Source organism: Bradyrhizobium sp. Unk1 (genome assembly GCF_059512345.1).
On the sequence record NZ_JCAMOP010000001.1, the window covers coordinates 172,099 to 228,763 of the forward strand.

Sequence of the window (56,665 nt, forward strand, 5' to 3'; positions counted from 1 at the left end):
CGGCGAATTTGTCGAGCACGATCCAGCCCGCAGTGAGGTTCGGCGGAACCGCAGTCGCGTAATCGAGGATGGTCTTGGCCTCGCCGGACTTCGAGATCTGGAAACTCAGCGGCGAATAGACCACGGCCGCCTCGACATTGCCGGCCAGCAGGTTCGGCACCAAGCCACCGCCGCCGACGGGAACGCGCGTAAAATCGATCTTCTTGTCCTGGATGGTCCACAGCGCGAGCAAGTCGGAGCCGGAGTCGGCCGCGGTGATCGCCACCTTCTTGCCGTTGAGGTCCTTGAGGTCGAGTGTCGACTTGGTCGGGACCATCAATTGCCAGCCGAAATTGCCCATCGCGGCATTGGCGACGATCCGTGACATCACGCCCTTCTTGCGTCCGGCGGAGACCAGCGACGGCGGATCGAGAATGATGTCGGCCGCGCCCGCGGCCATGCCTTCGAACGTCTCGGCGCCGCTGCGGTAGATCGTCAACTCGGCCTGGATGCCTTCCTTCTCGAACAGTTTCTGCCGCACTGCCGTCTCGGCGATCGTCGTCGGCCAATAGGTTTTCGTGGGCAGGCCGACGCGGATGGTGTCGGCGGCGCTCGCAGGGCCCGCCAGAATTGTGGCGGCGATCAGCGACATCAGCGCGCGATTGATCTTCATTATTAGCTTCCTCCCGGTCTCTGTTTTTTGTGTGCCGGATTTTTCCGGATCGTCAGGTCGTACGGCTCACCTCCGCAATGCGGGAAGCGGCGAGCTCGACGAATTCTTTGGTGGTGCCGAAGTGCTTTGACAAGGCGCGAACTGCCGCATCCGCATCGCGCCTGATCACGGCGGCGACGATCGCCTTGTGTTCGGCTTCGACGTTGCGCGGCTTGCCTCCGGCCTCCCGGCGGATCGAGAGGCGGCGATATCGCTCGCTCTGCTCGTGCAGCACGTCGCGGAAGCCGAGCAGCCATGGCGAGCCGCACGCGTTGACCAGCGCACGATGGAAGATGCGGTGACGGACCACCCACTCCTCGTAGTGCACGGTCGGATCGTCGGGATAGCGATGGGGAACGGCCTTCAAATCCGCCCAGGCGGATTTCACCGATGCGAGCCAGGCCTCATCGCCCCGCTCGATCGAGCGACGGAGCGCAAGCCCCTCGATGTCGATCCGGGTCTGCGTCACGTCGGCGAGATCGGCGAGCGACACCGGGCTCACGCGAAAGCCGCGCTGGTCCGACGCCTGCACGAGCCCGTCAGCGACAAGTCGCGACAGCGCCTCGCGCACGGCGGCGAGGCTCACGGAAAACTGCTTGGCGAGCCCCGCGATATGCAGCTTCTGGCCCGGAGCCAGCCGCGTCGCCAGGATGTCGGCGCGCAGACGTTCGTGCAGCGCCGACGTCAGGCTGCGCGGACCATCCCCGGGGCTTCCGGACAACTGGAACTGAAGCGGACCCATGCTCGGATGATTGCAAGGCGGCGGCCGCGGGTCAACAAAAAATCGAAAATCGATTTTTTCTAGCCTAGGTTTACGCTGTGCCCTGCCCAACCTCCCGGGGATGCGCGGCCCTGGACGGCGCCACGTCGAGGCGAACCGCCACGCCCTTCAGATCCGGGCCTGGCGCCGGATAGAGCTTCATGACGAGCGGATCATGGCCGGGAACGATGTGGTCAGCATCCGGTGCGGCGGCTCGCAGCTTGTCGAAGCCCACCAGCATGTCACCGACATGAAATGCTGTCGTGAAAGGACGCTCGCTCGCCATGTTCTCGTAGAAATGACTGACGTCGGAGGCGAGCACGACCGGGCCGCGGCGCGTGTTGATGCGGACGAACTGAAGACCGGCTGAATGCCCGCCGGCTGCGTGGACCGTCAGTCCGGGCGCGATCTCGGCGTCGCCGTCGTAGAACAGCACCCGGCGCGCATAGTTCAGCCGCACGATCCCGCAGACGTCCTCGACCTCGAAGGAATGCGACAGCCTCGGATACTGCATGTAGCGCCCGGTGGCGTAGGCGAGCTCGCGTTCCTGGAGATGAAACCGCGCATTCGGAAACCGGTCGAAATTGCCGGCGTGATCATAGTGCAGATGCGTGAGGATCACATCCTTGACGTCGGCCACGTCGACATCGAACGCGGCAAGCGTCTCCACCGGGCAGCGCAGGAATGTTCGCCTGCGCTGCCTTGCGATTTCGGCGTTGAACCCGGTGTCGATGACGAAGGTGCGGTCGCCTCCCCTCGCCAGCCACATGAAATAGTCCATCGGCATCGGCCCGTCATGCGGGTCGCCGCCGATGAAGTGCTCGCTCCGCTGCGCATCCCGCGTTGCATAGCGGATGGCGAAGAGCTCGTATTCCGGGTCAGCCATAAGAGCTTCCATCAAGCGGTCTCAGGACCCCGCGTCGACCTCGTTGAAGGCCTCGCGCGCGTTACGGAAGGCGTCGATGCCGGCGGGCACGCCGCAATAGACCGCGACCTGGAGCAGGATCTCCTTGATCTCCTCCTTGGTCAGCCCGTTCTTCAGGGCACCCTTGACGTGCAGCTTCAGTTCGTGCGGACGGTTCAGCGCGCCCAGCATCGCCAGATTGACGATCGAGCGCGTGCGGCGGTCGACGCCCGGCCGCGTCCACAGCGCACCCCAGCAGAACTCGGTCGACCACTCGGCCATGGTGCGCGTGAACTCGTCGGCCCCCGCGATCGACTTGTTGACGTAGTCCTCGCCGAGCACCTCTTTACGAACTTTGAGGCCCTTTTCGAACAGTTCGGTCTTGCTCATGATCGTCCCTTTTCGGTCTTGAGAGATTCTAGTTGGAACTTGTCTGGAGCGACGCCAATGGTGGTCGCAGTGATTGCAGCAGCGTGGCGACGTCGTCCGCCGCATCGAGCCGCCAGACCGCATCGATGACGCGGTCCGCATCCCAGTCGCTTCGACCGGTCCTCACGCCTTCACGCAGCTTCTCTTCGATCTCGCGGTCTGAAAGCGGCGCAGCCTGGCTGCCGCGCGGCCAAGTCACGGTCTCTGTGAGAATTTCACCAGACGACAGGCGCAAGATGACGCGCGCAGCGCCATCGGGCATCTGAGCATCAAGCTCCGCCCTCACCTTCTGCCGCAGCCGCGCGATCTCGGGCCGGACCACGGTCTCCTGCGCGAACTCGACAACGCCGGCCGCGCCGAGCAGCAGTCCGCAAACTACGCAATGATGGATGCTGACGCGCGCATCGCGCTCGTTGTTCACGGGGCGATCACCGCGCGCGAGCAGCAGTGCCGAGCCCTGCACTGTCACCGACTCGATCTGGTCGACGCGCCGGCCAATTCGCTCGCGCAACAGCAGGCAGGCGTCGATGACCGAATGGAACACGATGCCGGCGGGATAGGGCTTGTAGGTGTTCTTCGCGATCTCCCAGGTCTTGCCGAGGCCGGCGAGCATGCGGGCGAGATCCGGCTCATCCCCCATGGTGCGCGCCCAGCCGAGCGGACCTTCGATGGCGCGGGGCGCGGCCTCATAGCCCTGCTGCGCGAGCAGCGCGGCGAACAACCCGTTACGTGCCGCATTGCCCACGCTCACGTTCTTGGCCGCGCTTGGCAGATTCTCGACATTGCCGGCCGACTGGCTCGCCGCAAGTCCGATCGCGTTCGCAATCCCTTCCGCGGGCAGCCCCAACAGCTTCGCACACGCCGCCGCAGCGCCAAAAATGCCGCAGGTCGAAGTGATGTGCCAGCCGCGGGCATAATGACGCGGCGAGACTGCATTGCCGATGCGGCACTCCACATCCACGCCAAGGATGAACGCGGTCAGCACCTCGCGCCCCGTCAGCTTGCGCGTCTCCGCCAGCGCCAAGATCGGCGCGGCGACCGGCGCGGCCGGATGGATGATCGTTTCAGGGTGCGTGTCGTCGAAGTCGAGCAGATTCGCCGAGACGGCATTGAGAAACGACGCGCACAGCGCGTCCATGGACTGCGAATAGCCGATGATCGTCGATGTCGCGGCGCCGCTGAACGGCGACAGCGTGCGCATTGCGGCCGTAACCACCGGATCGCGTGCGGAGCCGAGCGCGGTCGCAAAGAAATTGAGGATCGATCGCCGCGCCTCGAGGCTCTGCGCCTCCACGTCCGCCCATGACGAGGATGCGACAAAGTCAGCGAGAGTCCTGCTCACACCTGGAATTGGGTCTTGTTGAACCTGGTCTTGCGGCACGCGGGGCGTCTTCCTCGTTTTCCCGGACCTTATGACGATCCGCGGCAAACTGTCGACCCCAAATGTTATGCTTGACAGCTTGTCTGACAATCATAACAATCCGGCCCGTTGGCGCGGGATCCCGCAGCCACAACGACGGCGGCCGGCAACACCGGTCGAAGAAAGAGATCAAGAAGGCGCGCCCGTCACGGGATCGCGCGACAGGGAGTAGACGATGGCGGGAGAGATTCTCGGCGTAATCGGCACGGGCCGCATGGGCGGCCCCATGGCCGGGCGATTGATCGACGCGGGCTATTCGCTCGTGATCTATGACACGCAGACTGAAGCAACGCAGCCGCTGGTCAAGCGCGGCGCACAGCTCGGCAAATCGCCGGCCGACGTCGCCTCGCGCGCCGATATCCTGCTCGTCAGCCTGCCGACACCCGACATCGTCAAGGCCGTCACGCTCGGACAGGATGGCATCAGCAGCGGTAGCCGCGCGAAGATCGTCATCGATCTCTCGACCTCGGGTCCCGGCGCCGCGAAGATCGTTGCGGAAGGCCTGAAGGCCAAGGGCATGACGCTGGTCGATGCGCCCGTGAGCGGCGGCATCAAGGGCGCCGTCAACGGCACGCTGGCCGTGATGGTGTCCTGCCCGCAGGCGACCTACGAGATCGTGCAGCCGATCCTGAAGAATTTCGGCAAGCTGTTCTACACCGGCGACAAGCCCGGCGTGGCACAGACGGCCAAGCTCGCCAACAATCTGATGGCGGCGGCAGCGCTCGTCATCACGTCCGAAGCCGTCGCGATGGGCGTCAAGGGCGGCGTCAACGCAAAAGTGCTGATCGACATCATCAACGCCAGCAGCGGCCGCAACAGCGCCTCCGAAGACAAATTCCCCCGCGCGGTGCTGCCCGGCACGTTCGATTTCGGCTTCGCCACCGGCCTCTCCTACAAGGACGTCCGTCTCTGCGTCGACGAGGCCGAGGCGATGGGCGTGCCGATGGTCTGCGGCGCGGTGGTGCGGCAGATGCTCGCGATCACCAATGCCAAATATGGCGCCTCGTCCGACTTCACCTCGATCGCCAAAGTGCTCGAGGAGTGGGCCGGCGTCGAGATGCGCGGCTGATCACGCAAGCCTTCAGGGAGAGCGATTGCGATGACGATCGGCCCGACCGGATCAGGCAAGGTCTCGCTTGCGCGCCAGATGGCGCGCAGCGTGCTTGCGCTTGATCTTGGAGATTTCGGACCTGAAGTCATCGCGAAAGCAAAACTCTGTCTGCTCGACTTTTTGTCCTGCGCCTTCGAGGCCGGCCAGCATCCCTGGAGCCGTCAGGCGGTTGCGATCGCGCAGGCCGGCGGCAACACAACGATCATCGGGACCGCACAAACCTCATCAGCGGCCGACGCCGCCTTTGCGAATGCTGTGATGGGGCACGGCCTCGTCCGCGAGGACATGCATGCGGCCAGCATCGCGCACCACGGCGTCGTGATCTGGCCGACGCTGCTCGCGCTGTCGGAGCAGACGCCGCTGCACGGAGCCAGGCTGCTCTCAGCAGCCATCATCGGCTATGAGACCGGCGCGCGGATCGGCCGCGCGCTCCTGACCTCCGACCTCGCGCGCCTCTATCGCCCAACTGGCCTCGTGGCGCCGCCGGGCGCGGCGCTCGCGGGAAGCTTTGCGCTCGGCCTGTCCGAGGACCAGGCAACCAGCGCCATCGCGATCGCGGCCAATACATCCAGCGGGCTGAACGAGTGGCCGCATGCCGGCGGCTCCGACATGTATTTTCATCCCGGTTTTGCCGCCAGCAATGCGATCAAGGCGATCGGCCTTGCGGCAGCCGGCGCGTTCGGCTCGGAAACCATATTGGAGGGCGAAGCCGGCCTGTTCGCCGCCTATCGACGCCAGGCCGCGCCCGACAGCATCGCTCTGTTCCCGGATGGCGAGAGCGAGATCATGGCCGTCTACAACAAGCCGGTCCCGGCCTGCAATTTCGCGCAGACCGCGGCCCAAGCAGCGCTCCGCGTCTCGCACGAGCTCGCCAGCACTGAGGAGATCGACCGCGTCGTCATTCGCGCACCCGATGCCGCCGTTCGCTATCCCGGCTGCGACTCCATGGGCCCCTATCGCAATGCGCTCCAGGCCAAGATGAGCATTCCCTTCAGCGTCGCTGCCACGCTGGCGCGGGGCGAGATCGAGGAAGAGAACTATTCCGAACTCGATGATACCGACATCATCCGCCTGGTCGCGGTCACCGACCTCAAGGCAGATCCTGGCTTCACCGCCGCCTTCCCCGGCAAGCAGGGCGCGGAGGTGATCGTGCATCTGCGCGGCGGCCGGACGATCCGGCACGCTTTGCCGGACGTCATCGCCGCAACGCCTTCAGATATTCGCGCGCGCTTCCGCGCCGCCGCCATTCGCGCCCTCAGCGAGGACCGCGCGCACCGGCTCGAGCACCTCATCGACGGCTGCGAGCAGCTCGGCAATGCCGGCGACATCGCCGCGCAGTGTCGTCTGGATGCGCCGGAACGAGTTTTACGATCGGCATCATAAGAAATGCCAGACAATACGGGGGAAACATGGTCGACCGGGAGACCAGCCTAGCAGTGCCGACGGCACACAATCGCCAGCAAGCCGGCGCTCGCGCCGCGCGGAGGCAGGGCTGATGGAAGGCTTCTTTCAAGCGCTCGCTGCGGGCCTTTTGATCGGCGCCGTCTACGGCCTGATGTGCGTCGGGCTCGGCCTGATCTTCGGCGTCATGCGCGTCATCAACTTCGCCCATGGCGATTTCATGATGCTCGGCATGTATGCCGCCTTCTATCTCTTCACCGCCGCCGGCATCCAGGCGCTGTTCGGCAATACGGTCGGTCCCTTCGTCGCGATCCTGCTGGCCGGGCCTGTGCTCGCCGTATTCGGCTATTTCGTCCATCTCGCCCTGATCTCGCGCGTCTCGGGCACGCGCACCGCCTCACTGGAAGGCGAGGGCCATTACGCCCAGCTCATCCTGACGCTCGGCATCGCGCTGATCCTGCAGAACGGCGGCCTCATCGTTTTCGGATCGGTGCTGGCCTCGATCCGCACGCCGCTGTCGAGCTCGGCCTGGGAGCTCGTTCCCTTCTTCGACATCAGCATCTTCCTCAACAAGGCGCGCAGCATCGACGCGATCGTTTCGCTCGCGATCATGATTCTGCTTTCGCTGCTGATCACGCGAACCCGGATCGGCAAGTCGCTCCGCGCCGCCGCCGACAATCCGACCGCTGCGACCTATATGGGCATCGACGTCGACCGCGCGCACCGCATCGCCTTCGCGCTCGGCTGCGGCATCACCGCGATCGCCGGCGGCCTGCTCGCGACCAACTATCCGTTCCATCCCTTCGTCGGCCTCGAATACGTCATCGTCATGTATGCCGGCGTCGTGCTCGGCGGCATGGGCAGCATCATCGGCGCCTTCTGGGGCGGCATGACGATCGGCCTCGTGCAGCAGATGTCCACGCTGATCCTGCCGACGCAATTGCAGAACGCCGCGATCTTCGCCGTGTTCCTCCTCATCATCTTCTTCCGTCCGCAAGGTTTCTTCGGGCGCATGGTCGAGAGGACGTGACCATGCTCCGGATGCGTTCACTGCTGCCCCCCCTGCTCTTCACGCTCGCTTACGCCGGGATCTCACTCGGCGTCACCAACTCCTATTACCAGCTCATCCTGACGCTGGTGCCGGTGTGGGCGGTGTTCGGCCTGTCCTGGAATCTGCTGAGCGGCTACACCGGGCTGATCTCGTTCGGCCACGCCGCCTTCTTTGGGATCGGCGCCTATGCGACCGCGCTCGGGCAGATCTATTTCGATATCTCCCCCTGGCTGCTGATCCCGGTCGCCGCCATGCTCGGCGGCATCGCCGGGCTACTGATCGGATTTCCAACCTTCCGCCTCCAGGGCCACTACTTTGCGCTCGCGATGCTCGCCTACCCGCTCGCCATTCTCTACGTGTTCGAGTGGCTCGGCTTCCAGGAGGTGACGCTTCCGATCAAGCGCGACGCGCCGATCGCCTATATGCAGTTCTCCGATCCCCACATCTACACGCTGCTGGGGCTCGCCATTATGCTTGCCACCATCGTGCTGACGCAGGTGATCGAGCGATCGCGCTTCGGCATGGCACTGCTCGCGATCAAGCAGAACGAGGCTGCGGCAGAAGCGGCCGGAATCAACACGCTGGCCTGGAAGCTGCGCGCGATCACGCTGAGCGGCGCGATCGCCGCCGCCATCGGCGGATTCTATGTACAGGTGCTGCTGGTCGTGACCCCGCAATCGGTATTCGGCATGCTGGTGTCGGCACAGGCGCTCACGGTCGCGATGTTCGGCGGCGTCGGCACGGTGTGGGGGCCGGTCATCGGCTCCGTGATCCTGATCCCACTCGCCGAGATCCTGCACGCAGAGGCCGGTGCGCGCATCCCCGGCATTCAGGGCGTCATCTTCGGCCTGGCGATCGTCTGTGTCATCTTGCTCGCGCCGGAAGGCCTGTTCTGGAAGCTGCGCGATCTCCTGCGCAAGCGAAATGCATCCAAGGCCACGGCTAGCGTCACTCCGGAAACGGCCGTCGCCAACGTCACGGCGCTGAAGCCCGCCGCGCGGCAGCGTGCGGCCACCGGCGAAGTGGTGCTCGAGGTTCGCAACCTCTCGCGTTCCTTTGGCGGACTCAAAGCCGTTCAGGATGTCAGCTTCAAGCTGCAAAAGAACGAGATCCTCGGCATTATCGGTCCCAACGGCGCCGGCAAGACCACGCTGTTCAACCTCCTCAACGGCTTCCTGAAGCCGAGCCAGGGCGAGGTGCTGATCGACGGCCGCAACATGTCCGGCCAACGGCCGCACGTGATCTGCGAGGCCGGCATCGGCCGCACCTTCCAGGTGATGCGGCCATTCCTGCGCATGTCGATCCTCGACAACGTCGTGGTGGGCGCCTATGTGCGCGCGCGCTCCGACGCGGAGGCACGCAAGCTTGCCGCCGACGCGGTCGCCCGCGTCGGGCTCTCTGCGGTAGCCAACCGCGTCGCCGGCGAACTCTCGACCAAGGAGCTGCGGCTGATGGAGCTCGCCCGCGCAATCGCCGGCCAGCCCCGCATCCTGCTGCTCGACGAGACGCTCGCGGGCCTTGGCCACGGCGAGGCGGACGAGGTCGTCGCCGTGATCCAGCAGCTCGCACGCGACGGCATGACCATCGCCATCATCGAGCACACCATGCAGGCGATGGTCCGCTTGGTCGACAGATTCCTCGTGCTCGACCACGGCGCCGTCATCACCGAGGGCCTGCCCGAAGTGGTGACGCGCGACAACCGCGTGATCGAGGCCTATCTCGGCAAGAAGTGGGTGGGCCATGCTGCGAATTGAGGGGTTGAGCGCGGGCTATTCGGCCAAGCCCGTCCTGAACGATGTGTCGATCAACGTCGGCGCGGGCCAGTTCGTTGCGATCGTCGGGCCCAACGGCGCCGGCAAGACGACGCTATTCAAGACGATCTCCGGCATCGTGAAGCCGAGCGGCGGGGAAATTACGTTCGACGGCATCGATCTCCTCGCGGTGCCGCCTCCGCAGCGCGCCCATCTCGGCATCGCCCATGTCCCCGAGGGCCGCCAGGTCTTCCCGTCGCTGACGGTGATGGAGAACCTCGAAATGGGCGCGATGACCGAAAGCGGCCGGCGCGACTGGCAGGCCAACATCGAGCGCATCTTCGAATGGCTGCCGGTGCTGAAGGAACGCCGCAACCAATTCGCGGGTACAATGTCCGGCGGCCAGCAGCAGATGCTCGCGATCGGCCGCGGCCTGGCCTCCTCGCCGAAGCTGCTGATGCTGGACGAGCCCTCGATGGGGCTCGCGCCATCGACCGCGGACTTCATCTTCGAACGGCTGATCGATATCCGGCGTCAGTCCGGGCTGACCATGCTGCTGGTCGAGCAGCGCGTGGCGGAAGCCCTGGAGTCCGCCGACCACGGCTACGTCCTCGAAGCCGGACACGTCGTGCTCGAAGGCAACAACGATACGCTGCGCGCCGATGATCGCGTGCGCAAAGCCTATCTCGGCATGTGACGAACAAAGAACAAAGAGCAGGGAGACAACAAATGAACAAGACATCCAAGGGCGGGATATCAAAAGGACTGACGCGCCGGACCGTGCTGTCGGGCGCCGCCGCCGTCGGCCTCGCCGGCGTGGCACGTGCGCAGGCACCTAGCGAGATCAAGGTCGGACTGATCGTCCCGCTGTCGGGCATCTACACCCGCCCCGGCCAGGTGATGAAAATGGGCGCCGAGATGGGCATCGAGCACATCAACGCGCAAGGAGGCATCAAGGCGCTCGGTGGCGCCAAGCTGAAGCTGGTGGTGATTGACTGCGGCGACACCACCGAGAAGGCCAAGAACGCGGCGCAGCGCATGGTGGCGCAGGAACCCGACCTCGTCGCCGCCACCGGTTCTTATCTCTCCTCCTTCACCCTCGCCGTCACCGAGGTCACCGAGCGCGCCGAACTGCCGGTGCTGACACTGTCCTATTCGGACCTGCTGACCGACCGCGGCTTCAAATACATCTTCCAGACCGCCGCGACCGCGAGCCGTCAGTCCGAGCTCGGCCTGCCGACGCTGATGAAGCTCGCCGAGAACGCGTCGGGCAAGAAACCGAAGACCGTGGCGATGCTGATGGACAACACCGCGACGTCCGTCGCCACCGCGAAGGCGCTGAAGGAGAAATTGCTCGCGCAGGAAGGCCTGCAACTCGTCGTCGAGGAAGTCTGGACCCCGCCGCTGTCGGATGCCACGCCGCTGATCCAGAAGGTCCGCTCGGCCAAGCCCGATTTGCTCCTGTTCATGCCGAATGCAGTGTCGGACGCCAAGCTCGGGCTGGAGAAGATCAGCGAGTTCGGCCTCGGCCAGGGCAAGATCCCGACGGTGTCCTTCAGCATCACCATCGCCGAGCCCGACATGCTCCAGAGCGTGAGCCCGGAGACCGTGCAGGGCATCATGACCATCGTCGCCAACTGGGGCTCGAAGGGTCATGAGGCGCTGATCGCCGAACTCAAGGCCAAGTACAAGGAGCCCTGGATGACGCAGAACGTCATCTCGACCTATGGCGACATGTGGCTGATGAAGGAAGCGCTGGAGAAGGCCGGCAAGGCCGACCGTAATTCGGTCGCGCAGGCCTTCCGCACCATGGATGCCGGTCCGTCGAAATACTATCCGGGCGGTCAGCTCAAATTCGACGAGAAGGGCCGCCGCGTCGGCGCCGGCGTCGTCATCGTGCAATGGCAATCGGGCGTGCCTGTCACTGTCTATCCGCCCGAACTCGCGCAGGCGCAGCCGTTCTGGCCGAAGAAATCCTAAGCGCCGCGCAATTTTTCAGGGAGGAGAATTGTCATGACTGCAAAGAGCATAATCACGATCTCAAGGCGAACTCTACTGGCCGGCGCTTCCGGCACGCTGATCGCGTCCCGTGCCGCCTGGGCGCAGCAACCGGCGGAAGTGAAGGTCGGCCTGCTGGTGCCGATCTCTGGCCTCTATGCCCGCCCGGGAACGGTGATGCGTGAGGGCGCCGAGATGGCGGTCGACCACATCAATTCGCAAGGCGGCATCAAGGCGCTCGGCGGCGCCAAGCTGAAGCTGGTCGTGCTCGATTCCGGCGACACCACGGAAAAGGCCAAGAACGCCGCTCAGCGCATGGTCGCGCAGGAGACCGATCTGGTCGCGGCCAGCGGCGCATACCTGTCCTCATTCACGCTCGCGGTGACAGAAGTCACCGAGCGCGCCAGCCTGCCCGTCCTCACCCTCTCCTATTCCGACCTGATCACCGACCGCGGCTTCAAATACGTATTCCAGACCGCGGCCACCGCAGGTTCGCAGGCACGGCAGGCGTTGCCGCAGATCATCAAGTTGGCGGAGACCGCCTCCGGCAGGCGGCCGAAGACGGTCGCGATCCTGACCGACAACACGGGGGCCTCGATCGCTTCCGCAAAGGCGATGCGCGAAGGCCTGCTGGCGGAGAACCAGCTGCAGCTGATCGTCGACGAGACGTTCACGCCGCCGCTGGCCGATGCGACGTCGCTGGTGCAGAAAATCCGTTCGGCGAAACCCGATCTGCTGTTCTTCCTGCCGACGGTGATCTCGGACGCGAAGCTGCTGCTCGAGAAGATGAACGAGTTCGGCCTCGGCCAGGGCAAGATTCCGACCATCTCGTTCGGCATCGCGATCGCCGAGCCCGACATGCTGCAGACCGTGAGCCCCGAACTGCTCCAGGGCGTGTTGACCTGCGTCGCAAGCTGGGGCGCCAAGGGCCACGAGGCCCTGATCGCCGAATTGAAGACCCGCTACAAGGAGCCGTGGATGACGCAGAACGCGATCTCCACCTATGGCGACATGTGGGTGATCAAGGACGCGCTCGAGAAGGCCGGCAAGGCCGACCGCGTCGCCGTCGGCGAGGCGCTGCGCACCATGGATGCCGGCCCCTCGAAATACTATCCGCTGGGCGAGATCAAGTTCGACGAGAAGGGCCGCCGCGTCGGCGCCGGCGTGACCATCGTGCAGTGGCAGTCCGGCGTGCCGGTGACGGTGTTCCCACCCCAGCTCGCGCTGGCGCAGCCGTTCTGGCCCAAAACCTGAACTGAGAACTGACCTAGACAAGGTCCGAAGGAGAAACGGAGAACAACATGGACAAGGCGACCTACGACCGCGGGCTCGAAATCCGCAAGAGCGTGCTCGGCAACGAGTTCGTCGACAAGGCGATCGCATCCGCGGACGAGTTCAACCGTCCGATGCAGGACCTCACCACGGAGTATTGCTGGGGCTACGTCTGGGGCCGCGACGGCCTGACGCGCAAGACCCGCAGCTTCCTCAATCTGGCGATGCTCTGCGCGCTCAACCGTCCGCACGAGCTGAAGACCCATGTCCGCGGCGCGCTCGCCAACGGCGCCACCAAGGAGGAAATCCGCGAGGTCTTCATGCAGGTCGCGATCTATTGCGGCGTTCCGGCCGGCGTGGATGCGTTCCGGAACGCGAAGGAAGTCTTCGCCGAGCTCGACAAGAAATAACGGAGCGTGACGACGATGAAGGGCAAATGGGCACTCCTGACCGGTGCGACGGCGGGCCTTGGCCTCGCCGTCGCGGAAGGCGTTGCCGGCGCGGGCGCCAATATCGTCCTTCATGATCTCGTCGCGCCGAAACAGGCCGCGGAAGATCTCCGCGCCCGCTTCGGTGTCGAAGTCATCGCCGCCGGCGTCGATCTGTCCCGGCGCGAGGCGATCGAGGGCATGATGGCCGATCTGCTCGACCGCTGTGGCGCCATCGACATCCTCGTCAACAACGCCGTGGTCAGGCATTTCTCCGCCATCGAGCAATTTCCGCCCGATCGCTGGGAGCAGGCGCTGGCGGTCAATCTGTCGGCGCCGTTCCATCTGATCCGCCTGGCGCTGCCGGCCATGAAGCAGCGCGGCTGGGGCCGGATCATCAGCATGGGCTCGATCTATTCGAGCCGCGCGGTCGAGGACCGCATCGACTACGTCACCACCAAGACTGCGATTTCGGGCATGACCCGCGCGGTGGCGATCGAGACCGCGCGGAGCGGCATCACCTGCAACATGCTCTGCCCCGGCACGCTGCCGACGCCTGCGATCCTGAACAAGATCGCGACGATCGCGTCGAACAGCGGCCGTCCGGTCGACGACGTGACCAAGGAATATCTCGGCGAGCGCCAGCCGACGCAGCGTTTCATCGAAATGAATGCGGTCGCCGCCATGGTCGTCTTTCTCTGTGGGTCCGCGGCAAACGACATCACCGGCGCCAGCCTGCCGATCGACGGCGGCTGGTCGGTCGCATGAAAGCATTGGGAGTGTTGCGATGACTGAACAATCGGGCCAGAGCGTCGTGCTGACGGGTGCCGCCGGCGGCATGGGACGCGCCATCACCAAGGCCTTGCTGGAAAGCGGCCGCCGCGTCGTGCTGGTCGATCGCGACGCCAAGGCGCTTCAGGAACTCGCATCCACGGCGGGCAACGCGGTGTTTCCGATCCAGCTCGACATTAGCGATGGGCAGGCCGTGGATCGCCTGCCGGACGCCATTCCCGCGCAGTTCAAGCCGGTCGACGTCCTCATCAATAACGCCGGGCACGATATCGGCGGGCGGACGCGGTTCGATGCCGGCTCCGCCGACGATTGGTCCAACATCATCCAGACCAATCTGATCGGCCTGATGCGCGTCACCCGCGCGATCCTGCCCGACATGGTCAGGCGCAACGCCGGCCATGTCGTCAACATCAGCTCCATCAATGCGGTCCGGATCGTCCCGGATATGGCCGCCTACAGCACCAGCAAGGCGGGCGTGCACATGTTCACCGAGACGTTGCGGGGCGAGCTGGCGGAAACCGCGATCCGGGTCACCGAGCTCCAGCCAGGCCTGACCCGGACCAACATCATCCTGACCCGCTACCGCGGCGACAGGCAGAAGGAAAAGGACTATTTCGACCAGTTCAGGATGGCGCTCGAGCCTGCCGATATTGCCCGTTCGATCGTCTTCGCCCTGGACCAGCCCGCGCACGTTCAAATTGCCGAAATGATGATTCTGCCTGTAAACCGGTACTGACTTTTCCCAACCAGGGTCCGGACATGGAAAGACGTAGCGAATTGCAGTCGACACTCCGCATCGAGGACGTCCCGACCGTCCGGGCGATGGTCGCGCAAAAGCTTCGCGAGGCGATCATGTCCGGAACACTCAAACCGGGCCAGCGCCTGGTCGAGCGCGAGCTCTGCGAGATGATGGGCGTCAGCCGCCCCTCGATCCGTGAAGCACTGCGTGCCCTCGAAGCCGACGGCCTCGTCAACATCGTGCCGCACCGCGGCCCCGTGGTCTCCACGATCAGCCTCGAAGAAGCCCGGCAGCTCTACGCGGCGCGCGCGGTGCTCGAAGGTTTCGCCGGCCGCGAATGCGCCAGACTCCACGATCCGGAAGTGGCTCGGCGGATCGGGGAAGCCCTGACGCGACTGAAGGCGGCCGCAGCCAAGCAGGACCTCGTCGGGAGCCTCGAAGCCAAGACCGACTTCTACGCCGCGTTGATCGGTGGATGCCGTAACGCCTTCATCGAGCGCATGCTCAAGCCGCTGCACGACCGGATCCAGCTGTTGCGGATCACGTCGATGTCGCAGCCGAAACGGATCAACAAGAGCCTGCGCGAGGTCACCGCGATCTGGCGCGCGATCCAGAACGGCGATCCAGATCTCGCCGAGCGCTGCTGTGTCGATCACATCAATGCGGCTGCGGTGGCCGCGCTCGACATGATTGAACGAAACGCCGCCAAGGAGGCGGCGCCTTCCGACGACTAGAAAAACAAGAATTCAGGGAGTGTTCGATGTTGTCTCTGGTACGATCGCTGATCCTGTGTCTCCTGCTCTCGCCCTGCGGCGCGGCAATCGCAGACGACTACCCCACCCGCCCGGTCACGATGATCGTGCCCTTCTCCGCCGGCGGCCCCGGCGACGTCATCGCGCGAATTCTCGGCAACGCCATGAGCGCGACGCTGAAGCAGTCCATCGTCATCGAGAATGTCGTCGGCGCCGGCGGAACACTCGGCACCAACCGCGTCGCCAAGGCCGCGCCTGATGGCTACACGCTGCTCCTGATGCATGTCGGCCAGGCCACTGCGCCCGCGCTCTACGCAAAACTGCCGTTCGATCCCGTCGGCGACTTCGCCATGATCGGGCTCGTCACTGATGTCCCGATGATCCTGGTCGCCCGGCCGAATTTCCCGGCCAAGGATCTCGGCGAGATGATCGCGCGCATCCGCAGCGAGGGCGACAAGATGACCTTCGGCAATGTCGGTCTCGGCTCGGCCTCGCAGCTCTGCGGCCTGATGTTCATGAGCACCACCGATACGAAACTCTCGCAAATCTACTACAAGGGCGGCGGGCCCGCGCTAAACGACGTCATCGCCGGCCATATCGACGTCTATTGCGATCCCGCGACGGGACCGACGCCCTACATCCAGTCGAACACGATCAAGGGCTACGCGATCACCAGCAAGACGCGCGTCGCGACACTGCCTGGCGTGCCGACCTCGGCCGAGGCCGGCGTTCCCGAGTTCGATGTGACGACCTGGTATGGCCTCTACGCGCCGCGCGGCACGCCGAAGCTCGTGATCGACCAGCTCGTCGGCGCGCTGCAGACGGCGCTCAAAGACCCCGCGTTGATCAGCCGCTTTGCCGAGCTCAGCATGGCTCCGGTCGAGGCCGAGCGCGCGACGCCGCAAGCCCTCGAAGCCTTCCTGAAGGCGGAGATCGCCAAATGGGGCCGGATCATCAAGGCAGCCGGAATCGAGCCGCAGTAGGCCTGCCTCACTCGTCCAGAAGCTCCAGGAATTCCTCGATCCGGCCGAACGGGTCCGCGTGCCCGCGGGCGGCGCAGACGACACGATCGCCGTCGCGCTGGAGCGATCGCGCTCTGGATTTCCGCAGCCGCCCGGGGAGGAAAGTCGCGGCGACGGCCTCGGGCCCGACATCGAGCCTGACGATGCCGCGCCGCTTGCAATCGATCCTGAGCCTTGCGGCCGCAAAGAAATCGCGCGCCTCCGGCGGGAGCCTGCCGAAACGGCGCGAGGTCTCCTCCTCAAGGTCTTCCAGATCGTCGTCGCTCCGGCATCTGGCGGCGCGACCATAGATCTCGAGCCGCATTGCTTCCGATTGCACATAACCTTCAGGCAACATGTCGCCGACAGGCAGATTGAGATCGGGCACCCACAGAAAGGCGCCCGAGTCGTTCACTCTTTCCGAGGCGAGCTTCAGGAGATGACTGTAGAGCACCGGTCCGAACACCTGCACGTGCCCGGACTGCTGCTCGGAAAACAGATCGCCGGCGCCCCTGAGGTCCAGGTCGCGCTCGCTGATGGCGAAGCCGGCGCCGGGCTTGCTGAACTCCTCGAGGACGGCCAAGCGCTTCTCGGACTGTTCCGAGGTCGACTCCGTCAGCAGATAGGCGAAGGCGCGCGTTCCGCCGCGCCCCACCCGCCCCCTGAGCTGATGGAGCTGTGCGAGGCCGAACTTTTCGGGCCAGCACACCACGATGGTATTCGCGCGCGGGATATCGAGACCGCTTTCCACGATGTTGGTCGCCAGGAGGACGTCCGCCTCGCCATCGACGAAACTCATCATGCGGTCGTCGAGGTCGTCGACGGGCATCTTGCCATGAAGGCAGACGATGCGGAGGTCGGGCGCCAATGATTGCACGCGCGCCAGCATCGGCTCCAGATCCTGGATGCGCGGGCAGATCAGAAAACTCTGTCCATGCCGCCGCCGCTCGCGGAGCAATGCTCCGGCGATGGCCGCATCCGAAAGCGGAGCGATCTTGGTCACGATCGGAAGCCGGTGAACCGGCGGCGTTGCGATCACGCTGAGATCCCGGAAGCCCGCAAGACCAGCAGCGAGCGTGCGCGGGATGGGCGTCGCGCTCATCCAGAGCGTATGGGCATTCTTTGCCAGCCCTGAAAGCTTCGCCTTCTCCGCCGCTCCGAAGTGCTGCTCTTCGTCGATGATGACGAGGCCAAGATCGGCGAACTTCACATCCTTTGCAGAGAGCGCCTGCGTGCCGACAACGACTTTCAGCCTGCCGCTTCGCAAGCCCTCTTTGATCCCTCGCGTCTCCGGGCCGGAGGTCGCTCGCGACAGGCTTCCGACGTCGATACCGAGAGGACCGAAGCGCTTGCGGAAGGTTTCGACATGCTGCCGCGCCAGGACCGTGGTCGGCACCGCGATCGCCACCTGTTTCCCGGACAGCGCCACCGCGGCTGCCGCGCGCAACGCGACCTCGGTCTTTCCAAATCCGACGTCGCCGCACACCACCCTGTCCATGGGATGACCTGCCGCGAGATCATCGAGCACGTCCTGTATGGCCTTCGCCTGATCGACGGTCGGGAAATACGGAAAACGCGCAACGAACCTTTCATAGAGCGGCCCGGGTGCGACCAGTTTCGGCGCGCGGCGGCGGTGGCGCTGGCTGATGTGCTTTGCGAGCGCCCTGGCGGCGACCTGAATCTCCGCCTCGGCCTCGGTCCGCCGCGCCCACCATGTGCTTCCGTCCGCCTTGTCGCGTGCCAGCTTGCCGGGCTCGGCCGCATACGGCCAGATCAAGGCAAGATCGGCCGGCGGCACGAGAACGGCGTTGTCTCCCGCGAACGCAAGCCTGACCATCTCGCGCCGCGATCCCGTCCCCATGGCGAGGGTCTGCAAGCCGTCGAGCAGAGCGAGCCCACGCTGCAAATGCACCACCGCCGCGCCGCGCTCCGCGACGTCAGGATGATCGAACGCGGCCGTCCAGGCCCTCGCCATGGGCTGCGGATGATGGGCTCTGCTGCCGAGCACGTCGGACGCGGTGACGATGACGAGAGGCTTGCGGCCGGCTCCGACGAAGCCGGCATCGAAGTCGGCCAGGAACGCTGTTTCGCGATCGCGTCCCTCGGTCGCCTCGCTCCAATCGGCACAGCGCTCCGCCTTGATGCCGCTCATCCGCTCCATCGCGCGAAGGTCATCCTCGACGGCCGCGACGAACAGCACCCGCGACCCGGCGCGTTGCATGTCGTCAATAAATGCGCGGAGGATCTTTCTTGGCGAAGAGGCCTTCGAGAAATCGGGCGTCGGCGTGAAGGCCGATTTTTGCGGAAGCACGCTGATGCGCTTCTTCAGCCGCTTCCAGTCAGCCCGTCCGAGATACTCGCGCTCCGCATCCCTGCGGCCAGCGGCCTCCTCGATGGTGCCCAGCCAGATATCGGCATGGCCCAGCACGCCGGCATCCACGATCCACCGCGCGCGAGCGCAATAATCCGGCAGCGTCGCCCGCTGTCCGCGCTTGCCTCCGAGCGCAATCTGTTCGGACATCGGATCGATCAGCAATTCCCTGGTCTCGTAGACGACCTCATGCTCGACCGGATCGACGGCAACGATCTTACGGATCACGCCGCCGGAATGTTCGATCCTGAAAGGACCAAGTCCGCCCGCGGGAAACACCTCGAACGTCTTGCCGTGGAACAGGACGCCGCCCGGATATTCCGCCTCTTCATCGAGGTCGTAGCCGAGAGCTTCCAGACGGCTCTCCAGCTCGGCTTCCGAATAGGCCGCGCCCACTTTCAGGCTGAGGCTGGTCTTTGACCAGCTCGCCGGCAGCGGCAGCCGCTCCATGATGGCTTCTGCGGTCGATACGAGGAAGACCGGCTTCTTGGCCTTGGCGAGGCGCCGCAACACCGAGCTCCGCCTGCCCGCGATCTCGCGCGACGGCTCCAGACCATCGAATGGCAGATTGTTCAGTCGCGGGAACACCAGCACGTCGACCGAAGGGTCGAGCGCGTGGATCACGCCGCCCAACCGCTCCGCCCTGTTCTCATTGTCACAGAGGAACACGAGGCCGTCGCGGCCGGACTTCTCCCATTGCTCGCGCAGATGCAGCGCCAGCATGCCGAGCGGCGATGAAGACGAGACCGTAGAACGCGACGAGCTCTTGCTGTTAGAGCTCTTGCCTTTCGAGCCCTTGCTCTTTGAGCTCTGGTTTTTCGAGCTCTTGCTCTTAGAGCTGGCCTTTGTCTTTGTCGCGCCGGTCGCGGTCCGGGCTTTCCTGGTAGGCGCCAATTTGTATCCAACTTTGTTTCGCAAATAGAGGCGTGCGCCGACGAGCCCTCCCGTGAGCTCGGTCGATAACGCACATCGGGCCTAAGCGCCCAATGACGTCATTACAATTTCGCGATTGCGTTGAAAAGCAGAGACGCAAGCCCGGACGACCGGCCTGCACGCCAAAATAAGGCCTATTGCAGGACTTTCGGCAGCACCACGACCACGTCGACGCTCTGTCCGAGAACCTGAGTCGCAACCACCGCGAGATGGTGCGAGAATTCGTCTTCGATCTCGCTCGCGCAGTCTTCGTCCCTGGCAATGGCGAACAGCAGATTGCCGTCGATCTCGTCGAATCGGATGCCGGCGAAGATGCGATCGAACGTCTCGGCGCCCGCGATGCCCGCGATTCGCGCCTGGATGGCCTGGTCTTCGATGAGGGACAGTTTCATCATAATCGGGAACATGGGGGCGCACCTCCCAAATGCAAGAGCGGAAGCGTGCTGGCGCGACCCCGCGGGCGAACTATATTAATCGCATCGCCCTGCCTGACCGTGTCCGCCCTTGAGGAAACTCTTGATTCTCTTCCTGCTGCTGATCCTCGTGCCGATCGGGCTGTCGACCGGGCGCTATTATCTGTTCGGCGATGGCCGGGGCAATTGGCAGACGGCGGATCGCTCGAGCGCCGGCTTGCTGCCGCCGGCATCCGCCAATCCGGACGCGCTGATCCGGGTCTTTGCCGCGCGGACGGTGCGGTGGCGCAGCATTTTCGCCGTCCACAGCTGGATCGTCGTCAAGGAGAAAGGTGCCAGCACCTACAGCCGGTACGACTACACGGCGTGGGGCGACCCGATCCGGAGCAACGGATTTGCACCCGACGGCCGCTGGTTCGGCGCCATGCCCGAAACCGTCGTGGCGGTCGACGGCGCGCGGGCCGAAGCGCTGATCCCCAAGATCCGCCACGTCGTCGAGACCTACAAGTTCCGCGCCTACGGCGATTACAGCGCCTGGCCCGGGCCGAATTCCAACACCTTCGTGCAGGCGGCGCTGGACGCCGTTCCCGAGCTTCGTGCCATCCTTCCACCCACCGCGGTCGGCAAGGACTATCCGTACAGTGGACGCTGGGCCGGCATCACCCCTTCCCGCACCGGCGCCTACGCCTCGCTGTCGGGTTACCTCGGCATGACGATCGGCTGGGTCGAAGGGTTCGAGATCAATTTCTTCGGCGCGGTGCTGGGCATCGACATCCGGCGGCCGGCGCTCAAGCTCCCCGGGATCGGCCGCCTGGGCGTCGCGGCTGGCCTGTAGAGCGCCCGCCGGCGCCTCGCCAAACAAAAAACTGAAAAACAACCCCATGCACAGTAGAACCGCCATTGGCCGGTTGGTCGCGGTGGCACGGCTTAAGTCGAGACGATGTTTGGTTGAATCGTCCCGCGGGCGCAGAGCGCGCGGCCTCCCTCCTGAAACGCAAATTGAGCCGCCGGACGAGCCCAGATTTCACCAGGCTGCGGCCGTTTGACTCGTCGGGCAAAACACTGGCAGAATTGCATCGTGGCGATCATGCCAGCCGATATGATCCAGAGCGATCATGGCTCGTTGATACGCCGCTAGCCCCCAAGCGCCGGAATATTTTCGCGAAAGATGATCTCGCTGCGCGGCGCCTCGATGCCGTGCATGGCGCTGCGGCCGGCGCGCAGATTGTCGAAGATGCCGACACAGCTCATCATCGTGTTGAGCTGATTTTGAGTGATGACGGCATCCATCGTCCCATCGAGCAGAAAGCTGCGCGTATCCGAGGTCAGACCATGACCAATGAAGATCACGTCGCGTGCCCGGTTCATTTCCTTCAGGGCGCGAGCGACACCGTCGGCGGCGCCGCCGATGTTGTAGATTCCGGCAAGATCCGGATGCTGGCCTAGCAGCATGCGCGTCTGGCGATAGTTGCGGTCGGCGTCATCGTGACCTTCGCGCAGGCCTACGACCTTGATCGCCGGGAACAGTTCTTCGAAGACGTGCAGAAAGCCCATTTCGCGTTCTTCGTGCGCGCGGTAGCTGCGGCTGCCCGCGATCATCGCGACCTTGGCCGGACGCTCGCCCAGAAAGCGCGCGATCAGATAGCCGGCGGTGCGTCCGATCGAGCGATTGTCCAGTCCGATATAGGCCGCGCGGCGTGCGTTCAGGATATCCGAGATCAGCGTCACCGTCGGCACGCCGTGCTCCGCAAGCCTATCGACGGCCTCCCGCACGACCGGGTGTTCGAGCGCCATGAAAGCGATGCCGTCGGCCTTGTCGCGGGCGCGCCAGAGCTGGCGTGCCAGCAGGTCGGGATTGAAGCTCTTGATGGTGTCGACCTGACAATGGACGTTGAACGGCGCGAGCCGGCCGTCGGAATGCGCGATCAGCTGCCCGAGCGTCGACAGGAAGCGGTTGGTGCCCGACGGCAGCAGGAACAGCAGCCGCATCGGCTTGGGCCGCATCGCCGCGAGGAGGTTCTCGGCCGGCATGTAGTCGAGCTCGGACGCGGCGGCGAGCACCCGCTGCTGCGTCATCGCCCGCACACCGGGCCGGCGATTGAGCACGCGGTCGACCGTCGCCGTGGAGACGCCGGCCCGGCGCGCCACGTCAACGATGCGGCTCAGCGAACGAGCGAATGGCTTGTCCATCTCAGGGCCCAAACGTCAAATACATCAAAAACCATCACCATTACCGTTTGACATGGTAGCTCTAAGCCGCAATTTTCGCATCAACATTGTCGCAGAAACATCAAATAACATCAAATCGCTGTTGGAGGAGAAGCCCATGTCCCTGACCCGTCGGCGCGCCCTGCAAGCCCTGTCCGCCCTTCCCGCCGCGGGCCTGATCGGCGGTCTCTCGCGCCCGGCCCGGGCGGCCGAGTTTTCGCTGAAATACGGCAACAACCTGCCGCTGACGCATCCCCTCAACATCCGCGCCCAGGAAGCCGCCGACCGCGTCGCCAAGGAGAGCAATGGCCGGGTCGAGATCGTCATCTTCCCGAACAACCAGCTCGGCGGCGACACCGACATGCTCGCCCAGGTGCGCAGCGGCGCGCTGAACTTCTTCACGCCCTCCGCGCTCGTGGTCGCGACCCTGGTACCGGTCGCCGCGATCAACGCGGTCGGCTTTGCCTTTGCCGATTACGATCAGGTCTGGAAAGCGATGGACGGCGGGCTTGGCGCGCATATCCGTGCCGCCATGGCCAAGGTCGGCCTCCATACGTTCGAGAAGATGTGGGACAACGGCTTCCGCCAGATCACCAGCGGCGCCAAGCCGATCGAGAGCGCCAAGGACATGGACGGACTCAAGATCCGCGTGCCCGTGTCTCCGCTCAGCATCTCCATGTTCAAGGCGCTGTCGTCCTCGCCGACCAGCCTGCAATTCAGCGAGGTCTATTCGTCGCTGCAGACACGCATTGTCGACGCGCAGGAAAATCCGCTGCCGATCATCCAGGTGGCGAAGCTCTACGAGGTGCAGAAGTACTGCGCGATCAGCAACCACATCTGGGACGGCTTCTGGTTCATCGCCAACGCCCGCGCCTTCAACGCCCTTCCCGCCGACCTCAGGACCATCGTCAGCAACGCCATCAACGATGCCGGCTTGAAGCAGCGCGAGGACATCAAGGCCTTCAACGCGACCGTGCAGACCGACCTCCAGAGCAAGGGAATGAACTTCACCAAGCCTTCGCCGGACTCGTTCCGCGCCAAGCTGCGCGACGGCGGCTTCTACAGCGAATGGAAAGGCCGCTTCGGCGACGAAGTCTGGGCGCTGCTCGAAGGCGCCGTCGGCAAGCTGGCCTGAGCGCGATGACGATCGCAGAGCATCAGATGACGGACTATCTGGCGGCGACCGCTCACCCTGCTTCCGATGCGGGCACGCGCAGGCTTGCGAGCGCCTTGGGCACCGTCGACCGCTGGCTCGGTGCGGTGGTCGAGACCGCCGCGGCCGGTGTCGTGCTGGTCGAGATCGGCATCATGCTCGCCGGCGTCATCATGCGATACGTCTTCCACAGCCCGCTGATCTGGTCGGACGAACTGGCCTCGATCCTGTTTCTCTGGCTCTCGATGCTGGGCGCGGTGATCGCGCTGCGCCGGGGCGAGCACATGCGCATGACAGGCCTCGTCAGCCATGTCGGCCCGGGCGCGCGCACCTTTCTCGACACGATCGCGGCGGTGGCGCCCCTAGCCCTGCTGGCGCTGATCCTGCATCCCGCCTTCGATTATGCGAGCGAGGAACAGGTCATCGTCACCCCGGCGCTGGAGATCAGCAATGCCTGGCGCGCAGCCGCAATTCCCGTCGGGATGACCCTGATGGCCGTCGTCGCCGCGATCCGGCTCGCGACGCATCACCGCCCCGCGTTGATCGTCGCGGCCCTCATCACCACCGCCGTCCTGATTGCCGCATTCTGGCTTGCCGGACCGCTGCTCGCCCCGCTCGGACGCTACAACCTCATCATTTTCTTCGTCGGCGTGGTCGCAGCCAACGTGTTCGCCGGCGTACCGATCGCATTCTCCTTTGCGCTCGCGACCTTCGGCTATCTGGCGCTGACAACCAGCGTACCGATGATGGTGATGGTCGGCCGTCTCGATGAAGGCATGTCGCACCTGATCCTGCTCGCGGTGCCGCTGTTCATTTTCCTCGGCGCGTTGATCGAAATGACCGGCATGGCGCGGGCCATGATCCAGTTTCTGGCAAGCCTGCTCGGACATGTCAGGGGCGGACTGTCCTACGTGCTGATCGGGGCCATGTATCTGGTCTCCGGCATCTCCGGCTCGAAGATCGCCGACATGGCCGCGATCGCGCCCGTGCTGCTGCCGGAAATGCAGCGGCGTGGCGCCAAGCCCGGCGACCTCGTCGCGCTGCTGTCGGCCACCGGCGCGCAGACCGAGACCATACCGCCGAGCATCGTGCTGATCACCATCGGCTCGGTGACCGGCGTCTCGATCGCGGCGCTGTTCACGGGCGGGCTGCTGCCGGCCCTGGTCGTGGGCACCGCGCTCTGCGTGGTGGTGTGGCGGCGCTACCGGCATGAGGATCTGAGCCATGTGCGGCGCGCCTCCAAGCGCGAGATCGCAAAACTCACAATGGTCGCTCTGCCCGCCATCCTGCTGCCCTTCGTGATCCGCACTGCCGTGGTCGAAGGCGTTGCCACTGCCACGGAGGTCTCGACCATCGGCATCGCCTACGCCGTGCTGATGGGCCTTGTGGTCTACCGCCAGTTTCCCTGGCGGCGGCTGAAATCCATGCTGGTCGAGACGGCCTCGCTGACCGGCGCGATCATCTTCATCATCGGCTGCGCCACGGCGATGGCCTGGGGACTGACGCAATCCGGCTTCTCGCAACAGCTGGCGAAGGCGATGGCGGCGATCCCCGGCGGCGCCTACGGCTTCCTCGCGATCTCGATTGTGGCCTTCGTCGTGCTCGGCAGCGTGCTCGAAGGCATTCCGGCCATCGTGCTGTTCGGTCCCCTGCTGTTTCCGATCGCCAAGCAGGCCGGGGTGCATGAAGTGCACTATGCGATGGTCGTGATTCTCGCGATGGGCATCGGCCTGTTCGCGCCGCCGTTCGGCGTCGGCTATTACGGCGCCTGCGCGATCAGCAAGATATCGCCGGACGAAGGCCTCAAGCACATCTGGGGCTATGTCGCAGCCCTCTTCATCGGCCTCGCCATCGTCGCAGCCGTGCCGTGGCTGTCGATCGGCTTCCTCAAATTCTGAAGATCATGGGAATCATGCAATGAGCCGTTTTTTTGGTGAGATCCGGCAAGCCGGCTACGTCGTTGACGACATCGAGAAGGCCATGGATTATTGGAGCCGCGAGCTCGGCATCGGGCCGTGGTTCTATAATCCGCGGGTTCCAATCGTGAACTACCACTATCGCGGCAAGGCCTATGAGCCGCACAATTCGGTGGCGCTGGCCAATTCCGGTCCGCTGCAGATGGAGCTGATCCAGATCCGCAACGATGCGCCGTCGATGTATGCCGACTTCCTGAAAGCCGGACATAAGGGTCTGCAGCACGTCGCCTACTGGACCGAAGACTACGACGCCGATCTCTCCCGTCTCGAAGCCGAGGGTTTCAAGCCGGTCATGAGCGGCGAAGTCGGCGCGCGCGGACGCTTCGTCTATTTCGACACGGAATATCATCCGGGAACGGTGATCGAACTGTCTGAAGTCGCGGGACCAAAGGGCAAGATGTTCGATCTCATCCGCGCAGCCGCCAAAGGCTGGGACGGGCGCGACCCCGTGCGCCCGTTCCCCGATCTTACCAAGCTCTAGATTGTCTGCGCTCCCGTGACGCAAAATCCCGTTCGCATCGAAGCCGACTATCTGATCGAAACGCCTGAAGATCCGCGTCTTGCCGCGGAAACCATGGCGGGCGAGCAGTCGAGCGGCACGTTCGTTGCGGTGCCCGGCGAAACGCCGGAGCTGAAAGCGCGTGCAGCCGCCCGAGTCGAGAGCATCGAGTTGCTTGATGCGATTTCCGCGCCGTCGCTCCCGGTCGCCCGCCCGATCAACCCCGATGGCCCCTGGAATCGCGCGCGGGTGACGTTGTCATGGCCGCTCGACAATATCGGCGCGTCACTGCCCAATCTCGTCACGGCGATCGCCGGCAATCTGTGGGAGTTGCGCCAGCTGACCGGCCTGCGCCTGCTCGACCTGCGCCTGCCGCTCGCGTTTGCCGCCGCCTATCCCGGACCGAAGTTCGGCGTCGCCGGCACGCGCGAGCTGACCGGCGTCAGCGACCGTCCTCTGATCGGCACCATCATCAAGCCGAGCATCGGGCTCAGCCCCACCGAGACGGCCAATCTGGTCGCCACGCTGTGCGCGGCCGGCATCGACTTCATCAAGGACGACGAGCTGCAATCGGACGGCGCCTATTGCCCGTTCAACGAACGCGTGCGCGCCGTGATGCGCGTCGTCAACGACCACGCTGATCGAACCGGCAAGAAGGTCATGATCGCCTTCAACCTCACCGGCGAGATCGACCAGATGCGCCGCCGGCATGATCTGGTGCTCAGCGAGGGCGGCACCTGCGTGATGGCGAGCATCAACTCGGTCGGGCTCGCCGGCATGGTCGAGCTCGGCCGCCACACGCAGCTTCCCGTTCATGCACATCGCAACGGCTGGGGCGCGCTGAACCGTCATCCCGCGCTCGGCTGGGATTATACGGCGTGGCACAAGATCTGGCGGCTGGCCGGCGCCGATCACATGCACGTCAACGGCATCGGCAACAAGTTCAGCGAGACCGATGACAGCGTGGTCGTCTCCGCAAAGGCGGCGCTGACGCCGATGTTCGCGCACAAGCCATGCATCGCGATGCCCGTGTTCTCCTCGGGCCAGACGCCGGCTCAGGCGCTACCTACCTGGCGCGCACTCGGCTCGACAGATCTGATCTTCGCCGCAGGCGGCGGCATTCTCGCCCATCCCGATGGACCGGCCGCCGGCGTTGCCGATTTGCGCGCAGCATGGGACGCCGCGACGGCGAGTCCGCAGCCGTGAGCGGCGCGTCTGCCCTGCCCGACGGTCCACTCGTTGCTTTCTACGGCGATGATTACACCGGCTCGTCCGCGGCGATGGAGGCCCTCACCTTCGCGGGCCTGCCGACAATCCTTTTTCTGGAGACTCCGACGCCCGAGCGTCTCACGTCCGCCAGGCATTACCGCGGCATCGGCATCGCCGGCACGGCGCGCGCGAAGGATCCGGCCTGGATGGAGCAAAACCTTCCGCCGGTTTTCGCGGTGCTCGCAGGGATCGGCGCGCCGATCGCGCACTACAAGGTGTGCTCGACCTTCGACTCCTCGCCGCAGATCGGCTCGATCGGGCGTGCGATCGACCTCGCGGTGCCGCAGCTCGGCGGCGCTTGGCATCCGCTCCTCGTGGGATCGCCGGCGATGGGCCGCTATCAGATGTTCGGCCATTTGTTCGCGGCCGTGAATGGCGTCGGCCATCGTCTCGACCGGCACCCGACCATGTCGCGTCATCCGGTGACGCCGATGGACGAGTCCGATCTCGGCCGGCACCTTGCAAGACAGACGGCACGATCGATCGGACTGATCGACTTCGTCACCATGGTCAATGGCGGCGCGGATCTGGCGCTCATGCGCGCGAGGAGCGCCGGCACCGAGATCATCTCGCTCGACGTGCTCGACCAGGCATCGCTGATCGAAGCCGGCCGCCTGATCTGGGAACATCGCGGCGAGCGGCTCTTCGTCGCCGGTTCGCAAGGTGTCGAGCAGGCCCTGGTCGCCTATTGGCGGTCGGCGGGCCTGATTCCCGACAGCAAACCCGATCTGCGCCTTGCCGGCGTCGAGCGCATCGCCTGCGTCTCCGGCTCCTGCTCACCCGTCACCGCCGCGCAGATCGCGCATGCCGCGGACAACGGCTTCGACGTCGAGCGGCTTGATGCGGCGCGCGCCGTCGACGCGGCTGAATGGACCAGGGAGATAGGCCGCGCCGCTGAACGCGCGCTCACTGCACTCTCGTCGGGACGCGATGCGCTCCTGATCACAGCAAGCGGCCCCGACGATCCCGCCATCGGTGCGCTCAACGCGGCCATCAAGGCGAGCGGCGCAACGGCGAGCGCCGTGAACGAGCGCATCGGCGCGGGGCTCGGCGAGGCGCTGGACTCGATTCTGGAAACCGCGCGGCTCCCTCGCACCGTGGTCGCCGGCGGCGACACGTCCGGCCATGCGCTGCAGGCAATGGGCATTTATGCGCTGACCGCGATCGCCCCTCTCGCGGAAGGCGCGCCACTCAATCGCGCATCATCGGATCGCGCGCATGCGAACATCGAGATCGCGCTCAAGGGCGGACAGGTCGGCGGGATCGATCTGTTCTGCCGGGCCAGAGACGGCGGTTAGCCGTCACCGCAAGGCGATCGCGATCAGACCGATATTGGCCGTGAACTGCTGCTTCAACGGGCCGGCGGGATCAGGGCGCGCAGGATGTCGGGCTTCCAGGCCTGACGGGCGCTGTCAAAGGCCGCGAAATCATGGTCGAACTGCCAATAGGCCCAGGCCCAGCCACGTCTGTCGGCGCTTCGCGCCACGAACGACAGGTATCTCTGGCGGCTCTCGGATGGAGCCCTTTCGTACACCCCGAACTCGCCGAGATAAATCGGGCGCTTCTCTCGCTCCGACCACCGGCTGACCTTGTCGAAATCGGCGGCCGCCTTGGCTTCGTCGTCCGGACTGCCCCAATCCAGCGGCCCGATGCGCGCGAACGTCTCGGACCATGGCGCACCCTGATGCGTGAAGCGTATCGGCGCGTAATAATGAAAGGTGACGACGAGATTCCTGTCGTCGGCGGGGAGAGCCAGATCGTCGATGGGAATCTCGTCTGTGTTGAGAACGGCAGCAATGACCCGCCGCTCGGAGTTGGTGCGGCGGATGATGCCGATACATTCGTTGAGGAGCGAATTCCAGCTGGCGGACGTCATCTGCCCCCCCGGCTCGTTCAAGACCTCGAAGACGAGCCTGGGATATCTTCCGGCATAGCGCTCGGCGATCTGCCGCCAGAATGCCCTGAGCTTCTCGCCGCATTCGGATACATCACGCTGACAGACATGCGTGTCATGTTCGTCGACGATGGGAACGAGGTTCCTGGCGAGGATTTCCTCGATGACGGCATCAAGCCTTCTCAGCACGACCTCATCCAGCACATTCGCGCGATCCATGAACTTGAAGCCGAAGAAATTGATCCTGACGTGCGAGAATCCGGCCTTTCTGATCGCCGTCAAATTGTCCAGACGGAACGGCGCGTTCTGACCGCCCTCCCAGATTCCGTCGTAACCGAGAATGTTGATCCCGCGCCCCAACCTTGCCGCATCACGAGGCGCGACCTGCCCGGCGCCATGGGCGTCGGAGAAGAATGATGCGACGACAAAAGCCGCTGCGGCAAGATTGAAGCTTCTCGACCAGCGAGCGCGGGGGGCGGTCATCTTGCTTCCATTCGGTAAGGGTTAGAAATCGGTCTCCGGCACCGGCCTGCACGTTGCAAGGAGGAAGGCCACCAGGAGCACCGACGTGAACATGGTCGAGCGAAGGAACGTCGTCTCGGTGAAATTGGTCTGAAAGCTGAGGGCGACAAATCCGATGATGAGGGCACAGTGCGCCCGGTGGATCGATCGTGCGGAAATCAAATAGAGAACCTTGTTCGAGAACAGAAGAACGCTCGCGGCGAAAAGCACGTAGCCCAGGAATCCTGTTTCCATCAGAATCGCGATATAGCCGCTATGATAGTTGTCGAGCACCCAACCATGGTTCTGCTCGAAATAATCGTAGATCGACGGGATCGTCCAGAAGCCGTTGATTCCGAAGCCGAGCAGCGGCGCATCGTCGAAATGGCTTATCGCGTAGTGCCAGATGAAGGTCCGCTCGGTGAAATTGACGGTCGCATCGCCGATGTGGATGGCGTCGTAGCCCGTCGCGTAAAAATAGACGATCAGGAGGCCGGCCAGAATGCACATGACGAACGGCAGGATCGCATAGAGCCTCATGCAGCCGACCGACCACATCGACGTCACGAGCAGCGCACAAGCCGCCAGGGCGACAGCACCGGCGCCGCGCGATTCCGACGCGAGGACGCAGGTCGACGCCAGCAGGAACGCGACGAGGAACGCCAGCCACCCCTGCCCCGTCATCTTCCGGTAGCAAGAGAAGAACATCAGATACGCGCCGACAAAGCCCAGCGTCTGCTTCGATTCATAGACGCCCTGCCATTGACCATTGTGCATCCAGCTATGATCTACCCCGATATCGGGCACGGCGAGTGCGCAAAGCGCCGATGCGGCGACCAATATGAAGAGCCCGGAGGACGTCGCCTTCACGACATCGTCGATATCGATCCGCGTGATCATACAGAACGCGCCAAACGTCGTCATTGCAAGAGCGGCGCTCTTCATGATGGCTGCGGCATTCAGAGTGGTCCACAACACGGAGACGACCGCGAACGTGTAGAATGCGAGGAGCGCGATCAGATCGGGGTTGAACGCCAGCTGCAGGCGCGGGCGCACGAACGCGCTTGCGTAGATCAGGACGCTCCACATCAACAGAGCGACCGCCTGTTGCAGATAAGTCAGTCCCGCCGGCAGTATCGCCGTATTGAATGTCCCCATCGACGCGACGACATTGACGGTGATCGATACGCAGATGACGAGCCTGGCGATCTTCTCGACGCCGGCACTGCGCGTCTTCCAGATCGCGCTCGTGAGTGCCTCGGAGGCTCTCTCGGTCTGCAGGATGGCCATGAGGTGACTTTCCCTTAAGCTTGGTTAATTATCTGCTACTGCGGGTTGATCTCCCGAGCCCCGGCACCACGAAATCTCGAAACTTCGGGGGATCGATAACGATACGGCCCCTGCTCGATGCGTTAATGCAAATCGCACCCCGCTGGTGCCTCGGCCGTCACGACCCTGCTATACAGGCGCGGGATCCGGCTCGATCGACTTCTCCGGGTTATCTGGTTTCCGTGGTCACGCATGAATAAGCCGAGCAATACATTCGATATCGCCATCGAGCAGGCGTTCGACTTCCTGTCTCCGGAATACGCGGCGCTGTTCGACAGCTCTGCCGCGACCGCGTTTCAGCATCCGCTCTGGCTGGACAGCCTCTACGCCAGGCTCGCATCCCATGCAGGCGCGACGCCGCTGGTCGTCGTGGTCCGCCGCCGTACGACGGGGGCGCTGGTGATGGTGCTGCCCCTGCTCCGAATCCGCCGCGGCCCGATCCGCACCATCGAATTCGCCGATTTGCGCGTATCCGACTATCTGGCGCCGGTCTGCAGTCCCGAGGTGTTTGCCAGCCTGCTGGAGGACGAAGTGGCCTGCGCGGAGATAAGGCGCCTCGTCCGCCCGTTCGACCTGCTCCGCATGACCAAGCTGCCCGACGGACGGCTTCCGATCGAAAGCCTCCTGGGCGCGCCACGCCGGGTCTCGATGGAGACGAACGCCTACGCGACCGTTCTCGTCGCCCCGTTCGAGCAATGGCGTGCCAGCGCGCTGGATCGCTCCTATCAGAAGGAGCTCGCCAAGAAATATCGCCAGCTCCAGAAGAAGGGAGCATTGAGCTTCTCGTGCTGCGACGACAGCGCCTCGATCTCCGAGGCGATGGACGCGATGAAGCAATATCGTGGTCCGCGCTTTCAGGCCCAGGGCGACGGCGATCTGCTCCAGCGCCCCGAATATTACAGCTTCTATGCCGACGTGGCGGCCCGTGGTCTCGGCTCGTTCGTCCGGCTCTACGCCATGAAGATGGACGGCGGCGTGATCGCCGCCGTGCTCGGACTGTGCCATCGCGGCAGCTTCCTCGTCATCATGAGCGCCTTCGATATCGACGGGTACAAAAGCCAGTCCCTGGGTTCTCTGATGTTCGAGCAAGTGGCGAGGGATTGCATCGAGCGCGGCGATCAGATGCTCGACTTCACGATTGGCGACGAGCCGTACAAGAAATTGTTCGGCGCCCAGCCCTCGCCGATGTGGATGGTCACGCAGGCCGGCAGCACCGCGGGCGCCATCAGCCTGTTCGCGCTGAAGCAGGCTCCCTGGCTCAAACTGGCGGCCAAGCGGCTGTCGGATTTCAGGCTCCCGCCGGCCCGCACCCCGACGCCCACGCGCTAACCGAAGCGCAAGCGAGGGAGCTCAGGCGCGGAGCGCGCCGCGGACGCGTCCGAGCCAGCCCGGGCGCATCTGATCGACACGATGCGTGAGACTGCGCCGCAGGAAGTGAAACCGGCGCCGCACATCCCATTCGATATCGTTGCGGGACGTAAGGGCCTGACGGAAGCGCGCCATTTTCAGCGACCGCTGGTCGGCCGCGAGCTTGTCGGGATCGGAATAGAACTGCGAGATCTTCTCCGTGCCCATGCCGGCGCTTGCGAGCCAGCGCGGCGCGTAATCCGTGCAAAGGCGATCGACGTCCACCAAGAGGCGGGCGACGCCCGTGCCGGCGGCGGGACAATTGGTCTGGAACGCATCGCCGATGAGGACGATTCCGGGCTGGAGGTGTCCCTCCACCACGGTCAGATCCATCACCCAGTTCTGCACCTTGTCGGTCACGTGGAAGTCGCCGAGGTAAGGCCGCAGTCCCGGCAGCAGCCGCAGGACGGTCGCTTCCGGTTCGCGGCGCAGCTCGCGCATGATCGGATCGGTCGGGTCGCGGAACATAAACAGATTGGCCCGCATGCCCGCAGGCGCCGGAAACAGGCTGAGATAGTCGATGCCGTCAGCGGTGCGCTCGCCGTAACAGGTCAGCGCCTCGAAATCGAACGGCGTGCCGTCGCGGCGGGCGATCGTGAAGCCGAACGACACCGAATGGCGCTCGGCCAGCACGCGCCGCTTGATGCCGAGCTTGTAGCCGAGAGCGCCCGCCATGCCTGTGGCGAGCACGACGAGCCGCGCGTCAAGGCGTCGTCCGGACGCAAGCTCGATATGCTGGACATCATCGCCGGGGCTGATTGCGGTGACTTCGTCGACGATCAGATTGGACGGATCAGGCAGCTGGCTGCGCGCCATGGCAACGAGGCCGGCATAGGAAAACCCGTAAGCCTGGCCGATGCTGATATCGACGACCTTGCCTTCCCGGATATTGAGCACCCGGTCATACCGGCAGGCGACGTTCTCGAGCGCATGGAGGAAACCCAGCTTGCGGAACATCTCCAGCTGCTGGCCACCGAGCTTCTCAACCCGGAATTCGTCCGGATGTACCGCGCGCTTGTCGACGAGTGCGACGCGATGCCCCGCCCGCGCAAGCACGGATGCGGCGAGCGATCCCGCAAGGCCGCCACCGACGATCGCGATGTCTGCGACGATGGCCGCAGTCGCAGCTGCATCGCTCGGCTCGGTCACGGGTCTATCCGTCGTCATGGTTCAGGGCTCCACGGTTAACGGTGGTTCCATGTGCAATTCCCTCGCCTGATGTCGTATCGCAGAGCCAAACGCGATCATTTCCGGCGATTGAGGTTAACGGGTCGCAGGATACATCCGTCGCGGCATGCGCCTTGCTCGGAACGACATCGAAGTACTCTGTCTCGTCAGACCAAGCTGCCGAATTCATTCCAGAGAGGCCATTCCAATGCTCGAACCGCCGCAGGCCGGCCGGCTTCGCCCCGCATCGTGCACCGGCATGACATCACGCCGCTTTTCGACCGAGCCGGTGCCTGCTCAATCTGGCACATCAGGGACGCGGCTGTTTCGCCGTGAAGCAGCGGCGCACGACCTTCGTCGACCATGGACGACGGGACCTGAAGACCGGGCATTAACACTCGCAATTTTCCGGCATGCTAGGCTCTCGCCATCCTTGCAACGCCCATCTTCGGGGAACGCTGCGCATCTTCGATGATCGATTCCATTGTTCAATTTCTGCGGCGTGACGTCACGCGCGGTGTCGTCGGGACCATCCTCCTGAAGGTTGGCAGCGGCGCGCTCGCGTTTGCGTTGTTCTCGCTCGCCGCGCGAACGATGACACCCGACGGATTCGGTATCTTTGCGACCTGGCTTTCGGTTGCCCAGATCGCCGCAGTCGTAGGACTGGTCGGTCAGGAAGCGTTGCTGGTGCGGTTCCTGAACGAATATGAGGTCGGCGACAGGCCCGACCTCACCAAGGGCCTCCTGCTCTCCAGCTTCAGGATCTCCGCCGTCGCGATGCTGATCGCGATCGCCGCAGTTGCGTTGGTTGCGCACTTCAGAGGGGATTTGTGGCTGCTGATCCTCGCCGTCTCGGCCTACACCGCCGTGAGTGCCGGATTGATGCTCGGCAGCCAGATCGCGCGCTCGCTGGTCAGCATTATCATGGGCGAAGGCAACCGCGAGTTCTTCTGGCGGGTCATCGTCGTCCTGTTTCTGCTCGCCACGCTGTTCGGGCATCGGCAGCTCGATCCCGCCGAGCTGATCGCCGCAATGACGATCGCGATGTCGGTGGGCCTCGTCGCGCAGATCATTGCGATCGTACGGGTGCTGCCGGATTTGCGCGCGACAACAGCGAGTTCCGAAGCAACGCGCTGGCGATCGAGCGCGCTGCATTTCTGGCTTGCGTCCATCCTTGAAGTCGCGAACCAGTATTTCGACGTCATTCTGGTCTACTGGATGCTGGATCCGGCGACCGCCGGCATCTACTTCGCGGCGTCACGCCTCGCCAATATCTTCGCCATGCTTTCCGCCGCGCTGTACTCGTTCGGCGCGCGCCGGCTTCCTTCGCTGTACTTCAGCAAAAATCACCGGGAATTCGAGCGGACGTTGCAGCTCATGGCGGAAGTGACCGCGCTTTGCGTGGTCGCAGGCCTCGCCCTGATCTGGGTCGGCGGCCCCTATCTCCTCAACCTGTTCGGGCCGCATTTCACCGAGCAGCACTCGGTGCTGATCGTGCTCGCGATCGGAACGGCCATTCAGGCCGCGGGCGGTCCGTCGGCGGCGATCCTGCAGTTGACCGGCCATGAACGCATCTACGTTCCCGTCGTCGCCGCAAATGTCGCATTGAGACTGGGCGGATTCCTCGTCCTGATCCCCTGGCTCGGCGTGCTTGGCGCGGCAATTGCGGCCACCGTGTCGCTGGCGCTCACGACGATCGCACTCAATGTCTTGTGTCGGCGGCGAACCGGGGTCGATCCTTCGGTTCTCGTGCTGTTGCGCTTCTCGGCGTGGCGACGCGGCCGCTATGCGGTTCGCGGCGCCGACTCCGCCGAATAGGCGTCAATCGTACGATCGGCCTGGTTGATCCGCGACGGCGCGCGCAGGTTCCGTTGGTTAACGCGCTCGCTGCGCACCATCCGGGAATCAGCAGAATTCCCGCGAGAACGCGGCAATCGGCGGCTCGCGCATTAACTCCGTTTGTTGCTAGTCGGTGTCTGCCCGATGCCTGCATGATAGGTACGGGGTTAAGAAGGTGAAGATTTCGTTTCTTTAGCGGGTCGGGATCCGTGCTCCACTACCAGCCGAACAATTTGGGCGAGACGACCGCGACAGAACTCGCGCGGCTGAACGGCAGCGAACGAAAGCTGCACGTCCTTCTCGTACAGACCCAGGCCGAGAACGCGGGCGCGCAGGAGATCTCCAGGCTTCTCGGCGCCGGCCTCTCCGCGCGCGGCCATCGCGTCTCCAACCTGTTTTTCTTCCGCAAATCGGATTCGTTCGACGAGCCGCCCGAGACGTTCTATTGCGCATCGCGCCGGCCGGGCAATCCGGTTGCGCTGCTGCGGATGCTGTGGACGCTTGGCGGACATATCAGAGCCACGCGGCCTGACGCCGTCCTGACCTTCCAGCATTTCGGCAACGTCATCGGCGCGGGCGTGACGCGCCTCGTCAGCCGCGCCCCTGTCGTCGCCAATCAGGTTTCATCCGCGCTGTCGATGAGCTGGCCCGTCCGCACGGCCGACATCGTCATGGGCAGCGTCGGCTTCTTCGACCGCATCACGCTGAACTCGAAGGACATGGAGCGCGAGTATTCGCGCTACCCGCAGGCCTACCGGTCGCGCATGGTGCATGTCCCGCACGGCTTCGAGGACAAGGCCCTCATCCTGCCGAAGAGCGCCGCACGACAGAAATTCAACCTGCCGCCGGACCGCGTCCTGCTCGGCTGCGCGGCGAGGCTGCATCCGCACAAGCGGCTCGATGCGGCGATACGCCTGCTGCCGGATGAGCCGTCGTGGCACCTTGCACTCGCCGGCCAGGGCGCCGACGAGGCACGACTGCGGCAGCTCGCGGACGAGCTGAACGTCTCGGACCGACTGCATCTGCTCGGCGAAATAGCGCCACGCCAGATCGCGGATTTTCTCGCCTGTCTCGACATATTCGTGTTTCCGACGCAGGCCGAGACCTTCGGCCTTGCCGCCGTCGAAGCCGCCAACGCCGGCGTTCCCTCGGTTGTCACCGATCTTCCCGTGCTGCGCGAGGTGCTGTCCTTCGAAGGAAAGCCCACTGCCCTCTTTGTCGATGCTTCAGATCAAGCGAAGCTGTCGGCTGCCGTCTCCAGACTTCTGACCGACCAAGCACTGAGCGACGAACTGCAACAAAACGCCAAAGGCCTGAGGCTGCGCTATTCGGTCGATGCGATGGTTGAGGAATACGTTCAAATCCTCAACCAGCTCATCTGAGCCGATGCGTTGGAATAGGTTGGCTCGACATGATCATCGAGTTTCGCTGCGAACGTGACCATGCGCGGCGGTGGATGCACCGCCAGTCGCTGTCGATCGACGGCCGGGACGTTCCGGTTCAAATCGCGTGGACCGCAACGGCGGAGCCACGGCCCGCGGGGCTCAACGCCCTGTTCGGGCTGGAGCGCGTGGTGCTGCACAAGGGCAGGCATAGCGGCGCCGACGAGCTGAAAATCGATCCCGAACGGACGCAGGCTCGCACCGGCACGGCCGACGTGATCGTCGATTTCACGAGCACCGCGCGCGATCCGAACAGCTCGGCCCGGCTGTATCTCCGCCCGTTGTTCAACGGGACTGCGGGCGAAAACGCGGCACTCGCGGCAATTCTCGCCGGCGACCTGCCCGTCATCGAGATCGTCGACGAGGTCGACGGTGCAGTGCTCGACCGCGGCCATCCCTCCGCAGAAATCGCGGCCGGTTTGAGCGGTGGGCTCGAAACGGTCATGGCGCGAACCCTGACCATGGTGGCGGCCATCCTGTCGGGACGGCCGCGTATCGTGCCGCAGCTGGCACGCCCGGCCCAAGCCGGCAACGGCCGGCCGCTGGCGGCCTACGTCGTGCGCGGCCTCGCCGTGTCGATCGCCAAGGAGATCTACCGCCTCTGCTGCTATGCCCCGCATTGGCATGTCGGATGGCGCTTCAATGATGGCGCGGGCGTCTGGCAGACGGGAGATCTCTCCGGGCCTGGCTGGAACGTTCTTGCCGATCCCGGAAACCATTTCTACGCCGATCCCTTCCCCATCACCTGGCAGGGACGAACATTCGTCTACTTCGAAGACCTCGATCACCGGGTTGGAAAAGGCATCATTTCGGCAATCGAATTCGGCGACGCCGGCCCGGTCGGCGAGGTCGTACCCGTGCTGGAGGAGCCCTGGCACCTGTCCTATCCGTTCCTGATCGAGGACGATGGCGAGTTGTGGATGATCCCGGAGAGCTCGCTCCACGGGGACGTCGCGCTCTACAAATGCATTCGGTTTCCGGACAAATGGGAGCGGCACGCCACGCTGCTCTCAGGTCTCGAACTGGCTGATGTGACCATCACGCAGCACAACGGTCTGAACTATTTGTTCGGAGCCTGGCGAGACGGAACCGGCGGCTATTCGGATTCTCTTGCGATCTATTACGCCGAGCACCTGCTCGGCCCCTGGTTGCCCCATGCCAGCAACCCGGTCCTGATCGATCGCGCAAGCGCGCGACCCGCGGGGAATTTCGTCACCATCGATGGCAAATTGTGGCGGCCGGTGCAGGATTGCGCCGACGGATATGGCGCAGCGCTCGGCCTCGCGGAAGTGGTCGAACTGTCTCCGACGACGTTCAAGCAGGTCGTGCGCCACTCCCTCAGACCCGGACCGGCATGGCCCGGTAGAAAGCTGCACACGCTGAACCGCTGCGGCCGGCTCGAGGTGATCGACGGATCGCGTGTTCAACCCAAGACCCGCGCCTTCGCGAGCAAATTTCCATCGGTCGTCTTGTCCCCGCGAACCAGTCCCCACACCGCCTGCTAACGCGTGGCACGACGGACGGCGTGGATCACAACGCCTCCCGTCATCTCGTGTTTCGACCGCTCCCGCGGGAGGCGGCGTTCTACTGAGAACGATCCGAGGTCCAGCCCTTGTACTCGGCGACGTTGTCCCTGGTCACGAGCTTCGAGGGCAGGAGCTCGACGGTCGAGGCCGGCTTCTGGCCGTTGAGAATGCCGACACCCACCTGCACCGCACGCCGCGCCATGAAGAACGGATCCTGCGAAGCGGACGCCTGGACCTGCGGCGCCGCCGGATCCTTCAGCGCGGCCTCGATGTCGGGCGCGCCATCGACCGCGGTGATGACGATGCCGCTGCGGTTTTGCTGGCGCGCCGCGAGATCGGTGCCGATCGCCTGCGGATCGTTGATGGCGAAGATGGCGTCGATCTTGGAAAAGCGCGTCAGATAGCCCTGCGCGATGGTGAGACCGCCTTCACGCGAGCCTTTGCCGTCCTGGTCGCTGGACAATACCTTGATGCCGGGATTCTTCGAGAGAACGTTCTTGCAGCCGACGACGCGGTCGATCACGGCCGAGACCTGCGGCCCGTTCTCGATGATGACGTCGCCCTTGCCCCCTAACTTGTCAACGATGTACTGGCATGAGATTTCGCCGGCCTGCACGTTGTTCGTGGTTATGGTGGCGTCGGCGCCTTCGGCCGCGGTGTCGACCGCGACGACCACGATGCCCGCCGCCTGCGCCTTCTTGATCGCCGGCCCGATCGCCTTGGGATCGCCGGGGTTCAACAGGATCAGGTCGACGCCGGCGGCAATGAAATTGTCGATCTGGGTGACCTGCTTGCCGAGGTCGTATTCGAAGCCGACCGTCGTGATCTTCACATTGGGATTGGTCTTCCTGGCCTCGAACTCGGCGCCCTTCGACAGCGCGACGAAGAACGGGTTGCCCATCGAACCCAGCGAGACGCCGATCGATTTGAGTTCCTTGGCGAAGGATGGCGCTGTGCTTAGGGCAAGCGCCATCGCGGCGCCGGCGAGCGTGATCGTCTTCAACATTGGCTTCCTCCCTGGTCTGTATTCTTATCCGGCACGGCAGACCAGTTGCCGCAACGGAACCTCGCATCACACCATGCGCACTCAGGTGCGCGCCGAACCCTTTCAGGTTCTGGCAGAGCCTTTCACGTTCTGGCGGAGCCTTGCAGCCGGTAGCGGTCCAGCGCCACGGCGCCGATGATCACCAGGCCCTTGATGACATATTGCCAGATGTCCGAGACGCCGACGAGGATCAGGCCGTTCGACAGGACGGCGATGATCAGCGCGCCGACCAGCGTGCCCCAGATCGAGCCGATGCCGCCGACGAACGAGGTGCCGCCCAGGATCACGGCGGTGATCGCATCGAGCTCGTAGGACTGACCGAGCTGGAGACCGTTGGCCGCATAGAGCCGCGCCGCCTGCATGGCGCCGCCGAGCCCGGCGAAGAGTCCCGAGACGCCGTAAACGAAGGTCAACACGGCCCAGACCTTGATGCCGGCAAGCCGCGCCGCGCTTTCATTGCCGCCCACCGCATAGATGTGCACGCCGAGCACCGTCCGCCGTAGCACCAGCCACGAGACCAGGATCACGAGCAAGGCGATCACCGAGAGCCACGGGATCGACGCGACGCCGGGAACGAGCGTCAGCGAGCCGTTGCCGATGAAGGCATAGGGAATGGAGGGATTGAAGACGGTGGTGTCGGCGCCGAGCAGTCGCGCCAGGCCGCGTACGGCGGTGAGAGAGCCGAGCGTGACGATGAAAGGCGGCAGGCGCAGGAGCGCAATGAGGGCGCCGTTGATGACGCCGAAGCCGAGGCCCGTGAGCAGCGCGGCCGGCAGCCACAGCATCCCGAGCTCCGGCAGCTTGGAGAGCGTCAACCCGGCCATCGCGGACGCCGCCAGGATCGAGCCGACCGAGAGGTCGATGCCGCCGGTGAGGATGACGAAGGTCATGCCTGCGGCGAGCACGGTGTTCACTGCGGCCTGCTGCAACACGATGCCGAGGTTTTGTCCGGTGAAGAAACGGCCCTCCGACAGCACGTGGAAGCCGATGCAGAGGATCAGCAGCACCGGCAGCATGCCGAGCGCGCTGATCAGCACCCTCATCCGCTGGCGCCTTGTCTCTGCGGCAGCGCCGTTGGTCGTCGTCACAGCGGGCTTGGCCTCCGAAGCAGCATTGTCAGGCATCGAGATGCTCCATCCCCGTGGCAAGCGCCATAATGTCTTCCTGGTTCAACGGCGCCGTCTCGGTTCGCCTGACCTCGCCGGCGATATGCCCCGCCCGCATGACGACGACGCGGTCGCAGATGCCGATGATCTCGGGCAGATCGGACGAGATGACGAGGATCGCGGTGCCGGATTTGGCAAGATTGTCGATGATCGAATAGATCTCGGACTTGGCGCCGACATCAACGCCGCGCGTCGGCTCATCGAGGATCAGGACCTTTGGCGTGGTCGCAAGCAGGCGCGACAGCAGCACCTTCTGCTGGTTGCCGCCGGACAGCGCGCCGACGGTGACGTTGATGTCGGCGGCACGAATGCCGAGCGCCGCGAACGCCCTGTTGGCGCGGTCGCGGGCCTTGTCGCGATCGAGGATGTAACCGATCCGGGCATCCCGGCCGAGCACCGCGAGGTTGATGTTGTCCAGGCACGACATGTCCAGGAACAGGCCGAGCGCCTTGCGGTCCTCGGTCAGATAGGCGACGCCGATGTCGAGCGCCTCACCCGGCGTGCGGATGTCGACCGGGCGTCCCTCCAGCTCGAGACGGCCGGAGGTCCTGGGCGCCGCGCCAATGATGAGATGCGCAAGCTCGGTGCGACCCGCGCCGATCAGGCCGGCGAGACCGACCACCTCGCCCGCATGCACGGTCAGCGAGCAGCCCTTGACGCGCCGGCCGTCGGCCATGTCGATCGCTGCGAGCACGGGATGCCCCCGCCCCGCCTCCGGATCGTGATCCTTCTTGTAGAACGAGGAGACGTCGCGCCCGACCATCAGCCGAACGATGGTGTCGGCGCGGATGTCCTGCTTGTCGAGCGCCCCGACCAGCCGGCCGTCGCGTAGCACGGTGACGCGGTTGCCGAGCGCGTAGACCTCGTCCATGCGGTGCGAGATGTAGATGATGGCAAGCCCCTCGGCGCGAAGCTGGCGGATCAGCGCGAACAGCCGTGCGCTCTCGCCGGCCGACAACGCGGTGGTCGGCTCATCCATGATCAGGATTTTTGATCTCGCGTGCAGCGCACGCGCGATCTCCACCAGTTGCCGCTGGCCCATGGAAAGGTGCGCCACCAGCGTCGACGGCAGGAAGTCTGCGCCCAGCCGTTTCAGGATGGGGCCGACGCCCTCGCGCATGGTGCCGCGCGCCAGCAAACCTGCACGCGATAGCTCCCGGCCGAGATAGATATTCTCGGCAACACTGAGATTGGGAGCCAACGACAGCTCCTGGTAGATGATGGAGATGCCCGCCGCGCGGCCGCCGAGCGGACCTTCGATCCGCACCGGGCTTCCTTCAATGCGGATCTCGCCGCCGGGATCGGGCCTGTAGGCGCCGGACAAGATCTTCATCAAGGTCGACTTTCCGGCGCCGTTCTCACCCATCAGGGCATGAATTTCGCCGGCATAGACGGTGAGATCAACGGAACGCAGCGCCTTGATGCCAAAGAAGGATTTTGAGACCCCACGCATCTCGAGGATCGGATCGTTCATCGTGCCTCCCGACGCACAATGCGTTTCCTACCCGCGTCTCAATGATTTTGTCAGCGCGGTTCACGCATTAAACAAAAGCCCGCGGCACAGAGCAATACCGAAGACACGGGAATACAACGTCGAGGCGATGCTAGTGGCGCGGCCGATACAGTTCGCGCCACGCGGGAAGCCGCTCGGCATAGGCATCGACCAGTCTTGCGTCGGGTTCGAACGTCTCGATGCGCTGCGGCCGCGTGCACACGGCGGCGATCGCCTCACCGGTGACAGCAAGCCGCCCCAATCTCGCCGCACCGAACGCCGCGCCGGTCTCGCCTCCGGCAAAGCGATGGACCGGAACATTCAGCACGTTTGCCAGCACCGAGAGCCAGAACCGGGACCGTGAACCACCGCCAATGGCGTCGGCTTCCGTGATCGCAATGCCGGCATCCGCGAGCGCATCGCGGCAATCGGCGAGCGCGAAGGCAACGCCCTCAAGCACCGCCTGCACGATCGTCCCGCGATCGGTGCCATGGCTCAAACCATCCAGCATGCCGCGCACGGCGGGATCATCGTGCGGCGTCCGCTCACCCGCCAGATAAGGCAGGAAGCTCACAGGCGACGGCGCCTGCGGGCGCAATCCAAGCGGCGCCAGCAACTCGGCCTCGGTGGCGCCGAACAGGCGCGCGATCCAGGCCAGGCAGGAGGCGGCCGAGAGGATCGCGCCGGCCTGAATCCACATGTCGGGAATGGCGTGGCAGAACGTATGCACCGCGCGGTCCGGGTTGGCGGCGATTCTGCTGGTCGGTGCCAGCAAGGCACCCGAGGTTCCCAGAGACACGAACGCGGTTCCCGGCCGGATCGCGCCGATGCCGACGGCGCCCGCCGGATTGTCGCCGGCACCGCCCGCGATCACCGGCTGTCCGGTCATGCCCCAGCGCCGCGCCAGCTCGCCGCGCAGCGTGGTCGCGGGCGCACATCCCTCGACCAGACGCGGCATGTGATCGCGCGACAGGCCGGTCGCCGCCAGTGCTGCGTCCGACCAGTCCCGGCGCGCGGCGTCGAGCCACAGCGATCCCGATGCATCCGAGACGTCCTCGATGGCCTCGCCGCTCAGCACCAGGCGCAGATAGGCCTTCGGCAGCAGCACGAGTTTCGTCGCCGCAAAGATTTCAGGCTCGTGCGTCGCGATCCAGAGCAGTTTTGGCGCGGTGAATCCCGGCATCGCCTTGTTGCCCGTCACCGCACGCAAGGCGGGCCAGCGTCGTTCCAGGACACGACACTCGGCGGCGGAGCGGCCGTCGTTCCAGAGGATGCAGGGCCGCAAGGGTCTCCAGCTCGCATCGAGCAGCATGGCGCCATGCATCTGGCCGGACAGCCCGATGCCTTCGACGGCCGCCAACTCGCCGGCATGCGTCGCCTTGAGGACATCCAGTGTGGCAAAGGCCGCATCGATCCACTGTGCGGGGTCCTGCTCGTAATAGCCTGATTGCGGCGAGGCGGTCGCGAGCGGCCGGCTCTCGCTCGCAATCACGCGCTGGGCACCGTCGACGAGAACGGTCTTGACCGCCGAGGTGCCGAGATCGATGCCGAGATACATGGCTGCTACCCGCTCACTTGGTCGCGTCCATCCAGATGCCCGGCTCCGAATGCTCGCGGATGTGGGTGACGAGGAAGTCGGAAAAAGCCCTGATCTTGGCGGGCAGCCCGGCACGGTTCTGGTAGGCGATGTTCATGGTGAGCAGCGGCAGCTCCCAATCCACCAGCACCGGGACGAGACGGCCCGCCGCGATGTCGCTTTGAACGATATAGAGCGGCTGGATGAGGATGCCGAGCCCTGCCAGCGCCGCACCGCGAATGACCTGGCCGTCATTGCTGTCGAGCGTCGGCGTGATGCGGACGGTCTGCGCGCCATGGCTCTTGCGCAGGCGCAGCGAATAGGGATCGTTCGCGAGATTGTAGACCAGCATGTTGTGGCGCGCGAGATCGGCGGGCTGCTCCGGCTCGCCGGCGCTTGCGAGATAGGAAGGCGCGGCGGCAAGCACGCGCCGCATCTGGCCGATGCGGCGGACGATGATGTTCGAATCCGGCTCCTGCTCGCGCGTCCGGATCGCCACGTCGATGCCGGCCTCGATGAAATCGGGATAGCGGTTGGCGGTCGTGATCTGCATGTTGAGCTTCGGATAGCGCGCGCGGAAGGAAGGCAGCATCGGCGCCAGATAGATCACCGCGAAAGACAGCGAGCTCGTGACCCGCAGCGTGCCCTGCGGCGACAGCGCGCGATCGCTGACGATGTCCTCGGCCTCCGCCAGTTCGCTCAGCACCCGGCTGGAGCGCTCCAGCAGCTCCTGCCCCGCCTCCGTCAACCACAGCCGGCGTGTATTGCGTTCGATCAGCCTGACCGCAAGGCGCTCTTCGAGCGCGCTGAGATGGCGGCTCGCCGCCGCATTCGACATGCGCAAGGCCTCGGCGGCTTTTGACAGGCTGCCGAGCTCGGCCGTCTTGGAGAACACCTCCAATTGCAGCAGGCGATCCATTTTTCCACTTTTAGAAAAAGAGACTTACAAATATTGACCTTTATTTCCACATCCCGCAAGTCAAAATGGCCAGAACACAAGCAAGATAGCAGGCGAGGAAACTGGGAAATGTCGGGCCCGATCAGGCACATCGTGATGTGGCGGCTGCGCGGGGAGACGCCCGCGGAGCGTTCCGCGGCCCGTTCCAAGGTCAAGACCCTGTTCGAGGGCCTGCGCGGCCGGATCGACGGCCTCACCCACATCGAGGTCGGCGTTGACGTCAGCGATGTCGACTACGCCTGCGACGTGGTGCTGTTCTCCGAATTCACCGACCAGGCCGCACTCGCCGCCTATGCCACCCACCCGGAACATTTGCGCGTCCGCGAGGCGCTGGGCGACTTGCGGATCGGACGCTTCCAGGTCGATTATCCCATCAAAGAGACCGGCGCATGATCGGTTCGTTCACCTTTGAAAACCTGCCCTGCCGCGTCGTATTCGGCAGCGGAACGCTGGCCTCGGCCAAAGCCGAGATCGAGCGGCTCGGCGGCAAGCGCGCGCTGGTGCTGACGACGCCCCAGCAGGAGGCGCAAGGCAAGAGATTAGGCGCAGCGCTCGGCCCGCTCTATGCCGGCATCTTTCCCGGCGCCACGATGCATACGCCGGTCGAGGTCACCGAGCGCGCGCTCGCGGCGATGAAAGCATGCGAGGCCGACTGCGTCGTTTCACTCGGCGGCGGCTCGACCACCGGCCTCGGCAAGGCGCTGGCCTTGCGCACCGGAATCAACCAGCTCTGCATTCCCACCACCTATGCCGGATCGGAAATGACGCCGATCGTCGGCCAGACCGAGAACGGCCTGAAGACCACGGTGCGCGACGCAGCCGTGCTGCCGGAGACCGTGATCTACGATGTCGACCTCACCCTGACGCTGCCGGCGAGCCTCGCTGCGACATCCGGCATCAACGCGATCGCGCATGCCGTTGAAGCGCTCTATGCCCGCGACACCAATCCCGTGACGTCGCTGATGGCGGAGGAAGGCATCCGCGCGATCGCGCGCGCCCTCCCCGCCATTGCGGCCAAAAGCGATGACCGCGAGGCTCGCACCGAAGCACTCTATGGCGCCTGGCTCTGCGGCGTCTGCCTCGGCACGGTCGGCATGGCGCTGCATCACAAGCTCTGCCACACGCTCGGCGGCACCTTCGATCTGCCGCATGCCGAAACCCACACCATCGTGCTGCCGCATGCGCTGGCCTACAACGCACCGGCGGTGCCCGATGCGATGGCGCGGATATCGCGCGCGATCGGCGCGGCCGATGCGTCCCAGGGGCTCTACGAGCTCGCGAAGCGGCTGGGTGCGAAGCTGGCGTTGCGCGACATCGGCATGCCCGAAAGCGGCATCGACAAGGCGGCCGATCTCGCCGTCACCAACGCCTACTGGAACCCGCGCCCGCTCGAGCGCAATGCCATCCGCGAGCTGATCGCTCGCGCCTGGGCCGGCGAGCCGCCTGTTACCATCAAAGCGGCGGCCTGAAGCGATGCGGCGCACGCTGATCAAATCCGCTGTCATCATCAGCATGGATGACGCGATTGGCGACCTCAACACCGGCGATGTGCTGGTCGAGGGCAGCCGCATCGTCGACGTGCGTCCATCGATCGACCTCGGCAGCGGCGCTTCCGAAACCGAGATCGTGGACGGCACCGGGCGCATCGTCATCCCCGGCCTCATCAACGCGCACATGCACACCTGGCAAACCGCGTTGCGCGGCTATGCCGCCAACTGGACGCTGCTGGAATATTTCCGTCGCATGCATGCCGGGCTCGCGACCGTGTTCCGGCCCGACGACATCCACATTGCGACCCTCGTCGGTGCGTTGAACCAGATCAATTGCGGCACCACCACGCTGGTCGACTGGTGCCACAACAATCCGACGCCTGATCATACCGATGCCGCCGTGCGTGGCCTGATCGAGAGCGGCATCCGCGCCGCCTTCTTCCACGGCTCGCCCAAGCCAGAGCCGAAGCCCGGCGAGCCGCATTTCTCCGAGATTCCGCATCCGCGCCGCGAAGTCGAGCGGCTGCTGGCCGGTCCCCTCGCCGACCGCGATGGCCTCGTCACGCTCGGGCTTGCGATTCTGGGTCCGCATTATTCGACGCTCGACGTCGCCATGCACGATTTCCGCCTCGCGCGCGAACTCAACCTGATCGCATCCATGCATCAGGGCGGCGGCCCGGCCAAGACGCCCGGCGGCTGGGAGAAGCTGATCGAAGCCGGCCTCGTCGGCGCCGGCACCAACATCGTCCATGGCAACGACCTGCCCGACGATCTCCTCGACAAGATGGTCGGCCTCGGCGTGTCCTTCTCGGTGACGCCGGAGAATGAGATGATCCAGGGCCACGGTTTTCCGATCACCGGACGGCTGCTCAAGCGCGGCGTTCGCCCGACCATCGGGACCGACCTGGAATCCGTGCTGGCCGGCGATCTCTTCTCCGTCGCCCGCGTCGCGTTGTCGATGCAGCGGGCGCTCGACAATGCGGAGTCGCGTCAAGTGAACGGCACCATTCCGGCGACGACCACGATCCCCGTCCGCGAGGCGCTGCGCTGGATCACGACCGAAGGCGCCCGCATGCTCGGCCGCGAGGGCCAGATCGGCTCGCTGACACCGGGCAAGCTCGCCGACCTCGTCGTCATCAACGCATCCGATCTCAACCTTGTCCCGGTGCACGATCCCGTCGCGACCGTCGTGATGCAGACGAGCCTCGCCAATATCGAGGCCGTCATGATCGGCGGCGCCTGGAAGAAGCGGGACGGCCGGCTTTTGGTTGACGGGCTGGACGCGAAGAAAGAGTTGCTGGCCCAATCTGGCCGGCGGCTGGTGCAGGATATCGAACGACAGGGACTCCCCGCCTGAAGGCGCCAATGGATGAGATCAATGACCGACGCTTCAAGGAATGTCGCTTTCATCGGGATCGGCAAGATGGGCCTGCCGATGTCGGCGCTCGTCGCCAAGGCCGGCTACGCCGTGACCGCATTCGATCAGAGCGCCGCCCGGATCAACGAGGCGCGTGCGCAAGGCATTTCGATCGCCGCTTCGCCGGCGCAGGCCGTGAGCGGCAAGGCCGCAATTATCACATCCCTGCCCGATGACGCCGCCTTGCGCGGTGCGTTGCTCGGCCCCGCTGGCCTGATCGCCGCAATGGCTGCTGGATCTGTTCTGATCGAGACCAGCACCGTGAGCGTCGAGGCCTCCACCGAAGTTGCGGCCGCGGCTCAAGCCCGTGGCATCGCCTATCTGCGTTCGCCGGTCTCCGGCAATGCCAGCATCGTTTATACCGGTGCCCTGACCTGCTTCGTCTCCGGGCCGAAGGATGCCTTCGAGAACGCAAAGCCGCTGTTCGCCGCCTTCACCCGCGCCCAGACCTATCTCGGGCCGGCCGAGGAAGCGCGCTACGCAAAGCTCTCGGTCAATCTGATGATCGCGGTGTCAGCCGCGATGATGGCCGAGAGCCTTGCGCTGGCGCGCAAGGGCGGCATCGCCTGGCAGGACATTTTGAAGGTGCTCGATGATAGCGCGGTGGCCTCGCCAATGGTGAAGTACAAGACCGCGCCGCTGCGTACGCGCGATTTCGAGTCCACCTTCTCCTGCAAGCAGATGGCCAAGGATCTCGATCTCATCCTCGGCGCAGGCCACGCCGTCGGCGTGCCGCTGCAACTCGCAGCGCAGGTGCGCGAGACCTATGGCTCGCTGGTCGCGCAGGGCGACGGCGACACCGACTTCATCGCGACCGTCAAGCACCTGGAACGTCTGTCCGGGCTTGGCGAACCCAAGCTCTGATCGCGGAGACACCTATGCGTAACTTCAACGAGACCACGATCACGGACGCGGTGCTGGAGCGGATCAAGGACGCGACCGATCCGCGCATCAAACAGGTCAGCGAGGCGCTGGTACGCCACCTGCATGCCTTCGTCCGCGAGATCCGTCCGACCCAGAAGGAATGGGAATACGGCATCGACTTCCTGACCCGCACCGGGCACATGTGCGACGACAAGCGCCAGGAATTTATCCTGCTGTCCGACACGCTCGGCGTCTCCATGCTGGTCGACGCGATCAACCATCCGGTGCCGGAAGGGGCGACCGAGACGACGGTGCTCGGCCCCTTCTTCGTCCAGGCCGCGCCGGAGAAGGACAGCGGCGCCGATATCTCCGGCCCGATGGAAGGCGATCCGATGCTGGTCACCGGCTCGGTCTCGACCGTCGACGGACAACCGCTTGCCGGGGCCATCGTGGATGTCTGGCATTCCGACGACGACGGCTATTACGACGTGCAGCAGCTCGACGACATCGGCGATCTCGCGATGCGCGCGCGCTTCCATACCGACGCCAACGGCCGTTTCCATTTCTGGTCGATCAAGCCGGCGGCGTATCCGATCCCGCATGACGGCCCGGTCGGCGAGATGCTGGAGGTGCAGGGCCGCCATCCCTGGCGTCCCGCGCATGTCCATTTCATGATCTCCGCGCCCGGTTTCGAGCAGCTCGTGACCCATGTCTTCGTCGCTGGCGACAAATATCTCGACAGCGACGTGGTGTTCGGCGTCAAGGACAGCCTGATCCGCGAATTCACTGGCCATCCTGCCGGCCGTGCGCCCGATGGTCGCATGGTGGAGCGCGACTATTTCCACCTCAATTACGATTTCGGCCTGAAGCAGGTCGCGAGCAACGCAAGGGCCGCCTAGGCTAAACGAAGGACCAACAAGAGTCCGACAAGGGAGCAGACGGGAGCTAGGGATGGGACCGCGGGTCAGCACGAGCATATTGGCCGATCGCCTCACCGGCATGATCGGCCCGCGCGCGAGCGTTGCGCGCGGCGTGCTCGATCAGCACGGGCAGAGCGAATCGCATTATCGCAATTTGCCGCCCGACATCGTCGTCTTCCCTGAAACCACGCAGGAAGTCGCGGAGATCGTGAAGCTCTGCGCCAGCGCTAGTATGCCGCTCGTTCCGTTCGGCGCGGGCACCTCGCTCGAAGGCAATGCGGCCGCGGTCGCCGGCGGCGTCTGCTTCGACTTCGCCCGGATGAACAAAGTGCTGACAGTGCACGACAGCGACATGGATGTCGTGGTGCAGCCCGGCATTACGCGAAAGCAGCTCAATGCGGAGCTGCGCGGCACCGGACTTTTCTTCCCGATCGACCCCGGCGCCGACGCCTCGATCGGCGGCATGACGTCCACGCGTGCCTCCGGCACCATGGCGGTGCGCTACGGCACCATGAAGGACAACGTCATGGCGTTGGAGGTGGTACTGGCCGACGGGCGCGTGATCCGCACCGCCAGGCGCGCGCGCAAGTCGGCCGCCGGTTACGACCTGACGCGGATGTTCGTCGGCGCCGAAGGCACGCTCGGCGTCATCACCGAGGTCACATTGAAGGTGCATCCCGTGCCGCAGGCGATCTCGGCCGCGGTCTGCAGCTTCGACACCCTGCACGATGCTGTCGACACTGCGATCTCCGTGATCCAGTCTGCGATCCCCGTCGCCCGCATCGAGCTGCTCGACGACGTCATGATGCGCGGCATCAACGCCTACGCCAAGCTCGGCTATCGCGAAGCCCCGACCCTGTTCTTCGAATTCCACGGCTCCGAGAGCTCCGTCGCCGAGCAGGCCGAAGCCGCGCAGGCGATCGCCGCCGACCATGGCGGCCATGGTTTTGCCTGGGCCAAGGCGCAAGAAGACCGCAGCCGGCTCTGGCACGCCCGCGACAACACGCTTTATGCGGGCCTGGGCTTGCGGCCCGGCGCACGCGCCGTGATCACCGATGTCTGCGTGCCGATCTCTCGGCTGGCCGAATGCCTGACCGAGACGCGGCGCGACGCGGACGAGCACGGTTTTACCGCCCCGATCGTCGGCCATGTCGGCGACGGCAATTTCCATATGCTGATCCTGATCGACCCGGCCAAGCCGGATGAGGCCAATGGCGCCAAAGCGCTGCAGGCCCGCATGGTCGCCCGCGCCATCGCCATGGACGGCACCTGCACCGGCGAGCACGGCATCGGGCTCGGCAAGATCGAATATCTCACCGATGAGCTCGGCGAGGCCGTCGACGTGATGCGATCGATCAAGACCGCGCTCGATCCTGATGGACTGATGAATCCCGGAAAGATCTTTGCGAGCGGAGTGCACGCATGAGCAGCGCCGCATTGGCCATCGAGCCCGCCTCACCCACGCCGCTGCTGGAGCTGCGCGGCATCAGCAAGGAGTTTCCCGGCGTCAAGGCGCTGGATGATGTGTCCTTTGCCGTCTTCCCCGGCGAAGTCCACATGCTGCTCGGCGAGAACGGCGCCGGCAAGTCGAGCCTGATGAAGGTGCTGTGCGGCGCCTACCGCGCCGATGCCGGCGAGTTCTACTACAAGGGCGACAAGGTCGCGATCTCTTCGACCGCGGATGCGCAGAAGCTCGGCATCGCCGTGATCTTCCAGGAATTCTCGCTGGTCCCCCATCTCGATATCGCCCAGAACATCTTCCTCGGCCGCGAGCCGAAGGGCCGCATTCCCGGCACCATCGACCGCCGCAAGATCCTGGCCGACGCCAGGCGCGTGCTCGGCACGATCGGGTTCGAGATCGACCCCTCCACCACCGTCGACAAGTTGGGGGTGGCGCAGCAGCAGATGGTCGAGATCGCCAAGGCGATCAGCCAGAACGCGCGCATCCTGGTCATGGACGAGCCGACGGCGGCGCTGTCCGACCGCGAGACCGAGCTGCTGTTCGCCCTGATCGCGCGGCTGAAGGCCGACGGCGTGTCGATCGTCTATATCTCGCATCGCATGGCCGAGGTGTTCGCACTCGGCGATCGCATCACGGTGATGCGCGACGGCCGCCGCATCGACGGCGTTCGCCCGCCCGACGTCACGCCGGACCAGCTCGTCCGCATGATGGTCGGCCGCAACGTGGACATGACCTATCCGCGCAACTTCGCCGACCAGCCCGGCGAGCTGTTGCTCGAGGTCAAGGGCTTGAGCTCGTCGACCGGCATCTCCGATATCAACATCGAGGTGCGCCGGGGCGAGATCGTCGGCCTGTGCGGCCTGGTCGGCTCCGGCCGCAGCGAGGTCGCCCGCGCCATCTTCGGCGCCGATGCCGTGACGTCAGGCGAGATCATTTTCGACGGCAAGGCTATCTCAGGCGAGCCTGACCTTGCCGCCCGCCGCGGCATCGCGCTGATCCCGGAGAGCCGCAAGAGCGAGGGCCTCGCGCTACTGCGCTCGGTGAGCGACAATCTGGTGGTGTCGGCGCTGCGAAAACTGTTCCCGAGCGGCCTGTTCGACCAACGCAGCGCGCAGCGCACCTCCGATGGCCTGATCCGGCAGTTGCGCATTGCCACACCAAGCGCGCGCCAGACCGTCGGCCTGCTCTCGGGCGGCAACCAGCAGAAGGTCGTGATCGGCAAGTGGCTGGCGGCCGGCTCAAAGCTCTTCATCTTCGACGAGCCGACGCGCGGCATCGACATCGGCGCCAAGTCCGAGATCTTTGCGCTGATCGACCGGCTGGTCGCCGAAGGCGCGGCGGCCTTGATGATCTCGTCCGAGCAGGTCGAGATCTGCCATGTCTGCGACCGCGCCTATGTGATGCGCGAGGGTCGCATCGCCGGACACCTGACCCGCAGCGAACTGACCGAGGAGAACATCGTGCGACTGGGGATGCATCATGCGTGAAGCCGCGGTCGTCTCACAACCCAATCCGCTGCAGCGCATTCCCGGCGTTGCGATCGTCTTGGTGCTCCTGATCGCGCTGTTCAGCGCGATCGCGCCCGGCTTCCTCTCGGTCGCCAACCTCTCCAATGTGCTGGTGCAGTCGACCATCCTGACCATGCTGGCGCTACCGATGACCTTGATCATCATGACCGAGGGGCTGGATTTGTCGATGGGCGCGGTGCTGACGCTGACCTCGCTCTGCGTCGCCATCGTGTCGCTTGCGACCAAGTCGATGCTGCTGGGCCTCGGCGCCGGGCTTCTCGTCGGCGCGGCCTTCGGCTTCGCCAACGGCTGGCTGGTCGCCATCGTCGGCATTCCGCCCTTCGTCGCGACGTTGGGCACGCTCGGCATGGCGCAGGGCCTGTCGCTGATCGTCAGCGACGGCCAGAGCGTGGTCGGTATCCCCCACAGCGTGCGCGACATCTATTCGGCGACGCTTCTGGGCGTGCCAGTGCCCATCGTGATGGCGCTGGTGACCTATGCGGCCTTCCACGGACTGCTCTACCACACCCGCTTTGGCACCTACATCTTCGCGCTCGGCGGCAACCGCGAGGCGCTGCGCTATGCCGGCCTCTCGCCGAACAAGCTGCTGATCGCGGTCTATGCGATCGGCGGCGCCATGGCCGGTATCGCGGGCCTGCTGATGACCGCGCGGATGAATTCCGGCCACCCGACTGCGGGCCTCGGTCTCGAATTCGACGCCATCGCCGCTGTCGCGGTCGGCGGCACCTCGTTCGAGCGCGGCAATGGCTGGCTGCTTGGCACGTTGCTCGGCGTGATCGCGGTCGGCGTGCTGCGCAATGGGCTCAACCTGATCTCGATGCCCTCCTCGGTGCAGGTCGCAAGCGTCGGCGTCCTCGTCATCGTCGCTCTGTTCCTCGACGGCCTCAGGAGCCGCGCATGACCGACATCTCCAAAGAGGCGATGATGCCGTCCCGCTCATTCCTGTCGCAGGACGCGATCCAGGTGTTTTACCGCCTGCTCGCAGCGCTGCTGATCTGCGCGGTGCTCGCCGTGCTCAGCGATTCCTTCCTGAGCCTCGGCAATATCCTCAACGTGCTCCGACAAGCGAGCCTGACCTTCTTCATTGCGTCGGGACTGACGCTGGTGGTGCTCACCGCCGGTCTGGATCTCTCCGTCGGCGCCAATGTCGCGCTGTCCGCCTGTATCGCCGGCACCGTGATCCACAAGACCGGTTCGCCGGCGCTCGGCATCCTCACCGGGCTCGCCTGCGGCGGCATCGTTGGTCTGCTCAACGGCATCATGGTCACCGCGCTGCGCATCCCCTCTTTCATCGCCACCTATGGCATGCTCTGGGTGCTGAACGGCCTCACCTACTGGTACATGGCGGGCGAAACCCTGCACGGTTTCCCGGCAGGATTCCGCCAGATCGGCAGCGGCTATCTGTTCGGCCTGCCTATCCCGGTCTATCTACTGCTGGTGTTCCTCGGGATCGGGACGCTGTTTGCGCAACGCACGATCTGGGGCCAGGAGATCTATGCGATCGGCGCCAATCCGGTCGCCGCCCGCCTCTCCGGCATTCCGGTCGCGCGGCGATTGCTGCTGGTCTATGCGGTATCAGGCACCATGGCAGGGCTGGCCTCGATCATCTTCCTGTCGCGCCTCAATTCGGCCGAAGCCGACATCGGCGAAAGCCTGACGCTGCCGGCGATCGCGGCCGTGCTGATCGGCGGCACCTCGCTGTTCGGAGGTGTCGGCACCGTGTTCGGCACCTTCATCGGCGCGCTGATCCTGACGCTGGTGCTGAACGGCATGAACCTGTTGTCGGTCAGCGCCAACTGGCAGCCGCTCGTCACCGGCATCATCGTCATTCTCGCGGTCTGGCTCGACATGAAGACCCGCCGCCGCGCGCAATGAGCTCTTAGAAATCCAACAAGCAAAATGAGGGATGGAGGCTACATGAAACAGACACTGGGCTATCTGGCGCTGCCGCTGCTGATGGCGGCCGCGTTCAATACGCAAGCGCGCGCCGACGGCGAGACCATCGCCGTGTTCACCAAGAACCAGACCAATCCGTTCTTCCAGACGGTGCGGGTCGGTGCCGACAACATGGCGAAAGCGCTGAACGCGAAGACGCTGCAGTACATCCCGACCAAGCCGGACTCGATCCCCGAGCAGCTCAGCCAGATCGAGGACGTCGTGGTGAAGAAGCCGAGCGCGATCGTCTTCACGCCGGTCGACTACAAGGCGATGGTGCCGGGCGTCGAGAAGGTCAACGAGGCAAAAATCCCCGTCGTCAACATCACCGACCGTTCCGCCGGCGGCAAGTTCCTCTCCTTCGTCGGCGCCGACGATTACAGCCTTGGCCTCGAAACCGCGCGCTTCCTGCTCAAGACTTTGGGCGGCAAGGGCAACATCGTCATCATCGAGGGCGTCAAGGGCTCGCTGACCAACGTCGACCGCGTCCGCGGCTTCAACGACGCGCTGAAGGAGAATTCGGGCGCCAAGCTGCTGGCCTCGCAGCCCGGCAACTACCAGCGGCTGCAGGCGCTCCAGGTCATGGAAAACCTGATGCAGTCGAACGCGCAGATCGACGGCGTGCTGGCGGCCAACGACGCCATGGCGGTCGGCGCGATCGAGGCGCTCGACGGTGCCAATCGCAAGGCCCAGGTGATCGGCATCAACGGCACCAAGGAAGCGATCGACGCGATCAAGTCCGGCAAGCTGCTTGCGAGCGGCGACTACAACGGATTTGCGCAAGGCTGTCTCGGCACCATGATGGCGATCCGCAGCTTGCGCAACCAGCCTGTCATTTCCGAGATCGTGCTGAAGCCGACCGTCATCACCAAGGACAATTACCAGCCGTTCGACGTGCCGCTGGAGCAGCGGACCTGCCCGACCTTCGAGGACGCCGGCAAGCTCGGCGCCAAGTAGCCCAACCGCTGATCACAAGCACGGACGGCCGCCTCCGCGGCCGTCCCAACAACACCAACACGTCAACGGAGACATCATGCTGTTCGCCATTCACGCCCTCGACCGCGCCGGCGCGCTGCCGACCCGGCTCGCCAATTACGACGCCCACAAGGCCTTCCTGAGCGACACATCGCGCTTCGGCGTCAAGATCGTGATGTCGGGGCCGCTGGTCTCCGACGACGGCGCCAACATGATCGGCAGCCTGTTCCTGATCGAGGCACCCGGCCGCGCCGAGGTCGAAGCTTTCAACCGCGCCGATCCCTTCGCCGCAGCCGGGATTTGGGAAAAGGTCACGATCACAGGCTTCCTGCGCCGCCAGGGCTGAGGGGCCTACGGCGCCTCTTCGAGGTGACAGGCCACCCATTGCTCGGGTCCGGTCGAACGCAGCGTCGGCTCCTCCGTCCGGCAGCGATCGAAGACGTATGGGCAACGGGTGTGGAAGCGGCACCCGCTCGGCGGATTGATGGGGCTCGGCACGTCCCCCTTGAGGATGATGGGATTGCGCTGGGCTCCGGGCTCGGGCAGCGGGACCGCGGAGAGCAGCGCCTTGGTGTAGGGATGCCTTGGCACGGCAAAAATCTCGCGGCGCGGCGCCACCTCGACGATCTTGCCCAGATACATCACCGCGACCCGATGGGTCATGTGCTCGACGATGGCGAGGTCATGGCTGATGAACAACAGCGCAAGGCCGAACTCGCGCTGGAGATCCTGCAATAGATTGACGATCTGCGCCTTGACCGAGACGTCGAGCGCGGAGACCGCCTCGTCGCAGACGATCAGCTCGGGCTCGGCTGCCAGCGCCCGCGCGATGCCGATGCGCTGACGCTGGCCGCCGGAGAATTCGTGCGGCCGGCGGTTCAGCGCCTCGCGCGGCAGCCGCACGGTGTCCATCAGCGCCGTGACGCGCGTTTCGAGATCGATGGCTGACTTGGCGAGGCCGAAATTGCGGATCGGCTCGGCCAGGATGTCGCGCACGCGCATGCGCGGGTTGAGGCTGGAGAACGGATCCTGGAACACCACCTGCACGCGGCGGCGCATCTGGCGCATCGTGCTTGGATGGGCGTCGTCGATGCGCTGGCCGTCGAGGATCACCTGGCCCGAGGTGATGTCGAACAGCCGCAGGATGGCGCGGCCGACCGTCGACTTGCCGCAACCGGACTCGCCGACCAGCGACAGCGTCTCGCCACGCGCGATCTCGAAGGATACACCGTCGACCGCATAGACCCATTCGGACTTGCGGCCGAACAGGCCGGTCTTGACCGGAAAGTGCTTCTTGAGGTCGTTGACCTGGAGCAACGGAGGGCTCATGCCGCGATGGCCCCCTTGGCGGCGTAGTGGCATGCGGCGACGTGGCGAGGCGCCTTCTCCTCAAGGCCCGGCGCGTATTG

52 protein-coding genes (2 of these 52 running past the window's edge) are annotated in these 56,665 nt (G+C 64.8%); 34 read left to right on the forward strand and 18 right to left on the reverse strand.

The window, feature by feature from the left end; genetic code table 11:
- The 5 genes from AC5ZFO_RS00730 to AC5ZFO_RS00750 all read right to left on the reverse strand — a co-directional run.
- Positions 1–652, reverse strand: partial view of an ABC transporter substrate-binding protein gene (locus AC5ZFO_RS00730; protein ID WP_496121049.1) — the 5' portion only. Its footprint begins 308 nt before the window's first position; 652 of the gene's 960 nt are visible here — the first part of the coding sequence; its start codon is at positions 650–652; its stop codon lies off the left edge, out of view.
- 52 nt (positions 653–704) lie between these two features.
- On the reverse strand, positions 705–1,433 hold the full coding sequence (locus tag AC5ZFO_RS00735) for a GntR family transcriptional regulator (protein WP_282518536.1): 729 nt from the start codon (positions 1,431–1,433) through the stop codon (positions 705–707).
- Between the two features lie 70 nt (positions 1,434–1,503).
- Entirely contained in the window at positions 1,504–2,337 is an 834-nt protein-coding gene (locus AC5ZFO_RS00740; protein WP_282518537.1) for an N-acyl homoserine lactonase family protein, read from the reverse strand.
- A 21-nt stretch (positions 2,338–2,358) separates the two neighbouring features.
- Positions 2,359–2,745: a carboxymuconolactone decarboxylase family protein gene (locus AC5ZFO_RS00745; protein WP_027575101.1), complete on the reverse strand. Its 387-nt coding sequence runs from the start codon at positions 2,743–2,745 to the stop codon at positions 2,359–2,361.
- Between the two features lie 28 nt (positions 2,746–2,773).
- Positions 2,774–4,165, reverse strand: a complete 1,392-nt coding sequence (locus tag AC5ZFO_RS00750) for an MmgE/PrpD family protein (RefSeq protein WP_282518538.1) — start codon at positions 4,163–4,165, stop codon at positions 2,774–2,776.
- A 214-nt stretch (positions 4,166–4,379) separates the two neighbouring features.
- Between AC5ZFO_RS00750 and AC5ZFO_RS00755 the strand changes: the two genes are divergently transcribed.
- From AC5ZFO_RS00755 to AC5ZFO_RS00810, 12 genes are all read left to right on the forward strand, one after another.
- Positions 4,380–5,273, forward strand: a complete 894-nt coding sequence (locus AC5ZFO_RS00755) for an NAD(P)-dependent oxidoreductase (protein WP_282518539.1) — start codon at positions 4,380–4,382, stop codon at positions 5,271–5,273.
- A gap of 30 nt (positions 5,274–5,303) precedes the next feature.
- On the forward strand, positions 5,304–6,698 hold the full coding sequence (locus tag AC5ZFO_RS00760; RefSeq protein ID WP_282518540.1) for an MmgE/PrpD family protein: 1,395 nt from the start codon (positions 5,304–5,306) through the stop codon (positions 6,696–6,698).
- Between the two features lie 112 nt (positions 6,699–6,810).
- Complete coding sequence (locus tag AC5ZFO_RS00765; RefSeq protein ID WP_282518541.1) at positions 6,811–7,746, forward strand: branched-chain amino acid ABC transporter permease; 936 nt, start codon at positions 6,811–6,813, stop codon at positions 7,744–7,746.
- A 2-nt stretch (positions 7,747–7,748) separates the two neighbouring features.
- The gene (locus AC5ZFO_RS00770; RefSeq protein WP_282518542.1) at positions 7,749–9,521 is read left to right on the forward strand and encodes a branched-chain amino acid ABC transporter ATP-binding protein/permease; all 1,773 of its coding nucleotides are present in this window, start codon (positions 7,749–7,751) and stop codon (positions 9,519–9,521) included.
- Positions 9,508–10,215, forward strand: a complete 708-nt coding sequence (locus AC5ZFO_RS00775) for an ABC transporter ATP-binding protein (RefSeq protein ID WP_282518543.1) — start codon at positions 9,508–9,510, stop codon at positions 10,213–10,215. The genes AC5ZFO_RS00770 and AC5ZFO_RS00775 overlap by 14 nt, the downstream gene beginning before the upstream one ends.
- Positions 10,216–10,247: 32 nt before the next feature.
- Complete coding sequence (locus tag AC5ZFO_RS00780) at positions 10,248–11,498, forward strand: ABC transporter substrate-binding protein (RefSeq protein WP_496121055.1); 1,251 nt, start codon at positions 10,248–10,250, stop codon at positions 11,496–11,498.
- A 33-nt stretch (positions 11,499–11,531) separates the two neighbouring features.
- Positions 11,532–12,770, forward strand: a complete 1,239-nt coding sequence (locus AC5ZFO_RS00785) for an ABC transporter substrate-binding protein (protein WP_282518545.1) — start codon at positions 11,532–11,534, stop codon at positions 12,768–12,770.
- Positions 12,771–12,817: 47 nt separating this feature from the next.
- A complete protein-coding gene (locus AC5ZFO_RS00790; protein WP_014496467.1) occupies positions 12,818–13,198 on the forward strand; it encodes a carboxymuconolactone decarboxylase family protein in 381 nt (126 codons plus the stop codon).
- Positions 13,199–13,213: 15 nt separating this feature from the next.
- Positions 13,214–13,984 (forward strand): SDR family oxidoreductase, encoded by a 771-nt coding sequence (locus AC5ZFO_RS00795; RefSeq protein ID WP_282518957.1) that lies wholly within the window; start codon positions 13,214–13,216, stop codon positions 13,982–13,984.
- Positions 13,985–14,003: 19 nt separating this feature from the next.
- Positions 14,004–14,744 (forward strand): SDR family oxidoreductase, encoded by a 741-nt coding sequence (locus AC5ZFO_RS00800; protein ID WP_166097621.1) that lies wholly within the window; start codon positions 14,004–14,006, stop codon positions 14,742–14,744.
- Between the two features lie 23 nt (positions 14,745–14,767).
- Entirely contained in the window at positions 14,768–15,481 is a 714-nt protein-coding gene (locus tag AC5ZFO_RS00805) for a GntR family transcriptional regulator (protein ID WP_282518547.1), read from the forward strand.
- A 26-nt stretch (positions 15,482–15,507) separates the two neighbouring features.
- On the forward strand, positions 15,508–16,482 hold the full coding sequence (locus tag AC5ZFO_RS00810) for a tripartite tricarboxylate transporter substrate-binding protein (protein WP_282518548.1): 975 nt from the start codon (positions 15,508–15,510) through the stop codon (positions 16,480–16,482).
- Positions 16,483–16,489: 7 nt separating this feature from the next.
- Here the strand turns inward: AC5ZFO_RS00810 and AC5ZFO_RS00815 are convergent, their stop codons facing one another.
- Entirely contained in the window at positions 16,490–19,594 is a 3,105-nt protein-coding gene (locus AC5ZFO_RS00815; protein ID WP_496121059.1) for a DEAD/DEAH box helicase, read from the reverse strand.
- Between AC5ZFO_RS00815 and AC5ZFO_RS00820 the strand changes: the two genes are divergently transcribed.
- Complete coding sequence (locus AC5ZFO_RS00820) at positions 19,593–19,793, forward strand: hypothetical protein (protein WP_282518550.1); 201 nt, start codon at positions 19,593–19,595, stop codon at positions 19,791–19,793. The two genes, AC5ZFO_RS00815 and AC5ZFO_RS00820, sit on opposite strands and share 2 nt — an antisense overlap.
- Before the next feature lie 145 nt (positions 19,794–19,938).
- Here AC5ZFO_RS00820 and AC5ZFO_RS00825 read toward each other — a convergent pair whose 3' ends face one another.
- Positions 19,939–20,199: a hypothetical protein gene (locus tag AC5ZFO_RS00825; protein ID WP_071917581.1), complete on the reverse strand. Its 261-nt coding sequence runs from the start codon at positions 20,197–20,199 to the stop codon at positions 19,939–19,941.
- A 121-nt stretch (positions 20,200–20,320) separates the two neighbouring features.
- Between AC5ZFO_RS00825 and AC5ZFO_RS00830 the strand changes: the two genes are divergently transcribed.
- Positions 20,321–21,052 carry a DUF3750 domain-containing protein gene (locus AC5ZFO_RS00830; RefSeq protein ID WP_282518551.1) on the forward strand — a complete coding sequence of 244 codons (732 nt, stop codon included), beginning with the start codon at positions 20,321–20,323 and terminating at the stop codon, positions 21,050–21,052.
- A gap of 299 nt (positions 21,053–21,351) precedes the next feature.
- Here the strand turns inward: AC5ZFO_RS00830 and AC5ZFO_RS00835 are convergent, their stop codons facing one another.
- On the reverse strand, positions 21,352–22,407 hold the full coding sequence (locus tag AC5ZFO_RS00835; protein ID WP_282518552.1) for a LacI family DNA-binding transcriptional regulator: 1,056 nt from the start codon (positions 22,405–22,407) through the stop codon (positions 21,352–21,354).
- A 136-nt stretch (positions 22,408–22,543) separates the two neighbouring features.
- Between AC5ZFO_RS00835 and AC5ZFO_RS00840 the strand changes: the two genes are divergently transcribed.
- From AC5ZFO_RS00840 to AC5ZFO_RS00860, 5 genes are read left to right on the forward strand one after another with little or no spacing between them, the layout of a single operon-like run.
- Positions 22,544–23,560: a TRAP transporter substrate-binding protein gene (locus AC5ZFO_RS00840; protein WP_282518553.1), complete on the forward strand. Its 1,017-nt coding sequence runs from the start codon at positions 22,544–22,546 to the stop codon at positions 23,558–23,560.
- A gap of 5 nt (positions 23,561–23,565) precedes the next feature.
- On the forward strand, positions 23,566–25,476 hold the full coding sequence (locus tag AC5ZFO_RS00845; RefSeq protein WP_404979684.1) for a TRAP transporter large permease: 1,911 nt from the start codon (positions 23,566–23,568) through the stop codon (positions 25,474–25,476).
- A 19-nt stretch (positions 25,477–25,495) separates the two neighbouring features.
- Positions 25,496–26,035 (forward strand): VOC family protein, encoded by a 540-nt coding sequence (locus AC5ZFO_RS00850; protein WP_282518555.1) that lies wholly within the window; start codon positions 25,496–25,498, stop codon positions 26,033–26,035.
- Between the two features lie 15 nt (positions 26,036–26,050).
- On the forward strand, positions 26,051–27,259 hold the full coding sequence (locus AC5ZFO_RS00855) for a ribulose-bisphosphate carboxylase large subunit family protein (protein ID WP_282518556.1): 1,209 nt from the start codon (positions 26,051–26,053) through the stop codon (positions 27,257–27,259).
- Entirely contained in the window at positions 27,226–28,620 is a 1,395-nt protein-coding gene (locus tag AC5ZFO_RS00860; RefSeq protein ID WP_282518557.1) for a four-carbon acid sugar kinase family protein, read from the forward strand. The genes AC5ZFO_RS00855 and AC5ZFO_RS00860 overlap by 34 nt, the downstream gene beginning before the upstream one ends.
- A gap of 53 nt (positions 28,621–28,673) precedes the next feature.
- On the opposite strand, the gene AC5ZFO_RS00865 is transcribed toward AC5ZFO_RS00860, so the two are convergent.
- Both AC5ZFO_RS00865 and AC5ZFO_RS00870 read right to left on the reverse strand, forming a co-directional pair.
- Entirely contained in the window at positions 28,674–29,699 is a 1,026-nt protein-coding gene (locus AC5ZFO_RS00865) for a glycoside hydrolase family 5 protein (RefSeq protein ID WP_496121064.1), read from the reverse strand.
- Positions 29,700–29,720: 21 nt separating this feature from the next.
- Positions 29,721–31,007, reverse strand: coding sequence for an O-antigen ligase family protein (locus tag AC5ZFO_RS00870; protein WP_282518559.1), 1,287 nt, complete (start codon positions 31,005–31,007; stop codon positions 29,721–29,723).
- A gap of 231 nt (positions 31,008–31,238) precedes the next feature.
- On the opposite strand from AC5ZFO_RS00870, the gene AC5ZFO_RS00875 reads away from it, so the two are divergent.
- Positions 31,239–32,375 (forward strand): GNAT family N-acetyltransferase, encoded by a 1,137-nt coding sequence (locus tag AC5ZFO_RS00875; protein ID WP_282518560.1) that lies wholly within the window; start codon positions 31,239–31,241, stop codon positions 32,373–32,375.
- A 21-nt stretch (positions 32,376–32,396) separates the two neighbouring features.
- Here the strand turns inward: AC5ZFO_RS00875 and AC5ZFO_RS00880 are convergent, their stop codons facing one another.
- The gene (locus tag AC5ZFO_RS00880) at positions 32,397–33,620 is read right to left on the reverse strand and encodes an FAD-dependent oxidoreductase (protein ID WP_282518561.1); all 1,224 of its coding nucleotides are present in this window, start codon (positions 33,618–33,620) and stop codon (positions 32,397–32,399) included.
- A 471-nt stretch (positions 33,621–34,091) separates the two neighbouring features.
- On the opposite strand from AC5ZFO_RS00880, the gene AC5ZFO_RS00885 reads away from it, so the two are divergent.
- From AC5ZFO_RS00885 to AC5ZFO_RS00895, 3 genes are all read left to right on the forward strand, one after another.
- On the forward strand, positions 34,092–35,438 hold the full coding sequence (locus AC5ZFO_RS00885) for a lipopolysaccharide biosynthesis protein (protein ID WP_282518562.1): 1,347 nt from the start codon (positions 34,092–34,094) through the stop codon (positions 35,436–35,438).
- Positions 35,439–35,668: 230 nt separating this feature from the next.
- Positions 35,669–36,841, forward strand: coding sequence for a glycosyltransferase family 4 protein (locus AC5ZFO_RS00890; RefSeq protein WP_282518563.1), 1,173 nt, complete (start codon positions 35,669–35,671; stop codon positions 36,839–36,841).
- A 29-nt stretch (positions 36,842–36,870) separates the two neighbouring features.
- Complete coding sequence (locus tag AC5ZFO_RS00895) at positions 36,871–38,406, forward strand: glucosamine inositolphosphorylceramide transferase family protein (protein ID WP_496121068.1); 1,536 nt, start codon at positions 36,871–36,873, stop codon at positions 38,404–38,406.
- A 79-nt stretch (positions 38,407–38,485) separates the two neighbouring features.
- Here AC5ZFO_RS00895 and AC5ZFO_RS00900 read toward each other — a convergent pair whose 3' ends face one another.
- The 5 genes from AC5ZFO_RS00900 to AC5ZFO_RS00920 all read right to left on the reverse strand — a co-directional run bounded on the left by AC5ZFO_RS00900 (position 38,486) and on the right by AC5ZFO_RS00920 (position 44,625).
- Entirely contained in the window at positions 38,486–39,433 is a 948-nt protein-coding gene (locus AC5ZFO_RS00900; RefSeq protein ID WP_282518565.1) for an ABC transporter substrate-binding protein, read from the reverse strand.
- A 122-nt stretch (positions 39,434–39,555) separates the two neighbouring features.
- The gene (locus tag AC5ZFO_RS00905) at positions 39,556–40,596 is read right to left on the reverse strand and encodes an ABC transporter permease subunit (RefSeq protein ID WP_282518566.1); all 1,041 of its coding nucleotides are present in this window, start codon (positions 40,594–40,596) and stop codon (positions 39,556–39,558) included.
- Positions 40,589–42,112: a sugar ABC transporter ATP-binding protein gene (locus AC5ZFO_RS00910; RefSeq protein WP_282518567.1), complete on the reverse strand. Its 1,524-nt coding sequence runs from the start codon at positions 42,110–42,112 to the stop codon at positions 40,589–40,591. The genes AC5ZFO_RS00905 and AC5ZFO_RS00910 overlap by 8 nt, the downstream gene beginning before the upstream one ends.
- Positions 42,113–42,242: 130 nt before the next feature.
- The gene (gene xylB / locus AC5ZFO_RS00915; protein ID WP_496121071.1) at positions 42,243–43,688 is read right to left on the reverse strand and encodes a xylulokinase; all 1,446 of its coding nucleotides are present in this window, start codon (positions 43,686–43,688) and stop codon (positions 42,243–42,245) included.
- A gap of 13 nt (positions 43,689–43,701) precedes the next feature.
- A complete protein-coding gene (locus tag AC5ZFO_RS00920) occupies positions 43,702–44,625 on the reverse strand; it encodes a LysR family transcriptional regulator (protein ID WP_071915418.1) in 924 nt (307 codons plus the stop codon).
- A gap of 108 nt (positions 44,626–44,733) precedes the next feature.
- Between AC5ZFO_RS00920 and AC5ZFO_RS00925 the strand changes: the two genes are divergently transcribed.
- From AC5ZFO_RS00925 to AC5ZFO_RS00975, 11 genes are all read left to right on the forward strand, one after another.
- Entirely contained in the window at positions 44,734–45,057 is a 324-nt protein-coding gene (locus AC5ZFO_RS00925) for a Dabb family protein (protein ID WP_014496495.1), read from the forward strand.
- Positions 45,054–46,133: a maleylacetate reductase gene (locus AC5ZFO_RS00930; RefSeq protein WP_282518569.1), complete on the forward strand. Its 1,080-nt coding sequence runs from the start codon at positions 45,054–45,056 to the stop codon at positions 46,131–46,133. Before AC5ZFO_RS00925 ends, AC5ZFO_RS00930 begins: the two co-directional genes overlap by 4 nt.
- 4 nt (positions 46,134–46,137) lie before the next feature.
- Positions 46,138–47,511, forward strand: a complete 1,374-nt coding sequence (locus AC5ZFO_RS00935) for an amidohydrolase family protein (RefSeq protein WP_282518570.1) — start codon at positions 46,138–46,140, stop codon at positions 47,509–47,511.
- 21 nt (positions 47,512–47,532) lie between these two features.
- The gene (locus AC5ZFO_RS00940; protein WP_282518571.1) at positions 47,533–48,435 is read left to right on the forward strand and encodes an NAD(P)-dependent oxidoreductase; all 903 of its coding nucleotides are present in this window, start codon (positions 47,533–47,535) and stop codon (positions 48,433–48,435) included.
- Positions 48,436–48,449: 14 nt separating this feature from the next.
- Complete coding sequence (locus AC5ZFO_RS00945; protein WP_282518572.1) at positions 48,450–49,334, forward strand: intradiol ring-cleavage dioxygenase; 885 nt, start codon at positions 48,450–48,452, stop codon at positions 49,332–49,334.
- A 52-nt stretch (positions 49,335–49,386) separates the two neighbouring features.
- On the forward strand, positions 49,387–50,781 hold the full coding sequence (locus AC5ZFO_RS00950; protein ID WP_282518573.1) for an FAD-linked oxidase C-terminal domain-containing protein: 1,395 nt from the start codon (positions 49,387–49,389) through the stop codon (positions 50,779–50,781).
- On the forward strand, positions 50,778–52,304 hold the full coding sequence (locus AC5ZFO_RS00955; RefSeq protein WP_282518574.1) for a sugar ABC transporter ATP-binding protein: 1,527 nt from the start codon (positions 50,778–50,780) through the stop codon (positions 52,302–52,304). Before AC5ZFO_RS00950 ends, AC5ZFO_RS00955 begins: the two co-directional genes overlap by 4 nt.
- Positions 52,297–53,247: an ABC transporter permease gene (locus AC5ZFO_RS00960; RefSeq protein ID WP_063984397.1), complete on the forward strand. Its 951-nt coding sequence runs from the start codon at positions 52,297–52,299 to the stop codon at positions 53,245–53,247. Before AC5ZFO_RS00955 ends, AC5ZFO_RS00960 begins: the two co-directional genes overlap by 8 nt.
- On the forward strand, positions 53,244–54,221 hold the full coding sequence (locus AC5ZFO_RS00965; RefSeq protein ID WP_282518575.1) for an ABC transporter permease: 978 nt from the start codon (positions 53,244–53,246) through the stop codon (positions 54,219–54,221). Before AC5ZFO_RS00960 ends, AC5ZFO_RS00965 begins: the two co-directional genes overlap by 4 nt.
- A gap of 42 nt (positions 54,222–54,263) precedes the next feature.
- Positions 54,264–55,238, forward strand: coding sequence for a sugar ABC transporter substrate-binding protein (locus AC5ZFO_RS00970; protein WP_282518576.1), 975 nt, complete (start codon positions 54,264–54,266; stop codon positions 55,236–55,238).
- A 76-nt stretch (positions 55,239–55,314) separates the two neighbouring features.
- Positions 55,315–55,602 (forward strand): YciI family protein, encoded by a 288-nt coding sequence (locus AC5ZFO_RS00975; protein ID WP_248882321.1) that lies wholly within the window; start codon positions 55,315–55,317, stop codon positions 55,600–55,602.
- A 5-nt stretch (positions 55,603–55,607) separates the two neighbouring features.
- Here AC5ZFO_RS00975 and AC5ZFO_RS00980 read toward each other — a convergent pair whose 3' ends face one another.
- Both AC5ZFO_RS00980 and AC5ZFO_RS00985 read right to left on the reverse strand, forming a co-directional pair.
- Positions 55,608–56,585: an ABC transporter ATP-binding protein gene (locus tag AC5ZFO_RS00980; RefSeq protein ID WP_282518577.1), complete on the reverse strand. Its 978-nt coding sequence runs from the start codon at positions 56,583–56,585 to the stop codon at positions 55,608–55,610.
- On the reverse strand, positions 56,582–56,665 hold the 3' portion of the coding sequence (locus AC5ZFO_RS00985; RefSeq protein ID WP_028148435.1) for an ABC transporter ATP-binding protein. The gene runs 906 nt beyond the window's last position; the window shows 84 of its 990 coding nt (coding positions 907–990); its start codon lies off the right edge, out of view; the stop codon is at positions 56,582–56,584. The genes AC5ZFO_RS00980 and AC5ZFO_RS00985 overlap by 4 nt, the downstream gene beginning before the upstream one ends.

Excerpts from the sequence above, each read along its gene's own strand:
- AC5ZFO_RS00910 (WP_282518567.1), bottom strand. The coding sequence starts at position 42,112 with ATGAACGATCCGATCCTCGAGATGCGTGGGGTCTCAAAATCCTTCTTT.
- AC5ZFO_RS00920 (WP_071915418.1), bottom strand. The coding sequence starts at position 44,625 with ATGGATCGCCTGCTGCAATTGGAGGTGTTCTCCAAGACGGCCGAGCTC.
- AC5ZFO_RS00845 (WP_404979684.1), top strand. The coding sequence starts at position 23,566 with ATGACGATCGCAGAGCATCAGATGACGGACTATCTGGCGGCGACCGCT.
- xylB (WP_496121071.1), bottom strand. The coding sequence starts at position 43,688 with ATGTATCTCGGCATCGATCTCGGCACCTCGGCGGTCAAGACCGTTCTC.
- AC5ZFO_RS00960 (WP_063984397.1), top strand. The coding sequence starts at position 52,297 with ATGCGTGAAGCCGCGGTCGTCTCACAACCCAATCCGCTGCAGCGCATT.
- AC5ZFO_RS00930 (WP_282518569.1), top strand. The coding sequence starts at position 45,054 with ATGATCGGTTCGTTCACCTTTGAAAACCTGCCCTGCCGCGTCGTATTC.
- AC5ZFO_RS00940 (WP_282518571.1), top strand. The coding sequence starts at position 47,533 with ATGACCGACGCTTCAAGGAATGTCGCTTTCATCGGGATCGGCAAGATG.
- AC5ZFO_RS00935 (WP_282518570.1), top strand. The coding sequence starts at position 46,138 with ATGCGGCGCACGCTGATCAAATCCGCTGTCATCATCAGCATGGATGAC.
- AC5ZFO_RS00945 (WP_282518572.1), top strand. The coding sequence starts at position 48,450 with ATGCGTAACTTCAACGAGACCACGATCACGGACGCGGTGCTGGAGCGG.
- AC5ZFO_RS00955 (WP_282518574.1), top strand. The coding sequence starts at position 50,778 with ATGAGCAGCGCCGCATTGGCCATCGAGCCCGCCTCACCCACGCCGCTG.
- AC5ZFO_RS00800 (WP_166097621.1), top strand. The coding sequence starts at position 14,004 with ATGACTGAACAATCGGGCCAGAGCGTCGTGCTGACGGGTGCCGCCGGC.
- AC5ZFO_RS00755 (WP_282518539.1), top strand. The coding sequence starts at position 4,380 with ATGGCGGGAGAGATTCTCGGCGTAATCGGCACGGGCCGCATGGGCGGC.
- AC5ZFO_RS00735 (WP_282518536.1), bottom strand. The coding sequence starts at position 1,433 with ATGGGTCCGCTTCAGTTCCAGTTGTCCGGAAGCCCCGGGGATGGTCCG.
- AC5ZFO_RS00900 (WP_282518565.1), bottom strand. The coding sequence starts at position 39,433 with ATGTTGAAGACGATCACGCTCGCCGGCGCCGCGATGGCGCTTGCCCTA.
- AC5ZFO_RS00975 (WP_248882321.1), top strand. The coding sequence starts at position 55,315 with ATGCTGTTCGCCATTCACGCCCTCGACCGCGCCGGCGCGCTGCCGACC.
- AC5ZFO_RS00965 (WP_282518575.1), top strand. The coding sequence starts at position 53,244 with ATGACCGACATCTCCAAAGAGGCGATGATGCCGTCCCGCTCATTCCTG.
- AC5ZFO_RS00820 (WP_282518550.1), top strand. The coding sequence starts at position 19,593 with ATGCCGAGCGGCGATGAAGACGAGACCGTAGAACGCGACGAGCTCTTG.
- AC5ZFO_RS00790 (WP_014496467.1), top strand. The coding sequence starts at position 12,818 with ATGGACAAGGCGACCTACGACCGCGGGCTCGAAATCCGCAAGAGCGTG.
- AC5ZFO_RS00840 (WP_282518553.1), top strand. The coding sequence starts at position 22,544 with ATGTCCCTGACCCGTCGGCGCGCCCTGCAAGCCCTGTCCGCCCTTCCC.
- AC5ZFO_RS00875 (WP_282518560.1), top strand. The coding sequence starts at position 31,239 with ATGAATAAGCCGAGCAATACATTCGATATCGCCATCGAGCAGGCGTTC.
- AC5ZFO_RS00880 (WP_282518561.1), bottom strand. The coding sequence starts at position 33,620 with ATGACGACGGATAGACCCGTGACCGAGCCGAGCGATGCAGCTGCGACT.
- AC5ZFO_RS00815 (WP_496121059.1), bottom strand. The coding sequence starts at position 19,594 with ATGCTGGCGCTGCATCTGCGCGAGCAATGGGAGAAGTCCGGCCGCGAC.
- AC5ZFO_RS00970 (WP_282518576.1), top strand. The coding sequence starts at position 54,264 with ATGAAACAGACACTGGGCTATCTGGCGCTGCCGCTGCTGATGGCGGCC.
- AC5ZFO_RS00980 (WP_282518577.1), bottom strand. The coding sequence starts at position 56,585 with ATGAGCCCTCCGTTGCTCCAGGTCAACGACCTCAAGAAGCACTTTCCG.
- AC5ZFO_RS00775 (WP_282518543.1), top strand. The coding sequence starts at position 9,508 with ATGCTGCGAATTGAGGGGTTGAGCGCGGGCTATTCGGCCAAGCCCGTC.
- AC5ZFO_RS00805 (WP_282518547.1), top strand. The coding sequence starts at position 14,768 with ATGGAAAGACGTAGCGAATTGCAGTCGACACTCCGCATCGAGGACGTC.
- AC5ZFO_RS00870 (WP_282518559.1), bottom strand. The coding sequence starts at position 31,007 with ATGGCCATCCTGCAGACCGAGAGAGCCTCCGAGGCACTCACGAGCGCG.
- AC5ZFO_RS00950 (WP_282518573.1), top strand. The coding sequence starts at position 49,387 with ATGGGACCGCGGGTCAGCACGAGCATATTGGCCGATCGCCTCACCGGC.
- AC5ZFO_RS00740 (WP_282518537.1), bottom strand. The coding sequence starts at position 2,337 with ATGGCTGACCCGGAATACGAGCTCTTCGCCATCCGCTATGCAACGCGG.
- AC5ZFO_RS00810 (WP_282518548.1), top strand. The coding sequence starts at position 15,508 with ATGTTGTCTCTGGTACGATCGCTGATCCTGTGTCTCCTGCTCTCGCCC.
- AC5ZFO_RS00745 (WP_027575101.1), bottom strand. The coding sequence starts at position 2,745 with ATGAGCAAGACCGAACTGTTCGAAAAGGGCCTCAAAGTTCGTAAAGAG.
- AC5ZFO_RS00850 (WP_282518555.1), top strand. The coding sequence starts at position 25,496 with ATGAGCCGTTTTTTTGGTGAGATCCGGCAAGCCGGCTACGTCGTTGAC.
- AC5ZFO_RS00770 (WP_282518542.1), top strand. The coding sequence starts at position 7,749 with ATGCTCCGGATGCGTTCACTGCTGCCCCCCCTGCTCTTCACGCTCGCT.
- AC5ZFO_RS00925 (WP_014496495.1), top strand. The coding sequence starts at position 44,734 with ATGTCGGGCCCGATCAGGCACATCGTGATGTGGCGGCTGCGCGGGGAG.
- AC5ZFO_RS00765 (WP_282518541.1), top strand. The coding sequence starts at position 6,811 with ATGGAAGGCTTCTTTCAAGCGCTCGCTGCGGGCCTTTTGATCGGCGCC.
- AC5ZFO_RS00785 (WP_282518545.1), top strand. The coding sequence starts at position 11,532 with ATGACTGCAAAGAGCATAATCACGATCTCAAGGCGAACTCTACTGGCC.
- AC5ZFO_RS00825 (WP_071917581.1), bottom strand. The coding sequence starts at position 20,199 with ATGATGAAACTGTCCCTCATCGAAGACCAGGCCATCCAGGCGCGAATC.
- AC5ZFO_RS00905 (WP_282518566.1), bottom strand. The coding sequence starts at position 40,596 with ATGCCTGACAATGCTGCTTCGGAGGCCAAGCCCGCTGTGACGACGACC.
- AC5ZFO_RS00835 (WP_282518552.1), bottom strand. The coding sequence starts at position 22,407 with ATGGACAAGCCATTCGCTCGTTCGCTGAGCCGCATCGTTGACGTGGCG.
- AC5ZFO_RS00885 (WP_282518562.1), top strand. The coding sequence starts at position 34,092 with ATGATCGATTCCATTGTTCAATTTCTGCGGCGTGACGTCACGCGCGGT.
- AC5ZFO_RS00860 (WP_282518557.1), top strand. The coding sequence starts at position 27,226 with ATGGGACGCCGCGACGGCGAGTCCGCAGCCGTGAGCGGCGCGTCTGCC.
- AC5ZFO_RS00780 (WP_496121055.1), top strand. The coding sequence starts at position 10,248 with ATGAACAAGACATCCAAGGGCGGGATATCAAAAGGACTGACGCGCCGG.
- AC5ZFO_RS00760 (WP_282518540.1), top strand. The coding sequence starts at position 5,304 with ATGACGATCGGCCCGACCGGATCAGGCAAGGTCTCGCTTGCGCGCCAG.
- AC5ZFO_RS00795 (WP_282518957.1), top strand. The coding sequence starts at position 13,214 with ATGAAGGGCAAATGGGCACTCCTGACCGGTGCGACGGCGGGCCTTGGC.
- AC5ZFO_RS00865 (WP_496121064.1), bottom strand. The coding sequence starts at position 29,699 with ATGACCGCCCCCCGCGCTCGCTGGTCGAGAAGCTTCAATCTTGCCGCA.
- AC5ZFO_RS00895 (WP_496121068.1), top strand. The coding sequence starts at position 36,871 with ATGATCATCGAGTTTCGCTGCGAACGTGACCATGCGCGGCGGTGGATG.